Genomic DNA, 54743 nt, shown 5'->3' with positions numbered 1-54743 from the left:
GTTGACCAACTCTCTAAATTAACATCAAAAATGCAGATGCAGGCTATACTAAAGCACCAAATAGATTACTTTAACCGCTATAAAACTGACACAACTATTGTCTATTTTAGTCTTATAAATATAAATAAGATTATAGGCATGTTTGGTTTAAGCCGTGGTGAACAAATTATATCAATATTTGCAAAAGAACTCAAAAATTTAATTCGGGCATCAGATGTTTTGGCTCGATGGGAAGGATCTGATTTTATTATTGTACTTACAAATACCAGTGAAAAAGCATCAGAAGCTTTCATTAAAAAAATCAGTGTTGAGCTTTCAAGGATAGAAGCATTAAAAGATCTAAATCTTGAAATTGCTTTTGGCATTACAAGTTTTATGGAAGATGATCAGATGAAGGTAGTGATAGAAAGAGCTAAATATGCCCTTCATGAAGCAAAGCAACAAAGATATGGAAAAATCTTTATTGCTTAGAAGAGATATTATTTAATCAAAGTGTAGAATATTTTTAGCCTGAATCATATCTTTATCACCACGGCCTGATAAATTGACTATGATGAGTTTTCCCTCAATGTTTTTCATTTTTTTCAAGTATGCTACGGCATGAGAACTTTCAAATGCAGGAATTATTCCCTCTTTTTGAGAAAGCCACACAAAAGCATCCAAAGCTTCTTGGTCAGTTACATTGTCATATGAAACTGATTTATTGTCTTTATGAAAAGCATGTTCGGGTCCAATACCCGGGTAGTCAAGCCCCGCACTGATAGAATGCGCTTCAAGAACCTGTCCGTCTTCATCTTGAAGTAAATAACTCATTTGACCATGCAAAACACCCGGACGTCCTTTTTCTAAAGAGCAGCCATGCTTGTTCGTTTCAATACCTAGGCCACCGGCTTCGATGCCAATACATTGTACCTCTTTATCTTCTAAAAAGTGTTGAAATGTACCTATAGCATTACTACCGCCGCCTATGCAGGCTATAACATAATCCGGTAATCTATTTTCTTTTTCCAAAATCTGCGCTCTTGCTTCCCAGCCGATAATTGCCTGAAAATCTCGTACCATCATAGGATAGGGGTGTGGACCTGCAACCGTTCCGATAATGTAAAAAGTATCTCTTGCATTTGTAACCCAGTGGCGGATGGCATCATTCATGGCATCTTTTAATGTTTTACTGCCGCTTGCAACACTGTTTACTTTTGCACCTAAAAGTTTCATGCGAAACACATTGAGTTCTTGTCTCTCTACATCTTTTGCACCCATAAATATTTCACATTCTAAGCCAAGAAGTGCGGCTATAGTTGCAGTTGCGACCCCATGTTGTCCTGCACCTGTTTCTGCTATGACCTTCTTGTAACCTAACCTTTTTGCCATTAATCCCTGTGCGATTACATTATTTATTTTATGTGCGCCGGTATGATTTAAATCTTCACGTTTGAGGTAAACCTTTGCACCGATTTCTTTGGAAATATTTTCGGCATAAAAGAGAGGACTCGGACGACCTACGTAATCTTTCAAATAGTAGTCTACTTCTTTCCAAAAATCTTCATTAAACCGAATAGCTTCATACTCTTCTTTGAGTTGAAGCAGTGCCGGCATGAGTGTTTCAGGAACATAACGACCGCCGAAAATTCCAAAATGTCCATTTTCATCAGGATCATACTTTGAAGGAGTGGGAATATACATTATTATTTAACCTCTATTACTGAATAAACATCAGTTTTGTCTTGTAATTTTTTTATACCGTCTAGGAATGTGAGTCCTAAAATAAAGCAGCATTCTACACACTCGGCACCTGTTTGATTTACGAGTGTTGCTGCTGCATTTGCCGTACCGCCTGTTGCAATTAAATCATCTATCACAAGTACTCTTGCACCTTCTTTTTCTCCAAAAGCATCTATATGTACTTCTATCTCATCTATACCGTATTCTAGTGCATATTTTTCGCTGATAGTCGTGTATGGAAGTTTGCCTTTTTTGCGAATAGGCACAAATCCAAGTCCGAGCATTTGTGCAAGAGCTGCTCCAAATATAAAACCGCGGGCATCAATACCGGCAATATAGTCAAGATTGTACTCTTTATATCTTTGGTATAAATGGTTCATCAAAACACCATACGCTTCTTTATTATTTAGTAAAGTAGTGATATCTTTAAATACAATGCCAGGTTTTGGAAAGTCTTTTATATCTCTAATTGAATTTTTTATGATTTGTTTTTCAGTTTTACTCAGTGTTATCATTTTTATCCTTTATAAAAGCGCATCAATGCGACCCTCTAATGCATTGATTTTTGCATTGAGTCTGTCTACTTCTAGTCTATGTTTTGAGTTTCTCTGTTTTAAAACTTTTAACTCGTTTCTCAGTTTTGTCAGTTCTTCGCTTAATATATCAACATTTCCAAGTGCACGTTGGAGTTGGATTTGGTACTTTCGTATCAAAATTTCCGCCTCTTGAAGCGTTAATTTCATCAAATCATTACTTCTTTGTTCTTTGTTTGTAATACTTTTAAAGTAAAACATTTTTACAAACAGGTATATAGAAACAATGGAGAGTATTGTTAAAAGTGACCATTCCCAAAACATAAAATTTCCTTTATTTTTTAATCAATCTCGATTTTTGCCACTCTTTGAGTATGACGACCGCCCTCAAAACTGCTGGCAATCCATGCATCTATTATAGACTCGGCAACACCTTTTCCGATTATACGTTCACCAAAGCATAAAATATTTGCATCATTATGCCCACGGGCTACAATAGCCGTATATGCATCATGGCAAAGTGCAGCACGGATTCCGTGATGCTTATTTGCTGCCATGCTCATACCGATACCACTGCCGCAGATTAAAATACCTTGTGATTTTTCATCTTCTAAAACGGCAGTTGCAACTTTATGTGCATAATCAGGGTAATCCACTCTGTCTTTTGTAAAGGGGCCAAAATCATGAACTTCATGCCCTTTTGCTTTTAAAAGTTCAACTGTCCAGTTTTTCAACTCTAAACCTGCATGGTCTGTGCCTATATAAAATTTCATCTTTTCTCCTCCTATGATAATAACAAATGTATAATTGCCTGTACCGGCATAAAAAGTACATATTGATTTAATGGTGTCATTAAAATTATAAGTACAATGATAATTCCATATCTGTCATATTTGTAATAAAACTCTGCAATGGAATTTATTTTATATTTTAACGCAAGATGCATTAAAAAATGCCCACCGTCAAATTGTGGAATCGGAAGCAGGTTAAATACTCCTAAAACAATGTTAATAATAAGCAGTTGATATACAAATATATATAAAAATATATAAAAAAGTGAGTCAGCTGTTGTCGGTGTATGCATTGCGGTTAGTGCGATGGCAGCAAAAGCTCCCATCGTAAAATTATAGACTATGCCGGCTAAATCTACTTGTATTGCAGCATTGTAACCGCCTCTGCTGATTACGGTAAAGGTATTAATAGGAACAGGCTTAGCCCAGCCAAACAGGATTCCACCATCTGAACCAAGGAGTATAGGCAGAAAGTACATAGTAGCGGGAACAATGATAGTCCCTACCAAATCTATGTGAGATATTGGGTTAATTGTTAAGCGACCTGCATTTTTAGCTGTCATATCGCCGTACATGTAAGCAACCCATCCATGCATAATTTCATGTCCGATAATTGCAATAGCAAGTGCTAAAACAGCAGCTGCTATTTTAAGTATATCAAGTGAGTCCATAATATTCTTTGTCTTCTTTTTCTCTTTCTTGTATAGCTTTTTTTAAGTGCTCTGGTTTTTCTAATTCAGCAGGAGTTTTTCCTACTCTATCCCATCGGATTTTGTAGTTTTTGTCAATAGAAAAGTAGATAAACCAAGGTGTACCCTCAATGTTTTCATAAGGAACACTGCCCCAAAAACGGCTGTCATTTGAATGGTCTCGGTTGTCACCCATCATAAAATAGTGATTTTTTTCAACTTTAAGAGGGTTTACATAAAAAATCTGGATTGGAAAACGTCCGTTGTTTATGATCTTTGGGTCATGATGAATGCCAGGATGTTTTTTCATATAAGGATCTTTTACCCATAATTTTTCATTATAAACAGCTATATCATAATGTTTATAATTCTTTTTAATCCACTCATCACCCTCTTTAAAGTGAATAAAAAGATTTTTATCTGCCACAAAAAGTTCGTCACCGGGAAGTGCGACACAGCGTTTTACAAAATGCTGTTTAATGTTGCCTGGGTATCTAAATATTACAATATCGCCGCGTTTTGGAGTGTCTCCATCGACAATTTTCAGCTCTTTGCTCCATGGAATGATAGGAATTTCCAAAAATGGAATATAGGGCATAGGAACACCATAAGCAAATTTTTTAGCAAAAAGATGATCTCCTATTAAAAGAGAATCTTTCATACTTCCACTAGGAATTCTAAAAGCCTGTGCAATAAAAAAAATAACAAAAAGAACAATGACAATTGTTCCGGTCCATGAATTTGACCACTTGTAGGCTTTGTGTAAAATTTTCTTCATTTAGCGTTTCTTCTGTGCATTAAGTTTTGCAGCTTTGAGGGTATTGCTCAAAAGCATGGCAATAGTCATAGGTCCGACTCCGCCTGGAACAGGCGTGATATATGAGCATTTTGGAGATACATTGGCAAAATCAACATCACCGACAAGTTTGCCATTGTCGGCTCTGTTAATTCCTATATCTACTATTATTGCACCATCTTTGACCATATCTTCTTTGATTAAGTTAATAACACCGACACCGACAAGAATGATATCTGCATTCAAAGTGTGTTTTTTCAAATCATCTGTAAAAATATGACATACTTCAACAGTAGCATCTGCATTGAGTAAGAGTGCCGCCATCGGTTTGCCGACAATATTTGAAGCGCCGACAACGCAGCAGTTTTTACCTTTTACATCTATATTATATTCACTTAAAAGCTCCATTACGCCCAGTGGTGTACACGGAACAAAACCGTCAAGATTTGTCACAAGACGACCCACGTTGTAAGGATGAAAACCATCAACGTCTTTTGCAGGATCTACAAGCTCAAGTATTTTTGTTGTGTCAATTTGTGGAGGAAGAGGCAGCTGTACGAGTATACCGTCAATATTCGGGTTTTGATTCATCATCGTGATGGTGTTTTCTATCGCATCTTGTGAAATGTCTTGGGGCATTTCATGTGTTACTGAGTAAAAACCGACTCTGTCACATGCTTTTTTCTTCATATTTACATAGGCTTGACTGGCTGGATCTTGTCCAACCAATATAACTGCTAAACCAGGTGTCAGGTCAGTTTCGGCTTTTAATTTGGCAACTTCATTTGTCACATTTTCTTCAATTTTTTTTGCGAGTGCTTTCCCATCAAGAATCTGCATTTAAACCTCTTAAATAATTTTTTTGATATTATAGCGTTTTAAAATAATATTAGGCTAATAATGAAATATATACTTTTTTTAATAACTCCATTGCTTCTTTTGTCCTCAAGTACCTTTATAACACCGATGGAATATGCCTCACAACTTTACAAAAATCCAAGGGGAATAGGCTGTCAAAGCTGTCATGGAGAGAACGGTGAGGGAAAAGTCATAGCAAACTATGTGCATAAAAAAAAGAAAAAAAGCTTCGTCGGTCCGCAAATTAACAATATCGGTTTCAATGAATTTTATCGAGTTCTCAATCAAAGGAAAAGAGGTATGCCAAGATATTTTTTAACTACCCAAGAAATCAAGGCACTTTATTTATATCTGCATAAAAATGATAAGAAGAAAAAAAATGTTAAATAAAATAGAAGAAGCATATAAGAAGAGAGATTTAGCTGCACTAGATGCTTTGGCAGTTCCGACATTCCGCCAGATAAACAAAAAAAACAATTTTAAATCAGTGTTGATGCTCTCTTGTCATAATATTAAACATCTTTCTAAAATAGAAAGCTTGGAAGCTGAGTGTATTATGCTTAACTTGGAAGATGGTGTAAGCAAAGAAGACAAACCTTTTGCGCTTGTTTTGGCAGCCATTTTTCTTTCACAACTTAAAAAAAGTGATAAAAAACTGGTTGTACGGGTAAATGCCTTAGATGAAGGCGGTTATGATGAAATCACTTATCTGAATCAGTTTATGCCTGATGCTATTCGTGTACCTAAAATTAGAAACAGCGATGAAGTAAAAAATGTACTGGCTCTTTTGCATGAAGAGATAGATTTACACCTTTCTATAGAAACAGCAGAGTCCTGGCATAATCTTTCAACCTTGGCAATAAATAAACGTGTAGGGGTGTTTTATTTGGGTATTTTAGACTTATTTGCAGATATGGGACTTTCTCAGAGTTTAATTAATTTGCAAAACCCGACTATGAAATATGTGCTTTCACATTTTTTGATTAGTGCAAAAGCGATGAAAGTGAAGCCTATTTCTTTCGTATTTCAGGAATTTAAAGATTTGCAGACATTTGAGCAATGGTTATTACTGGAAAAAGAGATGGGGTATGATGCAAAAGCATGCATTTCACCACAACAGGTTACCCTTGTTAATAAATTATTTATAAATAAAGAAGAAGATATAAAAAGAGCACAAATTATCGTCAGACTTTTTGAAATGCATAAAGACGAAGGTATAACAGGTTTTGTTGATGAAGAATATGGTTTTATTGACGAGCCTATATATAAAGGTGCTTTGAAACTTTTGCAGGCACGATAGTCTCTGTCATGTAGAGATATAATTTTTTTTAATATTTTAAGTTTAGAGTTAAAAAGTGATGTTATAATTTGAGATATGTGAAAAATCATAGGAGTTAAATAAATGAATTATAAAAGTATTAAATTCAAACTTGTTGCCCTCACAATCGTAGGGCTTATTATACTAGGGGTTTCAATATCTTTAGTCGCAATAGACAAATCGTCAAATGCCTTAGTTCAAGCAAGAATGGATCAGCTCAAAAGTGTTGCTGTCGGTAAAGCTGAAAGTTTAACAGAATATACTGATATGCTTGGCGGTCTTTTAAAGTCAATGGCAAAAGATATAAATACTGTTGAGATATTATGGGCTTTAAGTGACGGGTATGATGCTTTGGAAGATGATATCGGCAGTGATATTGACCTTGATACAGTCACAAACAGACTTAAAAAAAATTATCAGTCTGAATATATCAATAAAATCAATTTTAATTTTTCGAATGTATCTTCAAAAAGAAATGTTAATGCTTATCTTCCAACAAGTAATAATGCAAAATTGGCACAAGAGTTGTATATAGTAGAAAACAAAAATCAAGAAAAAGATAAATTCAGTCAAAATAAAAAATATAAAGATGATTACTCCAAAGAGCATGCCCTGTATCACAGAAAATTTAAAGCTATTGTAGATCAATTTAGAATGGATGATGTCATATTGGCTAATGCTGAGGGGAATGTAGTTTATACAACTGCTAAAAATAAAGATTTTGGTACCAATCTTCTATCGGGGCCTTATAAAAACAGTGTTTTGGCAACTATTTATAAAAAGGCTGTAAAAACAAAACTCGGGCAGATTATTTTTAGTGATTTTGTTCCGTATGAACCCACTTTTAATAAACCTTCGGCGTTTATTGCTACACCATTATATTTCCATGAAGATGTTGAGGGTGTATTGATATTTAAACTGCCGATAAATAAAATCAACAACATTATGAATTTCGGCGGAAAATTTGAAGAGGTAGGGCTTGGAAAGACGGGTGAAGCTTTCTTGGTAGGAAATGATAAATATATGAAAACGAACAGCCGTTTTATAGATCAAATTCATAATGAAAAAGTCAAAATACTTAAGACGACAATTGGAATTTTAAAATTAGACACAGAACCTGTCAAAAGAGTTTTAAATGGTGAAACCGGCGTAATGATGGATGTCGATTACAGAGGAGTAGATATACTTGATGCATATACACCTGTAAACTTCTTTGGATTAAAATGGGGTGTTATTGTTAAAATGGATAAAGCTGAAGCACTTCAAAGTGTTGCCGACACAAGAAACATCATTATCATACTCTCTGTTGTCATTATCCTTATTTTAATTGTCTTGATGATTATTTTTATTCAAAAGCTTGTTATTAATAAATTGACCCTTTTACAAAATGCGGCCTATGATCTGGCAAAAGGCGAGGGGGATTTAACACAGAGTATCAGTCTGCCTGAAGGTGATGAGATGTATGAAGTGGGCAATAACATTAATGCATTCATAGAAAAGGTACGAACAACGGTTGATACTGCAAAACGCATGAGTATGGAAAATGCATCTATCGCTAATGATTTATCAAAAACATCACAAGATATTAAAGAAAAAGCTACACAAGAGGCTACTATTGTTAAAAATGTAACCAATGAAGGTGCAGAGTTGCAAAATGTACTTGAAGTTGCAATCGGTGATGCACAAAGCGTTAAAAATGAGATTGATGAAACAGGCAAACAGCTCTTAAAAGCAAATGAAAGCATCAAAGAACTCGCTTCGGAAGTTTACAGCCGTTCCCAAGTTGAAAGTGAAATGGCTGAAAAACTACAGCAGCTTTCAAGCGATACACAACAGGTTAAGGGTGTTTTAGAAGTTATATCAGATATAGCGGATCAAACAAACCTGCTTGCATTGAACGCAGCTATTGAGGCGGCGCGTGCCGGTGAACACGGACGCGGTTTTGCCGTTGTTGCCGATGAAGTAAGAAAGCTTGCCGAGAGAACACAAAAATCACTCTCAGAGATTAATGCAACGATCAGTGTCATTGTGCAGTCTGTTCAAGATACAAGTGAGCAGATGTCTGAGAATGCAAGTAAAATTGAAGAGCTTTCTACCAATGCACAAAATGTTGAAGCAGAAATAGATACAAGTGTGACATCAATGCAATCATCACTCATCAAAGTCGATAAAACAGTTGAAGGATATGTAGAAAACTCTAAAACCGTCGATCATATGATTCATCAGGTTGAAAATATCAATGAACTCTCCTCAGAGAATACAAAAAGTGTTGACGGCATCTCTAAAGCTTCTCAAAATCTTTCTCAAATGACAGAAAAGCTCAATGAACTTCTTAATGAGTACAGAACGTAATTGTTTTGTGCTTAATACCTTGCTAAATTATAATACACGTTATATCGTATAAGTGTTGTCTCTTTTGGTCTTGGGTATCTGCTGTAGGCATATTCTATAGTTTCTCTGGTTGTATCATCCAAGACATAGTATCCGCTTTTTGAAATGAATCTAAAATCTGACATATCTCCGTTTGGGTGCAGATAAAATTCTATGATATTGCTTCTGTTTACATTTAAATCACGCGGAATGTTTACCCGTGCAACGCGGTTAAGTACCTGTTGTGTTATCCGTCTCATAATTTCTTGATTGTCTAAAATGTACTGCTGTTGTCCGGGGGTAAGTTTACCGAACTCATCACCGTAGAGCTTTTTAATATTTTGAGAAATATTACTGTTGTTGTGAGCTGTTTTTTTCTTAAGATTTTTTTCTTCTTGAGTGGATTTATCTTCATAGAGCCATGAAAGCTTATTTTGCTTTTTTTTCGGTTTTTTTATCTCTTTTGGTTTGGTCTTTTTTTCTAACGGAATATACATTTTTTTATTTGGCAGAGGTTTGACTTTTGGCTTTTGAATGCTTTTCTTTACAACTTTTTGGACTGTTTTTGGCTTATTTAATTTCGGCTTTCTCGGTGTTTTTTTCGGTTCATATTTTACAGGTTTTTGTTTTACTATTTTTTTGAGTTGTGAGCCTTTTGGCATAGGCGGAGCGATAGGAGAAGGTTTTACCTTTTGTTTTGTCAAGCCTGATTTTTTATGTTTTTTGGGCATCTCTTTGAGCGATATTTTTATTCTTTTTTCTTTATGGATTGCTTGTTGTTTGATATCAGGCGTTAAAGTCCACAAGATCCATAAGAGTAAAAATATGATTACATGTATCAGTAATGCAACAAAAAAGGCAAAAGAAGATCTATTCAAAAATAATCCATTTATTATATTTGTGAGATTATATCAAATCAATATTAATAGTACTTAGATATAATTATAAAAAAATAGATACACAAGGTTACAAATGAATACAGAGGCATCAAAAAAAGCATTCCAAGAAGCACAAAGTTTAATCCCGGGAGGCGTTGATTCGCCGGTAAGAGCATTTAAAAGTGTGGGTACGACGCCTATTTTTATCACTGAAGGCAAGGGCGCATACCTTAAAGATGTAGACGGTAATGAGTATGTTGATTATGTGCAGAGCTGGGGACCTTTACTATTTGGTCATCGTGATGAAGCCATAGAGGCTGCTGTGATTGATGCTGTAAAACATGGACTGAGTTTCGGTGCACCGACACTCTCTGAAACAGAACTTGCAAAGCTCGTTGTTGCATTTTTTGACTCAATTGACAAAGTGCGTTTTGTAAGCAGCGGAACAGAAGCTGTGATGAGTGCGATTCGTCTTGCCAGAGGCTTTACAGGGCGTGATGATATTGTAAAATTTACCGGATGCTATCACGGACACAGTGATGCACTTTTGGTTGAAGCAGGAAGCGGTGCGGCAACTTTTGGAAATCCATCAAGCCCGGGTGTCCCGGCTGACTTTACAAAACATACGCTTTTGGCTGAGTATAACAATATCGAAAGTGTCAAAAAATGTTTTGCGGATTCAGATAATATTGCCTGTGTTATTATAGAGCCTATTGCAGGAAATATGGGACTTGTTCCGGCTGATAAAGAATTTTTGCATGAACTTCGTAAAGTTTGTGATGAGCATGGTGCTTTACTTTTGTTTGATGAAGTTATGAGTGGTTTTCGAGCAAGCGTCAATGGTGCTGAATCTATTACAGGGGTGAAACCTGATATGGTAACACTTGGAAAAGTTATAGGCGGCGGTATGCCTGTAGGTGCTTTTGGAGCGCGTGCTGAAATTATGGCAATGCTTTCGCCGGAAGGTCCTGTTTATCAGGCAGGAACATTAAGCGGAAATCCTGTTGCTATGGCAGCGGGATATACAGCATTGACTAAACTCAAGAAAAATGCAAGAGTTATTGCTGTTTTAAACGAAAGAGCAAAAAGATTGGTTGAAGGCATGCAAAATGCAGCCGCAAAATACAATATACCTATGCAGGTCGATACAAGAGGCTCTATGTTCGGCTTTTTCTTTAATGACAAACCTGTAAAGAACTTCAACGATGCCACAAAGAGTGATGCGGATCTTTTTGCAAAATTTCATGCAGGCATGCTTGACAAAGGCTATTATTTTGCCTGTTCTTTATATGAAACAGGATTTATTTCCACTGCAATTACAGATGAGATGATAGAAAATACCATACAAGCAAGTGATGAAGTATTTAAGGAAATAACAAATGCCGGATAATAATCAACAAGATAAGGTGAATAGCGAAGCTAGAGAGAATGCCCTGGGGCAAGAACGTAAACCAAGAATAAAACCCATTGTAGAGGCAGCTGACAGTTTATCTTTGGGTATATCTATGGTTGTAGCGGTTTTACTGGGTGTCGGTATCGGCTGGCTGTTAAAAAGATGGACAGATATCGGCTGGCTCTTTTGGGTCGGCGTTTTTATAGGAATAGCAGCAGCAATTTTAAATGTGTACAAAGCATACTCAAAGCAGTATAAAGAGTTTGAAAAATTAGCTAAAGAAGATAGATATGCGATAAAAAAACAACTCGAAGATGACGAGGATGATGAGGACTACGGTGAAAAAAGCTATTAGTATTTTTTTTGGAGTACAAATTTTAATTTTTATTACATACTTTTATTCTCAAAAAATATTTTTAAATATTGAAATTGCATTTTTAAGCGCATTTTTGATTATACTTGGGTCATCTTTTGCCTACAGAAAAATGATACATTCAAAAATTGATTCGGGTGAATATGAGGAAGATAGAGATGTTTTAGACACGATAGATGACCCGCACGAACTCTATGACAAGGTGAATGACGAAGTCAGAGAAGGTACCCTGGGGTATGATACAGAAATTAATGATGCACCGATAGAGGAGCTGGATTTAAAACAGATAGTCAAAGAGGAAAAAGCAAAAATAAAAACATTGAGTCTTAAAAATGCCAAACACGGCATAAGAGGAAGTTTTGCTATAATGAGACTTGTGCCTTATATATTTCTTATTTTAGGCTTTATAGCATTAAAAAACAATGATGTATTAGATTTGGTATATTATCTGCCGGCGCTGCTTATCGGTATTGTTGCTGGTTCTTTAATTTCGAGAGAAGTATTTGCCTAATCAGTTATCATAGGCAGATTAATAGATATCTTTTTGCCGATATCTACATAAAAATCATACTTTTCTGCAAGCATTTTAATATCAGGAATCATAGATTTATTGATTGCATCTGCTGAAATTGCTATTGAAAAAAGACTATATTTTTTATCATTGAATTTAATATGTTCACCGACTCTGTAGAATATTTTTGTCTCTATACGTTTACTGCTTTGGCACGCTTTGTAGATGAGATTGAGTAGTTTTATAAGATTATTTGCATTAAGTATAACTTCTGGAATGGTAGGGTCATATGATTTTATAAAGGTTATTTCAGAACTGATTGAATTACTTGCGATGCACAGGTCCGTAATTGTGAAAATATTTGTTAGCTCTCCATCAGGCTTTTTGGTATTAATTTTATATGTTGGTGCCTGATATAATTTCATGCCTATTTGATCTTCATCCTCATAACCGACGGTTATAGCAAAAAACTTATATCTGCCATACTCAAGCTCTAAGAATGTAGTTTTGAATCCAAAGGTGATGTTGGCATATGTCTGTGCGAGGCTGAAAAGCTCACTTGGTTGTGCTGAACCAAGTAGAAACTGAGCTTCACTGTTGAGAGATATGATTTTTCCATTAGAACTAAATAAAATAAATGGATTATAATCATTTTCTATCCATTTTTGTTCTAATGTCATATTCATAATTATTCTTCGATATAGTTTTTAAGTTTTCGTCCAACTTTAGGATGTTTGAGCTTTTTAATCGCACTTGATTCAATTTGGCGAACACGTTCACGAGTTACACTAAGTTCCTTGCCGATTTCTTCAAGCGTTCTGTCACTTTCATCATCCATAATTCCAAAGCGGAGTTTGATTACAGCTTTTTCTCTTTCATTTAATTGTTCAAGTACTTGTTCAATTTGAATTCTCAAGTCATCTTTTAGTATCGCATCAGAAGGAGAAAGTGATGTTTTATCTTCTATAAAGTCACCAAATCGACCATCATCTTCACTTCCTATCGGTGCTTCAAGAGATATAGGTTCTTTTGTAATTTTAATAACATTTTTGACTTTTTCAACAGAAAGTCCAACTTCTTTTGCAATTGTATCAACATCGGGCTCTTTCCCGTTTTCCTGCAGGTGTTTACGCATAATTTTATTGATACGGTTAATGGTTTCAATCATATGAATAGGAATACGGATTGTTCTTGCCTGGTCTGCAATAGCACGAGAAATTGCCTGACGAATCCACCATGTAGCATATGTTGAAAATTTATATCCTTTTTGATATTCAAATTTATCAACGGCTTTCATAAGCCCGATATTACCTTCTTGAATAAGGTCAAGGAACGGCAGTCCTCGGTTTGTGTAACGCTTGGCAATAGAAACAACAAGACGCAGGTTTGATTTTGCCATTTTTGTTTTAGAAATTTCAGAAATATTTTTACCACGCTTGATTTGTTCTAAAATATCAGCAAGTTTTTCAGGTTCCATATCAAAACTGTTTTTTGAAGCTTCTTTTGTCTGTACAAGTTTCTTGATTTCCATATAAGTAGAAACCATTGTAGCTTCAGGCACCATATTTGCTATATCTTCTTTGGTTAAGTCTTGGATTTTTTCTACTAAAATTTTATGATTTGCTTTTAAAGTTGCATTAAAAAGTGGAAGTTTGTACTCTAAACGTTTCAGTTCTTTGTCATATCCTTCATCACTTTTTAGTGCCGTTTCCATTGCTTTTACCAGTTCATTTATCAGTTTAGAAGTTGGACCAAGATCAAGAAGCTTTTCTTTGAGTACAGCTTTTTTAAATGTCACTGTCAAGTAATACTGAACAGTTCCTTCTGAGAGCTCGTCACCAAGGTTCTCAGGTACTTTTTCTGCAGCTTTTACCCAGTCTTTTTTTGCTTTTTCTAATGCTTTAAAACTTGTAGAGACTTTATCAACTCTACTTTTGTCTTTTACAGAGAGTGTTTTTTCTGCTGAATCATCATCACTGTCGTCATTGTCATCGCCGTCATCTTTTTCATCTTCAAAGCTTTTAAAGAGCTCTTTAACACGTCTTTCACGGTTAATAAGAGGTTCTTTATAGTCTAAAATAAAGTCTATTAAATATGGCACAGAGCAGATGGCATCAATTATAATACTTTCACCGGCTTCAATTTTTTTTGAAATTTCAATTTCTTCTTCTTTTGTAAGAAGAGGAATTTGACCCATTTCACGCAGATACATACGAACAGGAGAATCTGAACGAGACCATTCAAGAAGTTCATGCTCTTTTAAGATGTCAAACTTGTCAGTTTCATTGTCTTCAAGCATTTTTCTTTGGGCACTTCTGCGTGCTTCAGCTTCTTGATCATTTAATTTTTTAGCATGTTCGCTAGAAGTATAAATACATTTTTTGTTTTTTTGGAGAAGTTTATAAATATTTTTTGCCTGTGCAGCTGTCGGCTGTTTGTCAAAAAATTCGATTAAAGATTCATAAGTGACGCAGTCTTTGGACTTATGTTCTTCAAAAAAAGTCTCTAAAGCTTTGTTGAGTTCTTTTGCTGTCATATGGGAGTATGCTCCAATTGAGTTAAGGTTTTTAAAAGGTGGATTATACCGAAATATTCTTAATAATTGCTTTTTATTGAATGAAATATTTTTGGAACACACTTTGCTAGTAAAATGACAAATACACAAAAACAGGGGCAACAGATGCAAACAGGCTACTATAGTTCTGCTGCTGGAATGGTGACGCAGTTTAACAGACTCGATACTATTGCAAATAATTTGGCGAATGTTAATACAAACGGCTTTAAAGAAGATCAGCTCATAGTTGGCGACTTTATGCGACTTTACAAAGAGGCCAGAGATGAACTTTCAAATGCAAACAACTCTAAAGCGGGTGCGGCATTTCTTAACAGAACAATGACAAGAGCACCGCAGATAGTGGATTCATATACAAATTATTCTGTCGGAAATATGCAGAAAAGTTCAAATTCTCTAGATTTTGCACTCTCACAAGAAGGTCTGTTTTTTGCAGTGAAAACACCTGAAGGTGTCAGACTTACTCGTGATGGTGCCTTTACGTTAAATGATGAAGGGAAGCTTATTACCAAGCAGGGCTATGAAGTGCTTCCAAGTGATTATCAAAATTCACAAGAGGGGATTAGTTTTGCGACAACAGACAGTATTATAGAAGTAGATAAAAATGGTCAGATTTTAACAAATGTTCCAAACAGTGCATCTTTAGTACAAAATAAAAAATTATTTATTGCTCAGCCTGAGAGCCTTAAAGACCTCGTTAAAGAGGGTGACAATCTTTATAAACTCGCAGACATAAATTCTCTTAAAAGTATTGAACAAAGCGGGGCGGTTCGTCAGGGTTTTGTTGAAAAAAGCAATGTCAATGCCGTAAAAATGATGACACAGCTTATAGAGACGAACAGACTTGTAGGTATGTATCAAAAAGCCATGGATACACAGATGAATGATATGAACAAAGATGCAATAGAAAAAATTGCTCGTAAAGCATAAACTAAAGGATAATTAAAGATGATGCAATCACTCTATACTGCTTCAACAGGAATGTTGGGAATGCAGACACAAATTGATACTACAGCGAATAATATTGCCAATGTGAATACTATCGGATTTAAAAAATCTCGTGCTGAATTTGCTGACTTGATGTACCATGTAATGGAATATGCAGGAACTTCAACCAGTGATACAACAAAAAGTCCCACAGGAATTGAGGTTGGATTGGGTGTTCGTCCTACAGCGATTAATAAAATATTTTCCGAAGGATCTTTAAAGCAGACCGATAATAATCTCGATTTGGCTATTACAGGGAAAGGTTTTTTTAAAATGGAACTGCCTGATGGTACGGAAGTATATTCGAAAAACGGTGCTTTTAAAATAGACCAGGACGGAACAGTTGTGAACAGTGACGGATATACATTAATACCTCAGATTGTTATTCCACCTGATGCTACAAATATTAATATTGGTACAGATGGAACAGTAACAGTAATTCAGCCAGGACAGACACAAGCAACACAAATAGGGCAGATTCAAACGACAAACTTTATAAATCCGGCAGGTCTGCATGCTATGGGTGATAACCTTTATATTGAAACAGATAGTTCAGGTCAACCGGTTGAAGGTATCCCCGGAGTTGATGGATTAGGAACGATTAGACAGGGGTTTGTTGAGCTTAGCAATGTTGAGTTGGTAGTTGAACTCACTGACCTGATTACAGGGCAGCGCGCTTATGATGCGAACTCAAAAATCATTACTACCAGTGATGAAATGCTTCAAACTACAAATAATCTCAAACGATAATAATTCCCTGAAATTGCATTGATACTTATTAATATCAATGCCGTTTTTCTCCAGAAAATCATTCTTTAATTAATTTCACATCACAATTTGGATATAATCGCAAAATTATTTAGTTAAAACAATAGGATTTTAGATGCAAAAAGCAAACATAAATGGAAAAGTTTGGAAATTTGGAAAAGATATAGATACAGATTTGATTATTGCTGCAAGATACTTAAACACTTCAGTCCCCGAAGAACTTGCAAAACATGTAATGGAAGATGCTGATCCTGAATTTGTAAATAAAATGATTTCGGGCGATGTCATAGTTGCAGATGAGAATTTTGGTTGTGGAAGTTCTCGCGAACATGCTCCAATCGCACTTAAAGCTGCCGGTGTTGCTGCTATTATTGCACCTACATTTGCAAGAATTTTTTATAGAAATGCATTTAATATGGGACTTCCTATATTTGAATTAAAAGAAGCGACTGAGATTAAAGAGGGTGATGATATCAGTGTTGATATGAATGCCGGTACAATAACAAATAAAAGTACAAATAAAACATACAATTTCACACCAATTCCTGAATTTATGCAAGAACTGATAGATGCAGGCGGTTTAATGAACTTTGCAAAAACTGAAGTAGAAGGTGAAAAATAATGAAATCATATAAAATAGCGCTTATTAAGGGTGACGGTATCGGTCCTGAGATTATTGATGAGGCTGTAAAAGTTTTAGATGCTGTTGCATCATACAGCGGGTTTTCTCTTCAATATGAAGATTTATTGATGGGTGGATGTGCTTATGATATTACAGGTGACCCTCTTCCTCAAGAGACGATTTCAGGGGCATTAAACTCTGATGCTGTTCTTTTTGGTGCTATCGGTGGAGAAAAATGGGACAATCTTCCTCGCGAGAAGCGTCCTGAGAGCGGACTTTTACGTTTTAGAAAAGAACTCGGTGTCTATGCAAATCTTCGTCCTGCCGTTGTATATGATGAACTTGTAAATGCATCTTCTTTAAAACCGGAGATTGTTCGCGGTGTTGATTTGATGGTCGTTCGCGAACTTATCGGTGGCATCTATTTTGGTGAGCCTAAAGGAAGAGATGAAACAAAAGGCTGGAATACTATGGTATATACACGTGATGAAATCGTACGTATAGCTCATCAGGCGTTCAAAATTGCAATGACTCGCGGTAAACGTGTTTGCTCGATCGATAAGGCAAATGTTTTAGATGTTTCTCAACTCTGGAGAGAGACTGTTGAAGAAGTGGCAACAGAGTATCCTGAAGTAGAACTTTCACATATGTATGTAGATAATGCAGCAATGCAGCTTATACGTGATCCTAAGCAATTTGATGTTATGCTTACAGGAAATATTTTCGGTGATATTTTAAGTGATGAAGCAAGTATGCTTTCAGGTTCTATCGGATTATTACCATCAGCTTCAGTTGGTGCTAAAATCGGTGTATATGAGCCTATTCACGGCTCAGCACCAGATATTGCAGGACAAGGGATTGCTAATCCTATTGCAACAATTTCTTCAGCATCAATGATGCTTAAATATGCGCTTAAAGAAGAAAAAGCTGCCGATAAAATTGATAATGCCATTAAAAAAGCATTGAGTGAAGGTTACAGAACAGGAGATTTGGCTCAGTTTGATGCAAAAGAAGTTTGTTCAACGAGTGAAATGGGCTCAATTATTGCAAACTATATAGAAAAATAGGCTGGTTTACTCATGCAGACTCTGACTTTAGCAAATATTTATGAACTTCAAGGCTTAAAAGAAGAAGCTCTTGAGATTTATAAAGAAGTCTTGAAAAAAGATCCAAATAACAGTGATGCTAAAATTGCTATTAGGAGATTGTCTGGTATGAGAAAAAAGTTTTTACATGTAAATACTCAGATGAAAGAGTATTTTTTGAAAATGGACACAGAAGTTGAGTTTAAAGAGTTTGAAAGGTGGTTATTAAAAGCATGGAACTAAAAGATGTAATATTATCAACACTGGCTGAAATGGAAGATGATGCACCCGTAAAGATTGTTCAAGAAATGGTAAAAGAGCCTGCAACAGAAGATATATTTGAAGAAAAGCCTCAACAAATAAATGAAAACAGTGCATCTATGGACAGTGAATTAATGTATTTAAACTCTATAAGAGAAAGACTTTTAGTGCTTTTTGAAGGTTTTCAAGCGCCAAACAACTCAAATATTGAAGCAAAAGTAGATATGACACTTAATTTTTTAGAGTATACACTGGCAACAATAGATGCCCGTGTTGAAAAATTAGAAAAAGGAAACCTGTAGATGAGTCAGTATAGGGTTTTAATAGATGCAAATGATGAAAAAGGACTTGTACATAAGGTTTCAAGTATATTTTATGGTTTTGACCTGAATATTTTGTCAAACAGTGAGTTTGTTGACAAAGAGAGCAATAAGTTTTTTATGCGTAGTGTTGTTGATGGAGATGTTAATAAAAATGAACTTATTAATGCATTGACAGAGGTACTTCCTAATGAGTGCGGTATCAAAGTTGTAGAACCTAAAAAGAAAAATATAATAATTATGGCAACAAAAGAGATTCATGCACTCGGCGATATTCTTATACGTCATGAAGCGGGTGAACTTGAAGCAAATATTGTGGCAGTTATTTCTAACTATAATAATTTAGAATCATTTGTAAGTAAATTTGATATACCTTACATTACTATTTCACATGAAGGTTTAGAGCGCCAAGAGCATGAAAACAAAATTATTGAGGCTATACAAAGCTTTGAGGGTATTGATTTTATAGTTTTAGCAAAATATATGCGAATTTTAACACCGAGATTTGTAGAAACATTCGAGAACAAAATTATGAATATACACCATTCATTTTTACCTGCATTTATAGGGGCAAACCCTTATAAACAAGCCTATGACAGAGGTGTGAAAATCATTGGAGCAACAGCACACTTTGTGAATAACAATCTTGATGAAGGACCGATTATCGCTCAAGAGATTATACATGTAAACCATGCATACAGTTGGAAAGATATGCAGCGTTCAGGAAGAGATGTTGAAAAAGTAGTTCTTTCACGTGCATTAAAGCTTGCTTTAGAAGACAGAATTTTTACTTATGCAAACAGAACGGTAATATTTTAATGTCTTTTAACTTAGTTTTGGTGAATCCTCAAATTCCTAACAATACAGGTGCAATCGGAAGATTATGCGTCAATGCGGGAGCAACGCTACATCTTATCAAGCCTATCGGCTTTGATATAGATGAAAAAGCTGTCCGTCGTGCAGGACTTGATTATTGGGATAAGCTTGATTTGAAAGTGTGGGAAAATATAGAAGAATTTTTTGAGCATAATGACATTACATGTAATGCATACTTTGCTACAACAAAAACAGACAGACCCTATTTTGATGCAGATTTTAAAGAGGGTGATTATATTTTCTTTGGCAGTGAAACAAAAGGAATCCCCGAAGATATTTTAAATAAATATAAATCTCAAAACATTACTATTCCTATGACTAAAGAGGGACGCAGTCTTAATTTGGCAATCAGTACAGGAATAGTCCTTTATGATGCAATACGCCAAAATTATTCTACATTTGAGGAGGCATAAAATAATGAGCGGTTTCTTTGACACACTAATGACAATTTTGTTTGTTTTGTTTATGGTCTTTATATTTGCCGGTTATCACAAAACAAAATCGCAAGAACGTGAAAAAGACAAAGATCTCAAATCCTAAAATAATCTTTCTGCCCAGTTTTCCAAATGGCTTTCAAACTTCTCAAATAAACTTTCTGCATTTTTAATAAGTAATGACATCTTCCATCCTTCTATTGTAAATATGCACTAATATTACAATAATTCAAAAAAAACTTAATAAATATGACAAAATGCCAAATAAATTTTGACATTCTTGAAAATTTAGACTATACTATGGCATATTCAATATAAAAAGGGTTCAAAATGAATAGTTTTTTAGATATCGTTGAAGAGATTAAAAGTATTATCTCTGATGAAATTGCTCCAAAAAAGGTTTTTGACAAAGATGTTGCCGCAGCATTGGGTATTTCACAAATGAATTTTGCAACAATGAAAAAACGCAATAAGATTCCGTTTAATGAATTGTTGGATTTTTGTGCAAAAAGAAGTATATCAATAAATTGGCTGCTTTATGGACAGTCTCCTGAAAGCCTAGTAGAAGCTACAAATAAATTTTACATGGTGAAATACTTTTCTGATGTAAATGCAAGTGCAGGGGGAGGAAGCGATATAGAATGTGAAGAGATAGAAGAACTTGAAATTCCTGAGCAGTTTGTATTTATGTTAGGCGGTGAGCGAGAACTTCAAAATATTGAAGCTATTAATGTCTCCGGTGATTCTATGGAGCCTACTTTTAGCTATAATGATATTGTATTTATTAATAGAAGCAAAACAGATATTAATCGCGGCGGTATTTTTACTATAAGAACAGAAGCGGGGCTTTTTATTAAGCGTGTTCAAAAGCGAATAGACGGAAAACTTGACGTTATTTCTGATAATTCTATATATAATACGCAAACACTCGATGCAAATCAAGTTGAAGTTATCGGCAGGGTTGTCAGTCGATTTGGTGATGTAGATTAAAGGATCTTTTTGAAGTATATTTATTTATGTTTGGCTCTTGTTTTAATGAGTGGGTGTGCTTCAAAAACACCAAAGACTGCAGTCGCTGTACTGCCTCAAGTTGAGTCAGAAAAAATCGAGTTTATAAAGGGTTTTAGTGAAATTTCTCAAGATGTTTCATTTTATACTCATAATATAGATAAAGGGTATATTTCATCTTTAGATAGCTATGAAAAAATGTATTTTCAGCCATGGAATATAAATTCCATGGATATATCATTGCAAGATGCAATGTGGGCGTATGAAGCATTTAACCCAAGTAATAGCTATGGAGAAAATTTACAACCGCTTGATGAAAGCTTTTTTAACAAAATCAAAGAAAATTCCAATTTTGATGCTTATTCAAGTGTTAACAAGCGAGCTATTACACTAAAAAAACTCAATATTAGAGCTTTTCCAACAGATAAACCAGTATTAAGAGACCCAGATAAAGCTGGAGAAGGTTTTCCATTTGATTATATGCAAAATTCCAGTATATCAGCCAATAAGCCAATTTTTGTTTCACATTACTCAAAAGATAGAGCGTGGGCATTTGTAAAATCAAGTTTTGCATATGGATGGGTAAAATCACGGGATATCGTTTATATAGAAAAAAAGTATACAGATATATGGCAAGATGCCCAGCAGGTGTTTGTTACTAAAGATAATGAACCTCTCTATGCACCAAAACAAAACTTTTTATTTAAATCTACGATAGGTACAATGCTTCCTCTTATAAATGAGAATGATGAAAAGTTTCATATTTTAAGTATTGCAAACTATAAGTTAAAAGAACCATATTATATTAACTCTGTGCTATCTAAGACGAATGCTCACAATGGAATCTTGAAATTTAATGCTAAAAATATTAATCTTATTATAAGTGAACTCTTACATGTAAACTATGGCTGGGGTGGTTTATATAACCAAAGAGACTGCTCTTCAACTCTTAGAGATTTTTTTGCACCATTTGGAATTTGGTTACCAAGAAACTCTTATCAACAAAGCAAGGTGGGGAAAGTCATATCTTTACAAAATATGTCAGATGAAGAAAAAATAGTAACCATTAAACAACAGGCAGTCCCCTTTGAAACATTGTTATATAAACAAGGGCATATTGTACTTTATATTGGAACATTTAATGATAAAATCATTATTTTTCAAAATGTTTGGGGTGTGAAAACCATTAAAGATGGTAAAGAAGGAAGGTTTATAATTGGAAAAACTATTTTTAGTACGCTTCAAACAGGCAGTAATTTAAGTTCATTTGATAAAAGTGCATCTTTATTGAAAAATTTAAAAAGTATGAATATTATAACTTTTTAAATACTTAGGCTTTGATATCTAGAAGTGTACCCATCATTTCATCTTGTGTTCTTATCACATTAACATTAACAGTAGTCGCATCCTGCGCAATAATTTCATCTGGAATTTCTTTGGCTAAATCCGTTTGACTCTTTGCTGAGCCATTGCTATCAGTTTCTCTAATGGTAGCACGTACAGAATTTGAGTCATTAGACATTCTTGTGTCTTTTGGCACAAAACCATCTGTATTTACATTTGCAACATTATTTGCAGTTGTATTTAGCATAGTCTGATGAGCACCAATTGATGAGATATTATTTGAAATATTCATATGTAACTCCTTAACTTCTCATATTATAGCATAAACATAAAAGAGAAGAGCCAAAAGGCTCTTAATGAAGTTCTTCGTTAAGCTTGATTTCTCTTGTTGAGCGAGATGCAGTAATCTCACCATTTAGAGAATTCTGTCTAAAGTGAAGACCATTAAAGAAAGCTAATTGTTTTGCTTTGAAAATTTCACCCTCTATAGTAATACCTGTATTTACTTCTCTGATTTTTTCAAGTTCGGAAGCATAAATACCGACTTTTGTACCTTCAAGAATCGCTAAGCCTGCATCAATAATACAGCCGTCACCTAAAGGAATACCACAAACAGAGTTTGCGCCTAATAGGCAGTTTTTACCTATTGAAATTGGGTTTCCGTCTGTACCGCTTAATACGCCGAGAATCGAAGCACCGCCGCCGACATCAGAACCGTCTCCAACAATTGCAGATGATGAAATACGACCTTCAACCATAGAAACACCTGTTGTTCCTGCATTGAAGTTTATGTATGATGCACCTGGCATAACGGTAGTTCCCGCTGCAAGCTGCGCACCAAAACGAACTTTTGAAGTTTCAAGTATACGTGTATTATCAGCAGGAATGATATGTTGTAAAAATCTTGGAAATTTATCTACAAAATCAATATGTGGATACTCATTTGCAAGTTTTAACTCTATTTCAAACTCTCTTAAATAGTCAAGTTCTATCGGTTGGCCGTTTGACCATGCAACATTTGGTAATGCACCAAACGCACCATTAAGATTAATTTCACGTAGTCTTACTTTTGCTAAAGATAGTGCATACAGTTTGAGGTAAGTTGCTTCAACACTTTGGCATGGAGCATCTTCAAAAATAAAGCATACTTTAAATTCACCCTCAAGGCTTCCGCTGTTTACGATTTGAGAATAAAGCGCTGAAATGACCTGAATATTTTTATGAGCATCGCCATGTGCTTCATCTGAGTAAGGAGTAAAAGCATTTAAACAATCTTTTAAAAATTGTAAATTAATATCATATACTACTTCATTTTGTGTAAAGTCTATTTCAATGCCTTGATCTGCAAGTGCCTGTATAAAAATCGCAGCACTGCCGAAATTTTCATCCCAATTAATAATTGGATATGTCGCCTGAAGAGATTTATCTACATTTAACTGCCCTAAATCGACTCTTGCTATACCAAAAGCTAAAGGGTCCTTATAGCCTTTTGTTGTTGATTTTATATTTTCTACCAATGCTTTAAAAGCATCTGCTGTTTGAATAACTTCCATTGAATTCTCGCTTAATTAATTTGTTTTGCAATTATACTTAAAAACTACTAACGAAGTTTAGTATATAATAAAATAAAAAGAGAATATTGTGAATACGTGGCTTGAACTATTAAAAAATGATGATTATCTTGGTATAAAAAAATATCTTAAAAATGGTGCTGATATATCAGAGACGAATGAAGCCGGAGAATCAGTGCTTGCCTGTGCTTTAAGAGCAGGATGTGAAAAAGAGATATTGATGCTTTTAACAGAAAATGGTGCTGATATTTTTGATGTTGATGATGAGGGTGTGAGTGTTTTTGATATAGCAATTACTTATGATAATGCTTATATGGTGAACTACTTGATAGAGCAGGGCAAAGATGTTAATGATACAACAAGAAAAAGCGGTTTTACAGCCTTAATGGGGGCAGCATGTTATGGAAGAATAGAAATAACAAAAATTCTTTTAGAAAATGGAGCTGACCAAAATGCGAGAGATTCAAAAGGTTTCAGCGCCATAGACTTTGCAAGAAAAATGAACAAAAAAAGTATACTAGCTCTTTTTGATTATGATGAAAATAGTCCTAAAAACAGAGGATATGCAAGATAAGCTAGTCAAAAAACTTTCCTTGTTTTGTGTTATCTAGTGGTTTTCTTTTTTCTTTTGTAAGCCACTCTTGCAATAAGAACTCAACAACCTTGCTTAAACTCATTTTATAGCGACTACGTGAATATTTCATTGCCTCATCCCATGTACTTTTATCAATTAATAGACTTCTTGTTACTTCATCTTTGGGTTTCAATTGTATCCTTTTATGATGCCTGCAGAAGTTTTATAAAACTTCTGTAACTATCAACGATTTTTTGATTTTTTGTATTTTGTATATAAAACTCTATTGCTTTTTTTCCAAGCCTTGGAATCTCATTTTTTACGGCCCAACTACTGACTGTGCCTTCTGGTACTTCAAGGACTTGGGCAAGTTGTTTTTGTGTAATATTGAGTTCTTTACAAATTTCTTTGACAATATTTGATTTGTTTTTTTTGATTTTTTTGTTTACAGGTTGTAATTTTGTTGGTTTGGACAATTCTTGTTGTTCAACTGTGTCACAATTGTGCTCTATCCAAGAAAGGACCTCAGATGCTTTTAGAATCCAATCGCGAGAATTGAGTTTTTTAACAATATTTTCACAAAACTGCTCTGCATATTTTGTTGAAGTTTCTTTATTGCTAAGTTGATAAAGTATTGCAAAAGCAAGCTGTAAAGCTCCTTTTGATGTGTTCCCCCAATCAAAACCATTTTTGGAGTGTTTGTATATGTCCGCTCGAGTAGGTAAGTCAAGTTCTCTATATGTTACAAATTTATTGCCAAGCAAAGTTCGGTGACCTTTGAAGACATGATTATTCATTATTAATGCCATGGTGTTATTTTCTCTTATTATATTTTAAAAGTGTAATGATGTTCCTCTTCTTCTTTAAACTCATCTTTATGAGATGTGAAAGTCATACGATAAACAACATATATAAAACTAAAAAGCAATAAAAGTACCAATAACCAAACTAACATGATAAAATTCCTTGACTTATGATATTACTAAATCGGCGAGAAAAAATTTATGTTAATGTAAATGGTATATTTTTGTGAGTTAACTCTTCTTGGAACATATTAAAATATTTTTTGACTTCTTCATTGTTTGTTCCGCTAAGAGAGAGTTCTATGTTTGGTTTTTTATCTATAAAAATGGGTAAAGAAGAAAGCTCGACACTCTTTGGAAGCTGTTGCATTAGGCCTATCAGTGTATTTTCACTTGTCTTGGCCTTTAGTGTATATCTGTATTTTTGTTTAGATTTGTTAAAATATTTTTTTATAATTTCACTAACCATAGGGTGTGACATAGATGGAAATCCCGGCATAAAAAAGAATCTGTCATCTAAAGAAAATCCGGACATATTATTTACTGGGTTATGCAAAAGTTTTGCATTTGGCGGTAAATCTGCCATATGAATTCGGTGTGGAAATGCCTCATCGCCAAATTTTTCTATAATATCATGTTTAAACTTTTCATGAGTTGCTGGTTTAGAGTTTCGAAAAACTACAGATGCCACTTCTCTTGTTAAGTCATCTGGCGTAGAACCGATACCTCCAAAAGAAAACATTACTGCACTTTTATCTTCTTTTATCATTGTGTATGTACGTTTCATAAGTTCGGTATCATCTTTTATCACAAAAGAGCCAAAGATCTCATGTCCATATTTTGCAAGCTCATTTTTAAGAAACTCAAAATGTTTATCAACACGTCTACCGTTAAGGATTTCTGTTCCTATTATTACTGCATAAAAATTCATCATATCACTTTTTGGCATAATTATAGTATTATTTCATAAATAATTAATAAGGACAGAAAATGTCATATATAGAAAAATTAGAAGAACTGTTGACAAAAAGCGTTATTCCAGATATCACAGACAGATTGGATGAAATTTTTGAAGAAATAGCAGGGAATAAAGAAGCAACACAAGATGCAAAAGAAGAAATTGAAGAACTTCGTGAATTTAAATCTGATTTGGAAGATGTCGTAGAAGAGATAAAAAACGGTGATATGGAAGAAGAAGAAGCAAAAGAACTTGTTGCTGATATATTGTCCGCGCAAGAAGGTGAAGCTGAAGAAGAATTTGGGTTCGTAGAAGAAGAGTAGTTTATAGCTAAAATTAAATTCATTTGTATATAATTTCAAGAATAAATTAAAGGAAAAAAAGTATGAGAATAATTCTTTTAGGCGCTCCAGGTGCCGGAAAAGGTACGCAAGCACAATTTTTAACTAAGAAGTATAATATCCCTCAAATCTCTACAGGGGATATGTTAAGAGCTGCGATTAAAGCCGGTACAGAGATGGGTAAAATGGCAAAAGCTGCTATGGATGCGGGACAACTTGTAACAGATGATATTATCATCGGGCTTGTAAAAGACAGAATTGCACAGGATGACTGTAAAAATGGCTACCTCTTAGACGGTTTCCCTCGTACACTGCCTCAAGCAGATGCAGTTACTAATGCAGGTATTGAAATTGATGCAGTTATAGAGATAGATGTTGCTGATGAAGAAATTGTAAAACGTATGTCAGGACGACGTGCACACTTGGCAAGCGGTAGAACCTATCATGTAATATATAACCCGTCAAAAATTGAAGGTAAAGATGATGAAACGGGTGAAGATTTAGTACAACGCGATGATGACAAAGAAGCAGTGGTTCTTGACCGTCTAAAAGTTTACCATGAACAAACTGAACCGTTAATAGGTTACTATAAAGCGTTGGCGAAGAAGAATCCTAACTTAAAATACATAACGGTTGACGGTACTGCCGACATCGCCGATGTGGAAAAAGCTATAGTTTCAGAATTAGGTGAGTAGCCTCTTTTTATTCGGGTCGATAAACCCGAATATTTTCATAGCCTTTGGCATCACGCAGATACTGTGCATGTAACTGGCTCATGATGCCTTTGTCACAATAAAAAAGGTACTCTTGATCTTTTGGCAGTTTTTCAAATTCCATTTTTAGTTTATGAAACGGTATTTTAAGAGTTTTACATGATGTTTCAATGTATTCATCTTCAGGGCGAATATCAATCACCACAAAATTACCTGTACTTAAATCTTTAACGACTTCAATCGGTGCCAAATTTGCCACGTCATCCACAATTTCATCAATGTTGAGATGCTGAGCATCTTCTACAGCTTTATCAAGAACATCATAATTGAATTTTTGTGCTACTTTTTCCATACGTTTAAAAGAGCCATGCGTGATAGGATTTTGAGAAATTACACCGCAATATTCAGGCATATTTTCTGCAAAATGTCGTGTGCCTATTTCATTTGCTATTGATATAATTTCAGGCTTGTTCATCGTTGCAAGAGGACGAAGAATGAGTTTGTTTGTTACCTGATCAATGAGTGCAAGGTTGCGAAGAGTCTGACTGGAAACCTGCGCTACACTCTCTCCCGTTACAAGTGCATCTATTTCCATCGCATTGGCAACTTTTTCTGAAGCCATAAGCATCAGACGTTTAAGAGTAACACCCATATATGTCGGTGGAGTGGAGCGAAAAATTTCTGTCAGAACATCATCAAAAGGGACTGAGATAAATTTGACTTTATGAGAAGAGCCAAACTTGTTCCAAAGGTAAAGTGCAACCTGTTTAACTCCTATTTCATGAGCCATACCGCCAAGATTAAAAAAGATAAAGTGTGTTTTTATTCCTCTTTTCATGGTAAGATAGGATGCCACGGTAGAATCAAACCCGCCTGACATCAGTGAGAGTATATCTCCTTGCGTACCGATAGGAAAACCACTCAGACCTTTATACTTTGTAGAAATAAAGTTAAGCTGGTCTTGAATAAGTTCCATTTGAACTACTATATCAGGATTTTTCAGTGAAACATTTTTTGCCTTTGAATTAGCCAAAAGATGCCCGCCTACAGTTCTTTCGATGTCAATAGAGCTAAAGTCATGTTTGCCAGTACGCTTGACTCTTACAACGAAAGTTTTGTCTTCAAGTGAGTCCGCTGTAAGTTCACGAACCTTTGTTTTGATCTTTTCTATTGTATCCATACTGTCGAACTGCAAAACCTCAAGTATCTGTTCAATGCCCGGAGTATCTAAAAGTTTTTGTCGTACTTCCGGCAGAACATCCTTTGGCGTAAAGACTTCTATCTTGTCAGAATATTTTTTTACTTGGATTTCAGGGTTTATACGTTGTAAGATTGTAAGGAGATTGTTGTAAAGTTGGCCAACCATCTGACGTTTTGCAGATGGACCTTTTATCATGATTTCTGGAAAAAGTTTTAAAATGAATTTTTGCACGTTTGTAGCCTTTAGATTTTTGAATGAATAAAGTCTTCCATCTCAGAAACTATTTCTTCAATGCTGCCTTCACCTGAGACTATCTTCAAGACACCTTTTTGTGTATAAAAATCTCTGATTTGCTGCAAAGGTTCCGTGTAAACACGCATACGGTTGTTAAATACTTCATTGTTATCATCTGCACCGCGGGCACGACCAAGTACTCTATCTCTTGCAGTCTCTTCACTAACTTTGACTTCAATGACACTGACAAGCTCTATATCTTTATGCTCTTGAAGATATTTGTCGAGCTCAAGCATCTGTTCTATACTTCTAGGATAGCCATCAATAATAATAGTGTCAGTAGGGGATGATTTAATAGCATTTACAATAGTCTCTATGACAATATTTATAGGGACTATTTCACCTTTTTCGATGTATTTTTCTATTTCTTTACCACGTTGGCTGCCACTTGCAACTTCTCCGCGCAGCATATCACCGGTAGAGTAGTGTGTTATATTGTCATTGTGCTCGGCTATGAGTTCGGCATCTGTAGTTTTACCGGAGCCCGGAGCTCCAATAATTAAAAAGAGTTTTTTCATTTTTATTTTACTTGTTCACGTAGTCTTATGTGTAAATCACGAAGTTGTGTATTGTCAACAGGGCTTGGTGCTTTTGTTAACAAACAAGAAGCTTTTTGTGTTTTTGGAAAAGCAATAACATCACGAATGCTTGATTTTTTCGTTAAAAGCATGATAAGTCTGTCAAAACCTAGAGCAAAACCACCATGCGGAGGTGCACCAAATTTAAGAGCATCTAAAAGGAAACCGAATTTTTCCTGTGCTTCTTCTTCTTCAATACCAAGAAGTTTAAATACCTCTTCTTGAATTTCTTCTTTATGAATACGAATAGATCCGCCACCAAGTTCAGTACCGTTAAGAACGATATCATAAGCAATAGATTCTATCTCTTCTACGTCGTCTTTATCCGTGTCTTTTGGCATTGTAAATGGATGGTGGAGTGCTTTTACGCGACCGTCTTCCACTTCAAACATCGGAAAGTCTACTACCCACACAAACTCATAGGCATTTTCGTCTATAAGGTTCATTTTTTCATGTTCTGCTATGAAATTTCTGAATCTTCCCATGTAATCCCATACAGTTTTTTTATCACCCGCACCAAAGAATACTACATCACCGACTTCAAGTTCTGTTCTTTCTATAATAAGCGCGATATCTTCTTCACTAAAGAATTTAGTAAGTGGACCTTTAAGACCGTCTTCTTTCATTTGGAAGTATCCAAGACCATGTGCACCAAATTTACGGACATAATCTTCAAAAGATTTCATTTCACGTTTTGAAAATACCAAGTCAGCACCAGGAACTTTAAGCGCTTTAATACGGTTTACATGTGGCTTTTTAGCGATATTTGTAAAGATTTCATTATCGCATCTCTCAAATATATCGATAACATCTACCATTTTAAGGTCGTATCTTAAATCCGGTTTGTCTGATCCATACCATTCCATAGCATTTTTATGGGTGATACGGTTAAAAGGAGGTTTAACATCAACACCACAGGCACCAAACATAGCCACTAGCAAATCTTCAGCAACTTTAATGACATCTTCTTGGTTACAAAAACTCATCTCGACATCTATTTGAGTAAATTCAGGCTGACGGTCGGCTCTTAAATCTTCATCACGGAAACATTTTGCGATTTGGAAATATCTGTCAAAACCACCAACCATTAAAAGCTGTTTGAAAAGCTGTGGTGATTGTGGAAGTGCATAAAATTCACCGTTGTGTACACGAGAAGGTACTAAATAATCTCTTGCGCCTTCTGGTGTGGATTTAGTAAGAATAGGTGTTTCAACTTCTAAAAATCCGTTCTCATCAAGAATATTTCTTGCGGCAATTGCTGCTTTTGAACGTAAACGAAATACCTCAAACATATCAGGGTCGCGAAGTTCTAAATAACGATATTTGAGTCTTGTTTCTTCACCGACATTTTTATCACCGATTACAAAAGGAACCGGTGCAGATTTGTTTTCTATTACAAGATCAGTCACTACAATTTCTATAGCACCTGTTTTTAAGCGAGGATTTGTAAGGCCTTCACCGCGAAGGCGAACTTTTCCTTTTGCTATTAAAACGTACTCGTCACGAACATCGTTTGCAACTTTGTGTGCCTCTTTTGAATCTTCAGGGTCACATGTAAGCTGAATAAGCCCTGTTTTGTCACGTAAATCTATGAAAATGATTCCACCGTGGTCACGATAGTTATTCGCCCAACCAGTCAGTACGACATCTTCTCCAACATTTGTTTCATTTAAATCTGTACAGTAATGAGTTCTCAAAATATAGAGTCCTATATAAATAATTTTCGTGATTATATCGAAAATATAGTATAATTGACAAAATATTCCCAATAAAAGAGCAAACTTTGCAAAAAAAAATAATCAAAAAAATTGGTGTGATTTTACGCCCTTCTACACCTGAACTAAAAAAAAGTTACTATAAGCTTGAAAAAATTTTTTTAAAGTATGACATTGAAGTAGTGGTTGAGAGTATCAGTGGCGGGATGATTGGTGTTATGGGCATGGAATTTGACTTGTTGTGCCAAAACTGTGATGCCTTGGTTACACTTGGTGGAGACGGAACACTTATTTCGACTGTTAGGCGTTCTTTTAAGTATGATATTCCTGTTTTTGGTATTTATGCGGGAAATCTTGGTTTTTTAGCAGATATCAATCTTGATGAGTTGGATGCTTTTGTAGCTAAATTGGTTGCAGGTGATTACCGAGTTGATGAACGCTCAATACTTGAAGCTCAGTTTATACAAAATAAAAAAGAAGTGATATTATATGCTTTTAATGATATAGTAATTACTCGCCCATCTGTTTCAAATATGATTCATGTAGAAACTTTGGTTGATTCAAAAGCTTTCAATACCTATTATGGTGATGGTGTTATTGTCGCAACACCGACAGGTTCGACAGCTTACAACCTCTCAGCCGGCGGTCCGGTACTTTTTCCTCTAACCAATGTATTTGCACTTACGCCAATCTGTCCGCACTCTTTGACACAAAGACCTGTTGTTCTTCCGGGAGAATTTTCCATAGAGATGAAAACACCACAGGATAAAGCACTTGTCATTATTGATGGTCAAGACAAACTTGAGCTTGAAAGCGGACAAAGCATACATATACAACTGGCAAAAAATAAAGTTAAACTCATTCATAGAAATGAGTTTAACTATTTTGATGTTCTTAAAGAAAAACTTAATTGGGGAGAATAATATGCTATTTATTCATCTTCTATTGTTCGTGCCGACGGATTTGCCAATAATCGCTCAACAGGAATTGGCATGCCAGTTTTTTCACAAATACCGTAAGTTCCTGATTTAATACGTTTTAAAGCATCATTTATATTCAGAATTTCAGCTTCTAATTTATGTAGAATTGTTTGATCTATTTTATTTTCTATTTGAAGTTCTGCCATATCTACAGTATCATCAATTTCATCTTCTCTCGCAATTGTATTAACTTCATCTTTAATGATTTTTAAATTCTTTTCAATTTTTTCTTTCTCTTTTTTGAGCATTGTTTCAAATTTCTTGAAATTCAAATCTTTACGCGACATTATAAATCCTTTTCTACTTATAATTTTTAATACTAATACATTGTAACACAAATAACTCTAAAATACATAATTTTTAATTAAAAAAATTTTAGTTATGAAAATAATTATATCTAAATCTAATAAAGATATAATATGGCTATGAAAATACTTATAAATTATATATTTGTCATATTTACCATCCAAGCTTCCTTGTTAGCTATGCAAAATCATGCCGTAGTTTTACAGTATCATAGATTTGATGAAATGAAATATCCCTCTACAAGTATATCTATGGAACTTTTTACACAACAGGTAGAGTATTTGGTAAAAAATAATTATACTGTCTGGCCGCTTTCTAAAATAGTTAAATATTTGCTGGAGAAAAAAGAACTTCCTGATAAAACTGTCTCAATCACCATAGATGATGCGTATCACAGTGTATATACAAAAGCCTATCCCTTACTCAAAAAGTATAAACTCCCTTTTACTATATTTGTGAACTCTGCGCCTATTGTTCATGAGTCTGTACATTATTTAACCTGGGATGAGATGCGGGAGATGGGAAAATATGGCGCAGAGTACGCAAATCATACCTATTCGCATCAGTATCTTGTACGAGACGGCATAAAGAACCCTAAAAATTATAAAAAGTATGTTACAAAAGAGATTGAGATGTGCGAAGTAAAAATAGAAAAAGAGCTTGGTAAAAAAGTCTGTACTGACCCAAAAATACTGGCTTATCCTTTTGGTGAGTATGATGTGAGATTAATGAAATTAGTAAAAAGTTTAGGCTATGTGGGTGTCGCGCAAAATTCTGCTCCGATTTCACGTGAGAGTAATTTTATGGCTTTGACAAGATTTCCAATGTCGGGAGGTTTTGGAGAGATGGATCAGTTTGTATTGAAAATAAATACACTGCCTTTACCATTAGAGAGTATTTCAAACAAAGATACACTTCTTGACAAATCAAACAACCCGCCTTTTTTGATTTTGACATTGAAAAAACCACTCAAAGATTTACAGTGTTTTACATCTGATGGAAAAAAAATAACCATGCAATGGCTGACTGAGACAACAGTAAAAATAGAATCAGAATTGCCTTTACTTTATCCGCGTAACCATTACACCTGTACCGCACATGCAAAAGGTAATGCATGGTATTGGTACAGCCATTTATGGATTGTGTTGAAGTAAAAATTTACTCTGTAAACGCAGCACTCATATAGCCGACAACTTGCGATTTGTCTCCGCTTGCATCAGCACTGGTTCTATAATCAAGCAGTGTCGGTTTTAGTCCGTTCTCTTTTGCCGCTATAAGCATTGCTTCAACGCCTATTTTACCGCAGGCTTCACAGCCTTGATGTAATTCAGTCGGGTTAAGCTTTGCTACTGCTTCAAGACAAATGCTGTCAAGCTGATTAGCTTTATCTATGTCATAATAATGACTCAAATCCGTACTAATGACAACAGTAGTATCTTCATCTTTTAAAAGATAATTAATGACTTTTCCTAAATTGACCGGGTCTTCGTTTCCATAAACAAGCTCTACAACAGAAGCATTTGGCAGGTAATTTTTTACAAATGGCATCTGTACTTCTGTAGAATGCTCTGAATGTGCATCTGCTTGAAAATGTAAGTCAAATTTTTCTATCAATTCATCTGCAAGCTTTTTATCTATGGAGAGATTTCCAAGTGGTGTTTCATAGCTGTCATACTCGGCAACACTCGTACCATTTAAATAAACTCGATGACTCGGTCCAATAACTACTACACGTTTAGCATGAGAGTTTTTGAGCAGTCTAAAGGCTATATTCGCCGTAAATGCAGAATAAACATACCCTGCATGTGGTACAATAATAGCTCTTGGTTTTAAATTTAATATAGCTTCATCTTTTATAGACTCATCTATTATTTTATTGTAATGACTGAACATTTTTTCTATTTCTTCTTTACTTGCCGGATAAAACTGCCCCGCAACCGCATCTTTTCTTATACTCATTTCCATACTCCTTCTATAGCTCTGTTACATTTTGGACAATGTCCATCAACAAGAGCATTTTTCGTAACCGAATAACCGGTCCTATCTATAAGTAAAGTTCCACAATCGGGACAATATGTGTCCCCGTGAACAGGAACATTACCCATATAAACATATAATAAACCTGCTTTTTTTGCTATGTCGCTGGCACGCTGCAACGTTTGCAGTTTTGTATATTCATGGTCCTGCATTTTATAATCAGGATGAAAAGCGCTTAAATGCCATGGTACATGTATGCCAAGCTCATTGGCTATAAATGATGCCATTTCTTCCAAGTCTTTGTCACTATCATTGTCACCTTCTATTAAAAGAGTGGTTACTTCTACCCAAATGCCCTCTTTTACCATGCCTCGCAAGGTATCTTTTACGGCCTCTAGTCCACCTTTTAACACTTTTTTGTAATAAGCGTCATCCCAGCTTTTAAGGTCTACATTGGCAGCATCAAGCCATGAAGCCATATCTTTAACAACTTCCGGTGTTTCAAATCCGTTCGTGACAAAAATATTTTTCAGCCCTTTTTGTCTTGCTATGACACCGATGTCTTTAGCATAAGGGTAAAATATAGTAGGTTCATTATAGGTATAGGCAATGGAAGAAGCTCCATTTTCTATAGCTAAATCGACCATTTTTTCAGGGGATACTTCTATACTGGTATCTACTGTATGCTCTTGCGAAATCTGCCAGTTTTGGCAAAACGGACATTTGAAATTACACCCGACTGTTCCAAAGGAAAGGGCAGTAGTGCCCGGCAGCAGATGATATATCGGTTTTTTCTCAACAGGGTCAAGATTTATAGTACTCGGATGCCCGTAAACAAGAGTTTTGAGTTCCCCATTTTCATTTTTATTGACTCCGCATACACCCACTTGCCCCTCTTTCATTTGACAGTAATGCTGACATAATAAACATTTAATTTTTTCTTTTTCTGGTATTGTTTCATAATAATTCATTTTAGTCTCCTGAAGTTAAGTCACTTTACTATAAGTGACTCAACTTGTAGGCATTTTAACTAAAATTTTTAAAAAAGTCAAATTTATTAATTTTAGATTAAGGAGACAATTTGAAAATGCGGGTTTTTAACAGAAGCTTCAAGTGTGGCGATTTCATCAAGTACAATCAATTTTTCATTGTTATCGATCTTTACTTTGATACATTCCTGATGATTTTCATTACGAGCGGTGTCAAGTGCTTTTGCTTCAACAACAGTGCCCGACTTCATCGTTAGTTTGACAGGATAGCGGTACATACAGGCTATCTCTATATAATCATATAGCTGGCAGCTAATCACTTTTTTTTCCTTTTTTATTTTTTATCAACTCAGTTAAGGGCGAACTGCTTGGGTAAAGAACTTTAGCAGATGGAATATCTGCTGCTGCAGGGTCTAAATGCGAATCTTGGTCATCAAAAAATATATGTGGCTTAAAAGCTTTTAAAAATCTGCTTTTTTCCAGCCCTCCAAGAAAAAAGGCCTCATCAACATAAACATTCCAATCTCTGAGTGTTTTGATGACTCTCATTTCAGCAGGGCTGTTTCTTGCCGTCATTATTGCCAGCTTAACAGGCGAAAGTTCAATACGACCGGGTAAACGCTCTTGCATTTTCGATAATTTAATCAATAAATTTGCATGAGGTCCACTTGCTAATGGTGTGTCTTGCTTATTGTCTTCATTGGCATGAAATGTCGAGAGGCCTTCTGTTTGATTGACAATTTCACTCTCTTCATTAAATATCACGGCATCAGCATCAAAAGCAAAACGCACCTGGTCTTCATCTAAATGTTTAACTGCTTTGGGCGGAGCTTTAACAATTGCTGCGGCACATACATTGCTGTCGATAACTTTTTGGGCATCACTCTCATTTGTAGTTAAAAACAAATCTACATAAAAAGCTTCAAGATAATCAACATTGGATTCGCCTGCCGTAAATGCTGATCTGGAAATCTGCAAATTTCTTCTTCTTATTTCATTAAGCACTCTAAAACCTGTTTCAGGGCTGTTTCTCGACATAACAATAACTTCAACTATAGGCGCTTCACCTTCTTTTTGGAACTTATTCAGGTTGAGCAGTGCTTTTACCAAAGGCATACCTGTACCGTCTGCTAAAGGCTTTTCTTCATTTTTGAGCATATATTTTCTATATTCTTCAATCGCTGTTTCAGGATCTTTGTCAATTTTTTCTTTAAATATTTTATCTGCTTGGGATAAATCAAATAACGCAGTAGCTGATATTCCTATAACAAGTGATTCCGATAAATCTAAGGGCATTATTTTCCTTTTGGTATTTTTATTACAAAGAGCCTAAATTAAGCTCAAGCCAATTTTACCGCTGTTGTAGTCTATCGAAACAATTTCAATTTGTGGCAGATATTGATTGAGTGTCAATATTTCCAATGGGTGTTTGACTCTTTTTGTACTCATTTTTGAAATATGAATCAACCCGTCATTTTTAAGGCCAATATCTATAAATGCTCCAAAGTCAGCTATATTTCTTACTATACCACTAACAAAACTTCCCTCTTTGAGCATTTTAATATTGCTAAGACCTTCTTTAAAAGGAATGTCAGGTAAATCTTCTCTGGGGTCAAATCCAGGCTTTTGCAACTCTTTGATAATATCTTGCAGAGTTTGTACTCCAATATCCAACTCTTTTGCTGTTTGACATACATCCAAATTATCCAGGTTCATATTTTGTAGATATAGAGCCGCTTTATAATTTTCAGGATGTATTCCGGTATTGTCAAAAATATTTTTGGAGCCTTTGATACGAATAAAACCAACTGCCTGCTCATACGCTTTTTTTCCCAAACCTTTTACGTTAAGGAGTTGGCTTTTTGTTGTAAAGTTTCCATGCTCATCTCTGTAGCTGATTATATTTTTTGCTATTGTATTACCGATGCCGGCTACATGTGTAAGCAGTTGGGCAGATGCCGAGTTAATGTCTACTCCTACACGGTTGACTATATCCATAGTTGTGTCATCTAATCTTTTTTTGAGTTGTTTTTGGTCTACATCATGTTGATACTGCCCGATACCAAGAGATTTTGGGTCTATTTTTACAAAAGTTGCCATAGGGTCACGCAGCCTTTGTGCTATAGAGATTGCTCCTCTTATAGTTACGTCCAAAGCAGGGTATTCATCTTGTGCCAGCTTGGAGGCACTGTATACCGAAGCACCTGCTTCTGATACAACCGTATAACTAAGATCGGCATTTTCTTCAGAGTTGAGTCTTGCAAAAAATTCCTGTGTTTCTCTTGAGGCTGTGCCATTGCCTATAGCTACACCTGTTATGTCATACTTCTTTGCAAGAAAAAGCACTTTATTTTTTGAAGAGTTGTAATCTTCTTTAGGTTTCGTAGGGTAAATTACGGCATGTTCAAGGTAGTTGCCGTTTTCATCTATGACAGCGAGCTTGCAACCGCTTACAAATGCCGGGTCAACGCCCAAAATAACTCTGTTGGTTACCGGTCTACTCATAAGAAGCTGACTCAAATTTTTTCCAAAAACAGATATGGCCGAAGTGTCTGCTTTTTCTTTGAGCTGGGCATGTACTTCTCGCTCCAAAGAAGGATAAAGCAGCCTTTTAAAACCGTCTTTGTAAGCTTCAAAAAGCAAAACAGAACTGCTTTTTGCATTGCTTGGAATTTTGTATTGTTTGATATTTTCAAAAATTCTGTCTGTGTCTATAGTGATTTTTACGCTTAGTTCTTTTTCTTTTACGGCTCTCATAATAGCTAAGTATCTATGAGACGGGATGTACGCGACCTTTTCACTTTTATCTGCAAGATTTTTATAACTGCCCGCAGGGTCAAAGGTCTTTGTTTTTTTAGTTTCAAGATTTCCAAATCTCAGTATAGTATTACGAACAGCTTCTCTTTCACGGGGAAGTTCGGCATAGTGTTCTGCTAAAATATCCTGAGCGCCTTTAATGGCATCGGCGACAGTGTTAACATCTTTTTTTAGAAACTTTTTTGCTTCTGTCTGAAATTCTTTCTGAGTAAGTCTGGCAGTTTGCAAAGTATTTGCCAGAGGAATCAACCCATTGGCTGCAGCAGCAGTTGCTCTGGTGTTTTTTTTCTCTTTAAAAGGTCTGTATATGTCTTCAAGAACTCTAAGTGTGTCAGCTTTTTGTATGCTCACTTTAAGAGCCTCTGTCAGTGTTGCTCTTTCTTGTATAAGACGTGAAATTTCTGTTTTTCTCTCCAGTAGTTTTTTACTACTGAGGTAAATTGACTCAAAATCACGAAGAACTTCATCATCAGCTCCTCCTGTCATCTCTTTGCGGTACCTCGCAATAAACGGAATGGTAGAACCATCATTGAGAAGCTTGAGTATGTTTTTTATATGTTCTTGTTTTAGTTTGGTCTTTTCGCAGAGCAGGGCAATGAGTGTTTGCATGGGTTAAATTCTTTTTTTCATTTTTTTATGGCGGGGTTTTTTATTTTTAGATTGGCTTGTTTGTTTAAGTGGTGTATGCGTAAAAGATTCCAATTCTTCTTGAGGAAGCTCGCATTTCATCATAAATTCTAAGGTTTCAAGCATCTTTTCATCCTCAGCACTGACAAACAAAATGGACTCGCCTGTTTCGTCCACAGCTTTAAGTGTTTCAAAATAACTCTGCGGTTCAAAAGGGAGGTCGTAACTTACTACCCTTTGTATGTTTTCAAGCTCTAACATTTCATAAATTTTACTCGTAGTGATAAGAAGGGCACTCTCATCATTGTTAAATGCAACAGAGGCCTCTTCTATTTGAGATGCTCTGTGGTTTCCGTGAATGACTATGGCATTTATATTTTTTTGTTTGAGGTGGGTGCCAAGAGTATCAGCTGCTTTTTTACTTTTACATGTAACTACTGTTTTGAGAAGTGAGTTTTCTTTGAGAAAAAGCTCGAAGTGTACAGGTTTGTCATGTTGTTCTACAAAAAAAACCAGTTGCTTTGTGCGGTTGCCGATACTAATGTTGTCATAGTATTTTTTTTGCGGTTGTGAAGTCTCTTCGCTCATAAAAAAATTCCTTAATTGTTTGAGCGAATTATAGCGTAAGCGGAATTAAGTGCCAGAGTTGGTTACAAAAGTAAGTTAGGTATAAATCCGACACCAATAGTTAATCCTCCTAAAATAATGAGTGCAAGTGCACTTATTTTTCCGGCTGAGTTTTTTGAAAATATATATGCATAAAATGCTTTGAGAATATTGTTGCTTCCTGTCGCTATTAAAATAGCTGTTGTTGCCGACTCCACAGTTACATTAAATTTTGAAGAGAGAATAGAGAGTACAAATGGGTCTATATCTGTGAAACCTACGATAAAAGAGAGGATGTTTAATCCTAAATCTCCATAGTTTTTCAATACAAAGTGTGTGATAGTCGCCATTGCAATAAATAAAAATGCAAAGAGAAATGCTGTACTAAGTTCTAATGGATTTTTATCTTCAGAATCTTCAATGTCCTGTTGTGCAGTTTTTTTGGCTTTATTGTAAAAATAGATAGAAATTACTGCAGTAAGTAAAGTCAATGCTATAAATGGAAGTGCTAAATTTGAAGCAATTTGAAAATTGAATGCATATGCAATACCTAAAAGGCGGACATACATTAAAGCTGTTGCGATAAGAATAGAGGCAGCAAACAGGTAAGGAGTAGAATTAGTGGCTGATTTTTTTGCAAGCACAATAGTTGTTGCAGTGCTTGAATAGATTCCTCCAAGTATTCCTGTGAAAAAGTATCCTTTGTCTTTAAAAACATATTTTTTTAAGACATATCCAACATACGAGAAAAGTGAAACGACAACGACAGCCAGCCATACTTTGAAAAAAGATACTGGTATAAATTCGGAAATTTGTGTTTGTGGCAAAATAGGTAAAATGACACCGCTCAGAAGTAAAAGTTTTGCAAATGTTTCTATCTCTCTCTCATCAAAGATGCTATAAAAATGTTCAAGCTTTCTGTTTATATTTGAGATAAATATGATGGCAACAAAAATAGTAAGTAAAAACCAAATATTATATTTGATAACGACAATTCCAAAACTATAAACTAAACTCGTAAGAAGAAAAAGTAAAATTCCTGTTCGTCTTACTCGAAGTTTGAAAAAATAAAAAAGAATAAAATGTGAAATAATTGCGATATAACCGACAAGATAGAGATAAATATTGATTTTGGCAAAAACATAACTCATTAGAGATATAAAAGCGTAAGTTCGGACACTTCCTATCTCTTTAGCTGAATCATTATGCATCCTATACTCTTTGATTTCAAGACCGATTAAAAAACCGGCAATGACAACGACGATAAGTTCAAGCCATTGAGCATGTAAAAATTGTTCTAGCATTTTAAATCTCCATTTCTTAACTTAATTTCTCTTAATTTGTCTTTTTTGCTTTTTCCTTTGCCTTTTACAGGGGCAGGGCCTTTTACTTTTTTAGGTGCTTCACCTGTCAGCTCAAACCCTTGTATCGATTCACGAGTCAGCTTTATATGGCTGCGTTTTTCTATAAGTTTAAAATGTTCTTGTGTTTCATGGTTTATGAAAGATATTGCTTCACCGGATTTACCTGCTCTGGCTGTTCGTCCTATGCGGTGAATATAATCAGCAGGTGAGCGTGGCAGGTCGTAGTTTATGATGCAGTCGATGTTATCAATGTCCAGCCCACGTGCTGCAATATCTGTTGCAAAAAGAACATTTATTTTTGCTTCTTTAAATGCTTGAAGCGTGTCATTTCTTATGTCTTGTTCTAAGTCTGCATTAAACGAGGCTGCTTCGATGCCGTACTTTCTAAACTTCTCAGCTATGTTGTCGGTTGCTCGTTTATTTGCCATGAAAACCAGGACTCGTTTGTATTTATGTTCTTTGAGCAGATGACGCAAAAGAGGGCCTCTTTTTTCATTGTCAACTTCTATGACTCTTTGCCTGATGTTTTCTACTGTAGGTTTTTGCTCTATGGTTACATGTAAAGGGTTGCTCATGATTTTTGAAACTAAATCCAGCATTTTTGGCGGATATGTGGCTGAGAAAAGCAGGTTTTGTCGTTTTGCGGGTAAAGACTCTAAAACAAGGTCAAGCTCTTCAGTAAAATCAAAGTTTAGCATTTTATCCGCTTCATCGAGCACCAGGTAATTTAAATGAGACAAATTCATCTGTTTTTTCTTTAAAACATCTAAAAAACGTCCACTTGTAGCCACTAAAACATCACAGCCCTGTTGAATATTGTAAAGTTGCTCACCTATACTTTCGCCACCTATGAGGCTTACTATTTGTGGTTTCTTAGCTAAATCTTTTGAGAATTCTTCAAAAACCTCTGCCACTTGAAGCGTGAGTTCTCGCGTAGGCGTCAAAACAAGGATTTTGATTTTTCCTTTTTTTGCGTTGTCTCGCTTTTGGCTCCAAAGCTGTAAAAGCGGCAGAACAAAACTTGCACTTTTTCCACTTCCTGTTTGTGCCTGTGCTATGACATCTTTGTTGTTTAGCACTAAAGGTATAACTTTTTCCTGTATGGGTGTCGGTTTTTTAAAACCTTTGTCTTGAAGTGTTTTTTGCAAGGTGCTAGATAAATTGAGTGTAGAAAAGGGCATAGTTGTTCCGATATTTATATATTTTTGTTTTTTATTATACTGTATGTTTGCCTTGAAAGAGCTACAATGTTAATTCATTCCTTTATCTTATCATAAATCAAAAAAAAAGAAATCATAAAATAGTATAATCCGGGAAAATATAAATATAGGAAAAATATGAGTGATTATAATAATTTACCACAAGGTCATCCTGTAAAGGTTTATTTGGAAGAAAATATGCTTATGCGCGAGTTAATGGCTATCATTAATAGTATAGATAAAGATGAAAACTTTGAAGCATTTAGAGAACAATTTGAAACTCTTTGTCGTGTTGAAAAACATTTTGCAAGAAAAGAGAATCAACTTTTTCCATACTTGGAAAAGTATGGTTGGACATCTCCATCTCAAAATATGTGGGCTTTTCATGATGATATAAGAGCCATAATAAAACAAGCTCGTATAGTGGTTGAGCAAAAAGAGATTACGTCTATATATATGGTGCTTCAAAATCTTTTTCATAACTTAGAACATATTATGCAAGTGGAAGAGGGACGATTGCTTCCAAGGGCTTTTGATATGTTGGATGATGCTGATTGGAGAGAAATGCGTGATGGAGATGCTGAAATAGGTTGGATGTTCGATGAAGCACCTGAACTGTATCCTCCACTTGTTGAAGACTATATTCATCCATCACAAGATACTAAAAAAAGAGATTTGCCTTTTTCACTTGATGACCGTATAGACCTCGACCAAGGACATATGTTGCCAGAGCAGATTAATTTGTTACTTAAGTTTATGCCTGTTGATATTACCTATGTAGATGAAAATGACATCGTTATTTTTTATAACCGCGGGGACAAGAGAGTATTTCCTAGAAGTGCCGGTATAATAGGGCGAGAAGTCAAGTTTTGTCATCCTCCAAAATCTGTTGATCAAGTTCTTATGATTTTACGTGAGTTTAAAGCAGGCAGACGTGATGAGGCGGAGTTTTGGATAACATTTAAGGAAAAGTTTATTCATATTCGTTATTTTGCAATACGAGACGATGATGGAACTTATAAAGGTGTTATTGAAGTTAGTCAAGATGTTACTGAAATTAGAGCTCTAGAAGGTCAACAAAGACTGCTAGACTGGGAGTAAATAGTTTTTAACGGTCTCCCAATAAATTGCCGTTAGGTAATTTATTGGCTGCTCTGTTTTGTTAGAAGTTTAGTAAACTTCTTTTCTATGAGCAATTCTAATGACAGAGATAACTAAATAGTCATTTTCTTTTAGGTATATTATTCTGTAGTTTCCTGCTCGTTTTCTAAATTTACCTTTGTGTTTTCCTTTTAGCTGTTTGTCATTTGAAAAATTTCCAGGGACCGTTCAAAAATCTCTTATAATACAAAAGAGAGAATTCAAGTAGCATATCGACAAAAATTCTGAATCTATTCAAGCTGAGTAAGATTGTGACACAGTTGGATAGCTACACGTAAAACTTGAGTGGCAACAAAGCCAGTTATAACTAGGCTGTATTAAAGAGACGAAGTAATGTGTAGCAGCTCATGGAGTATAAAACTCTAATCAATGAATTCTCCTAATTAGGAGGAATACATGTATAATTTTATAGGGATAGATGTTGCTAAAAGAACACTTCAAATTTATATTGAAGTCAATGACTCTTCTGTTGAGATAAATAACGAAGAAAAAAGTCTTAAGACATTTTATAAAACATTGAAGAAGCTTTATAAAAACGATAAACCTTTTGTTTTTATTTATGAACCAACTGCAAATTATAGTGTTGCATTAACAAAATTTTGTGCCGAAAATAATGTATATGCTTATATGGTAAATACTTTTGTTAGTTCAAACTTTTCTAAGTCTCTAGGTAATAGAAATAAAACTGATATCTCAGATGCACAGATGCTTTTTAATATGCAAATGATGATTAATAAAAAAGATATTGCGGTACCTGTAAAAAATCCTACAGTTGATGCATTAAGAGAGCTTGTGGGCTATTATCGCTTCTTACAAAAGCAAAAAGTTGCCTTTAAAAACTATAATGAAGCTGTAACTACAAATAAAAGTTCAAACTATATACTTAAAGATGTAAAGAAGAATATTGCTCGTATAGACAAGGAACAACAAGAGCTAATCAACAAAGCAAAAGCAATCATAACTAATGATGAAGTACTCAAGAAAGCTTTTGCTCATATTATCTCAATCAAGGGTGTTGGAACTCTAGTTGGAATATTTCTTTTGCATCTTTTTTTAAATTATCCCAATGCAAATAGACAACAAATTACAGCACTACTGGGATTAGATCCTATCACAATTGAGTCAGGAACTTCGATTAAAAAACGATCTCGAATATCTAAAAGAGGACTGAGTATGTATAGAGGAGTTATTTTTTACTCTATTCTTTCTACGGTGAGATTTAATGAAGAGTTTAGAACATATTATGAACATTTAAAAGACAGAAAGAAGCATACAACTTTAGCACAAATAGCAGTTATGAGAAAGTTGATTTTACTCGCGCATTCATTATATAAAAATAATGTAGATTATAATCCAGAACAATTTAAATTGAAAAAAGTAGCTCAAAAAGAAATATGTGTAGCATGATATTTTAAGTAGTTTTTAATGTGGCAACTGTGTCAATCGGGTAAAATAACAAATACTCAAGGAAACACAGATGAATATAGAAATAGATGTAGAGCAATTTGCTCGTGATATAAAAGCTGGTAAAAGTATCGGCGGAAAAGATGGAGCATTAGGCTCACTCATCAAACAACTCACAGAAGCTGCACTTGCAGCAGAAATAGATTCCCATTTAACTCAAGATCTTACGAAGAATCGTAAGAATGGTTATGCTACGAAAACTATGAAAAGTGAACATGGCGAATTTGAACTTGATGTTCCACGTGACCGTAACGGTAGCTTTGAACCAGAGATAGTGAAGAAGAATCAACGAACAATGTCAGGGGAGATTGAGGAAAAAATTCTTGCCCTTTATGCGCATGGCAACAGCTATTCTCAAATAGCTTCAATGATAGAAGATATTTATGGTGTAGGCTTTTCTAAAGGTGCTATCAGTACTGTAACAGATAAAATAATACCTATGCTTCAAGAGTGGAAAATTCGCCCTCTCGAAGAAGTATATCCCTTTGTATTTTTAGATGCTATCCATTATAAAGTAAAAGAGGATAGTAGATATATCTCAAAAGCATTTTATACAGTTCTTGGTGTTCGTGTAGATGGTAAAAAAGATATACTTGGACTTTACTTCAATGAAAGCGAAGGAGCTAAATTCTGGCTACAGGTGCTTACTGATCTTTCAAACCGTGGAGTCAAAGATATACTCATAGCTTCAGTTGATGGACTTAAAGGCTTTCCTGAAGCCATAAATTCTGTTTATCCCGATACAGAGGTGCAACTTTGCATCGTCCATCAAATCCGCAATAGTCTAAAATATGTAGGCTCTGCGAATCAAAAACAGTTTGCAAAAGAGTTGAAAAAAGTTTATCAAGCTTTTACCAAAGAAGAGGCTGAAATTGAGCTTGATAAGCTTGAAGAAAAATGGGGTAAAAAATATCCTATCGTTTTTCAATCTTGGAGAAATAAGTGGGAAAATTTATCTGTATATTTCAAATATCCTACTGATATCAGAAAGGTTATTTATACCACAAATATCATAGAATCAGTGCATCGTCAGTTTAGAACACTTACAAAAACAAAAGGAGCTTTTCCTAGCGATAATAGCTTACTAAAATTACTTTTTATGGGTATCCAAAATGCTCAGAAAAAATGGACTATGCCAATTAGAAATTGGAGTTTGACAATCTCTCAATTAGCGATCTATTTTGATGGACGGCTTGATGACGCTTTGAATTTATGATACAATTTTAGGAATTATCCGATGCTGACACAGTTGCCACATTAAAAACTACTTAAAATATCATGCTACACATATTTCTTTTTGAGCTACTTTTTTCAATTTAAATTGTTCTGGATTATAATCTACATTATTTTTATATAATGAATGCGCGAGTAAAATCAACTTTCTCATAACTGCTATTTGTGCTAAAGTTGTATGCTTCTTTCTGTCTTTTAAATGTTCATAATATGTTCTAAACTCTTCATTAAATCTCACCGTAGAAAGAATAGAGTAAAAAATAACTCCTCTATACATACTCAGTCCTCTTTTAGATATTCGAGATCGTTTTTTAATCGAAGTTCCTGACTCAATTGTGATAGGATCTAATCCCAGTAGTGCTGTAATTTGTTGTCTATTTGCATTGGGATAATTTAAAAAAAGATGCAAAAGAAATATTCCAACTAGAGTTCCAACACCCTTGATTGAGATAATATGAGCAAAAGCTTTCTTGAGTACTTCATCATTAGTTATGATTGCTTTTGCTTTGTTGATTAGCTCTTGTTGTTCCTTGTCTATACGAGCAATATTCTTCTTTACATCTTTAAGTATATAGTTTGAACTTTTATTTGTAGTTACAGCTTCATTATAGTTTTTAAAGGCAACTTTTTGCTTTTGTAAGAAGCGATAATAGCCCACAAGCTCTCTTAATGCATCAACTGTAGGATTTTTTACAGGTACCGCAATATCTTTTTTATTAATCATCATTTGCATATTAAAAAGCATCTGTGCATCTGAGATATCAGTTTTATTTCTATTACCTAGAGACTTAGAAAAGTTTGAACTAACAAAAGTATTTACCATATAAGCATATACATTATTTTCGGCACAAAATTTTGTTAATGCAACACTATAATTTGCAGTTGGTTCATAAATAAAAACAAAAGGTTTATCGTTTTTATAAAGCTTCTTCAATGTTTTATAAAATGTCTTAAGACTTTTTTCTTCGTTATTTATCTCAACAGAAGAGTCATTGACTTCAATATAAATTTGAAGTGTTCTTTTAGCAACATCTATCCCTATAAAATTATACATGTATTCCTCCTAATTAGGAGAATTCATTGATTAGAGTTTTATACTCCATGAGCTGCTACACATTACTTCGTCTCTTTAATACAGCCTAGTTATAACTGGCTTTGTTGCCACTCAAGTTTTACGTGTAGCTATCCAACTGTGTCACAATCTTACTCAGCTTGAATAGATTCAGAATTTTTGTCGATATGCTACTTGAATTCTCTCTTTTGTATTATAAGAGATTATTGAACACTACCAATTTCCATCTTGCAAATCTAAAATTTTTGTTGATACAAGCTTTTGTGCTTGAACATCTAATTTTAAAAATTCTTTTTCAGCATCTTTATCGAATGCTACTTTATACATTAATCCCAGCTTTTTTAAAAACTTCTTTGAGCGGCACAAGTGTAGTTTTTCCAGCTTTTAAATTATCAATTCTTTTATCTGCAATCATTTCATCAAGTGTGTCAAAATAAGTACTTACTGCTTTTTCAATGATATATGTACGAGAACGTTCAAGCTCAGTTGCATAAGAATCTAAATCAGTTAATAAAGTTTCATCCATTCGGATGTTAATCGCTTTTTTCATAATGTATCCTTTTGTAGATACATTATACTACATTTTTTAAAATAGTTCAATAGTAATCTAACGACTGAAGATAGCCAATAAATTGCCGTGGGTAATTTATTGGCTACTCTGTTTTGTTGGTATTTAAGCACAGTTGATTTTGTAATCTAAAAAAAGACTTTCTACTGGTATATGAAGTGCTGTGTGTAAATTTCGTATCATTTCAATAGTAAGTTTTCTTTTACGATTTAAAACTTCAGAAACTCTTGATTTGCTTCCAACAATAGCAACTAAATCTTTTTGTTTTAAATTTTCTTGTTCCATTCTAAATTTTATTGCTTCTATTGGGTCTGGAGCTTCTATCTTGTGAAATTGTTCTTCATATACTTCAACTAAAGTAGCAAGAACTTCTAACTCATCCATCTGAGGAGTATTTGGCTTTGCATTCATTAAAGTTTTAATTTTAAGGAGTGCATCATTATAATCTTTTTCACTTTTAATAGGTTTAATATTCATCTTACAAGTCCTTTATATCAATTTTATCATACTGTTTATGTGTTTCAATGAACTTTACAAAAACGATTTTTGCATAATAGTTTACAGTAACTATCAATCTGTATTTATTTCCAGAAATATTGAAGACAACTTTTTCATCTCCAATAATACTAGCACTCCTATACATTTCTTTAATTTCATTTGGATTGCTCCAATCCTGTTTTAAAACTTCTTTATGCCAAGATTCTAAAGCACTTTTACTGTCTATATATTTAGGATTTTTGTAAAAGTCTTTAAGAGTTTTCTTTGATATTATTCTCATGTAAGCATTATAACAAAGTTCCCATTAATAGAACTTAAAATTATTCATATGTATGCTAACGTTCGTCGTGAGCAATAGTTTCGCCGTAGGGGAAACTATTGCGCTCCTCGTACTTGTTATGCTTTAGAGTTTGTCTCCACCGCATTCATTAATTCTTTTTCCAAACCGAGCAGGAAAAGCTGTCATATTTAGAGAACTTACTTCATTTTGTTTTCCACTTGTCAACTTAATGACAGTCTCTTTTTCCCATCCAATTAATTTATCCCACAAACAACTACACAGGGCGTTTACTTCTTTTTCTGATGGCCTAGAATCGTAATCAAGTGTAAACTCAGGTAATGCTGCGTTTTTACACTTGACGGTAAATGGTGGAGTAGTGTGTGCACTAGACTGTTTACTAGTCTCTTTACTATTACAACCCGAAAATAAGACTAGTGTGAAAATCATAAGTGTAAAATATTTCATCATAATGAACCTTGTTAATTAATTTCGTAGCATAACGGTCAAATATAGCCAATAAGTTACCGCTAGGTAACTTATTGGCTACTATGTCTTGTTATCGTTTCCTACTTTCATAGTTATACTTGTTTGATTCTGGGTTCATTGTATTTTCAATTCCATGTTCTAAGATTCCTTTTTGTAGTGCTTTAAATATTAATATAAAACTAGGTATTCTCAATAAATTCTTTTTAAAAACTTTCTTTTTTTTACATTGCTCTAATAGTTCATATTTATCTTTTGAATTAAAAGGGAAAAAAGTTGAAACATGATGACCATGACTGTGTAACAGTTTCGCTCTTAATTTAAGAACTCTGTAAAATGTTGAAAGCAACCATCCATCTAATTCTTTCAGTTGAGCTTCATTATTAACAAGTGGATAAAAACTCATAATACCTTTAAAGTTTATTCTTTTTGTTTTCCCTTGAATATAATTCAATAAATATATATCTGATAATCCACCATATAAATATCTTCTTATTTGCATTATTGCTATTAGCAAACTTTCATCTTTAATTCTATTTGGAATGATAATGCTTTTCAGCTTTTTAGTCTTTAGTGGTTTAATTAGATTTTTATACAATAAATATGAAATTTGTTTTTGTATTCTCTTCTTTGAACTATCTTTTATCGATACATTATCTACAGAGATAGAGTATCCTAAAAAGTCAATATTATATGTTTTATTTGATAATTCTGCTGGTAGTTCTTTGCTTGTTAATAAACTAATACCCTTTGATTTTTTTGCATTTATTTTTACACCTGCTCCTGTTGAAAAATCTGTAATAATTGTAAATGAATTACAAATTTTTTCATAATCAAGTGACCATATAACTGTATCATCCGCATAGCGTGCAAATTTCAATCCTTCTTTTTCAAGATTTTTATCTAAATTCCAACATACCATATTTGCTAGGAATAGTGAAATTGATGTGCCTTGTGGAATACCTTTATCATTTTTATCAACATCTAAAAACTTATCTATTATAAATTTTTCTTCATCACTTATTATAAAACCATTTTTATCATATTGCTTTTTTAAATAGTCATGAGAAATTGAGCCGAAAAAATCTGAAAAATCAAATTCAGCAATAAATGTTCTCGAGTTTTCAGAAATATCTACCCATATATCTTGTATTGCAAAATGAACATTTCTATCATTTCTATAAGCATACGAAAATGAGCTAAATCTATGTTTATTTTTATAAAGTAAGCTATTGTAAAAGAGTTTTGAAACTGCAGCATCATGTATTTGATAGATTGTTACTTTTCTAAAGCCACCTGATTCTTTTGGAATTTTTTTTATATGTGGCTTGTTTGGAGAGTAAGTTTTATTATTAATATTTTTAATTACTGATTTAGCAATACTTTTTGCTTTTTTTCTTGTGTAAAAGGGATTGAATAATTGATTTTCAGACCAGTATATTGGTTTTTCTATTTTCTTTTCTAATTTTTCACCAAATCTTTTTTCATTTCTTTTATGTTCATGATATAGATTGTTGTGATATGCATGGTATCTTAAAATCAATTTTTCAGATTCTTGCCGAATAATATTTTCAAGTTTTGTTTCTAAATCCATAGATACTCCAAAAAAAAGCCCACAATGTGGGCTAATCATGGTCACAACCATTATAAAAGTAAGTTCTCACGGTAAGAAACATTTTGAGAAACATTTCTTCCAAAGTTTATAGTGATGAAACTATAAATACAAGGGTGACCATTCTTTCCATAAGAAAGTAAACATATGATAGCAAAAAAATATAAAATTTATTATAAGTTACAATATGACGATAACGTTTGAGGAGAGCAATAGTTTTCCCGCTAGGGTAAACTATTGGCTCCTGTGTTTTGTTAACTTTCGTCAATCTGATATCCCAACTTACGCATATCGTTAATGAAGTCCTCTATGTTTCCAACTCCCCATTGATTTGAGATAGCATACTGTTCACTTCCAACTAACACAGTTTCTCCATCTTTTAAAAAGTGCCTTGGTTGTCCATGTTTATTTGCTTTTTCAATTGCATCTTGTAAAGGTGCAAATAATCTTTGATTGGAAAAGCTTTTTCTTAGTATTTCAATGTCTGTTGGCGTATTGTCTTCAAAATATTTTTTCATTACTGCAAGAACAAATTTTCTTTTGTTGTATGTTTCATCTTGAAACTTATAGCTTGTATAATCTTTGTCCGTTTGTCGTGCTTCTCGTCATTGTTACCAATTACTCGACAATAATCTAACGCTTGTTGTACTTCAACTGGTAAGCCTTTTGAAACAAGAGAACCAATATCAGTATTGATATTTTTCCCTTTTTCTCCCAGTTCAACCATTAGTTTTTGAACTGCTAGTCTAAGTAATGCTGCAGCTGCACGAGGAGACCGTGATGCAATATCTCTAGCTTCATTGTACTCTAAAATACATGATTCTGGCAAGTCTTGGTGTGGAGGTGCAACATGAGCTTCTGATGGAACAATCATCTTTCCTTTATACCAATAGCAATATTTATAGCAATGCTGACATTGTGAATATTTGAAATCTGTATAGTGTCCAGACTTTGTTAATGTACCCCATGACTGTTTTGCATATACACTACATTGCAAACAGTGGAACTGTTCATCTTCATAGACAGGCGGATAATATTTACTCATTTATTATATTCCTTTATTCACTTAACGGGGGCGCGGGTCACTGACTCCCGAATTAAAAATTTCAATTTTTCATTTGGGTGCTCTGTGCAACCGCTTGTTATCTGGCGCTGTGCGACAGATGACCAGTGGGCGTTTAGCCCGCGCCCCCGTTATCCGGTCACGCAGTGAGCGGATAACGACTGTCGTGAGCAATAATTTTCCCGCTAGGGTAAATTATTGGTCTCCTCGTTTTTGTTATATGTTGTGCTTATAGTGAAGCTAAGTTTTGTAGTATCGTCTGTGCTTTTGTATGGTTTTTATCATATACTTCTTTTGAAAGTTTTGCATAATTTGTTGCTTTTCCAATTCCTTGAATCGCTTTAAAATTACCAATTCGATAACTTAAACTACCTTCACTCACACCAATAAGTTTTGCAACATCTTTTTTTGTTGGATATAAATTTGTATATCCATATAATGTGATATATAAAACTTTTAAATCATCTTGTTGTGTCCAATTATGATTTGCCATTTTTACTCCTGCTAATTAATTTGTGCATATAACGGGGGCGCAGTGAGCGGATAACGGTTAAAGATAGCCAATAAATTGCCGTTGGGTAATTTATTGGCTACTCTGTTTTGTTATGTGTTTAGTCATATGCTTGCTGTCTATGTTTGAAATCAACAACAGCTACAATAAGTTTCTCACCTTCAATAAGATAAAAAAGCCTATAGTTTCCAATTCTGTATCTATAGTAGCCTTCTAAATTATCTTTTAGTTTCTTTATATTTGAGCCATAAAATGGATTTTCTCTTAGCTGAGGATAAACAAAATTTTCAATTTTTGAATAAAGTTTCTTATCTATCTTTTTTTTAACTTTTTCAAAAGTTTTAGTTTCAGCAATTTGGTATTTAGACAATTGTATAGTCACCTTTTTTGAAATCTTCTAATCCATTCATAAGGTTTTCAACAAGTTCTTTATCTTCTAATATCTCATTCATTTCATCTTGTTCTACAAACTGTGATGAAGTTAAATATTGCATTGTTGCGAATTCTATGAAGTTTGATAAATTTCTTTTTTGACCTTCTGCTGCAAGTTTTATCATATCATAAATTGAGTCATCAACTCTCATTGTTACTGTTTTCATGGATAATCCTTCTTTGAATATTTATATATCTAATTATATTCAAATTTATTCATTTTGTCAATTAGTTGGATTGATACATAACGCTTGAATATAGCCAATAAATTTCCGTTTGGTAATTTATTGGCTACTATGTCTTGTTATACTTTGCTGATGATTTTCAAGAAGTCTTTTTCCGTGTATAACAGCTACAAATAAGACTGTATCTTCATTCAGCTTATAAATGAGTCGATAGCTGTAAATAAATATTTCACGAATTGTTATATCATTAGTTTCTGGAACTTTTCGACCTAACTCTGAAAATTCTTGTAAAATTTCAGCTTTTTCAAAAAACTTTGAAACTACTGATTTAGCATAAGCTGGAGAATCTTTTTCTATATATGCGGCAATAGATTCTATATCTTCAAGAGCTTCTTCAGACCATTCTAGTTTGAAAGCCATTTAGTCATTCTTTGCTTCGCATCTTGATGAGATAAAGTCTCACCATTTTCTGCACGACTTATTCCATTTTTTATTTTTTCTACAACATAAAGATGATATTGAATATCTTCATAAGTACAGTTATCAGGAAGATTTTGAATCATATCTTGTGCTTCTTGTTTGACAGCTACCATGAATATTCCTTCTTTTCTTGTATTATAGCATATTTGACTTTGAGTATAACGGTTAAAGATAGCCAATAAATTTCCGTTTGGTAATTTATTGGCTACTCTGTTTTGTTATGTGTTTAGTCATATGCTTGCTGTCTATGTTTGAAATCAACAACAGCTACAATAAGTTTCTCACCTTCAATAAGATAAAAAAGCCTATAGTTTCCAATTCTGTATCTATAGTAGCCTTCTAAATTATCTTTTAGTTTCTTTATATTTGAGCCATAAAATGGATTTTCTCTTAGCTGAGGATAAACAAAATTTTCAATTTTTGAATAAAGTTTCTTATCTATCTTTTTTTTAACTTTTTCAAAAGTTTTAGTTTCAGCAATTTGGTATTTAGACAATTGTATAGTCACCTTTTTTGAAATCTTCTAATCCATTCATAAGGTTTTCAACAAGTTCTTTATCTTCTAATATCTCATTCATTTCATCTTGTTCTACAAACTGTGATGAAGTTAAATATTGCATTGTTGCGAATTCTATGAAGTTTGATAAATTTCTTTTTTGACCTTCTGCTGCAAGTTTTATCATATCATAAATTGAGTCATCAACTCTCATTGTTACTGTTTTCATGGATAATCCTTCTTTGAATATTTATATATCTAATTATATTCAAATTTATTCATTTTGTCAATTAGTTGGATTGATACATAACGTTTGAGTTCACCAATAAATGCCCTCGGGTATTTATTGGGTGCTATGATTTGTTATGTTCTCATCTACGATTCATTAATAAAAGCTAAAAGTTCTTCACCAAAACCTGATGTAGTTTTTCCTGCACCTAGTAGTTGTAGCTTATTAAAGAAAAAATCTTTAGCATATAATTCCCTGCAAACTTGAGTAATTAGTTCTCTTACAGAATTTTACTCTGCTTGAAAAATAACTTCTACAAAAAATCCAATACTTCTTTGTCGCTTACATCATGCCAGTTTTCATACACTTGTGCGACGGCATAAAAATCAAGAGGGGATTCCAGTACCACAACTTCATCAGCCATCTGGGAAAATTTTTGTATCGCTTGTCGACTGGCCACCGGTACGGCTACGATGATCTTTTTCGCACCTCTCTTTCTGCACAATTCTACCGCTACATGCATAGTAGATCCCATTGCGATACCGTCATCGACCACTATAACGGTTCGTCCTTTTATCGAAGGGAGAGGCTTTCCTCCTCTTAGTGTCTGGATGCGTCTTTTTATCTCAAGACTTTGCTGTGCAATGATCTGTTCTATTTCTTTGTGGGATATAGATGTGGCTGCCAATTCATTGATATAGAGTGATCCATCTTCAGCTATTGCGCCAAAGCCGCTCTCTGTATTGAGAGGAAAAGGAAGTTTGCGGCAGATTATCAGTGAAAAATCGGCACTGAGCGCTTTGGAAACCTCATATCCCAATTCTACACCACCTCGGGGTATCGCCAATACTAAG

The 54743-nt window shown here is 34.4% G+C and carries 71 protein-coding genes and 1 pseudogene (2 of these 72 running past the window's edge); 26 read left to right on the top strand and 46 right to left on the bottom strand.

Annotation, left to right across the window (positions count from 1 at the left end):
- Positions 1 to 471 carry the 3' portion of a diguanylate cyclase domain-containing protein gene (locus SAUT_RS06265; protein ID WP_013327034.1) on the top strand. Its footprint begins 432 nt before the window's first position, so the window shows 471 of its 903 coding nt (coding positions 433-903); its start codon lies off the left edge, out of view; it ends in the stop codon at positions 469 to 471.
- A 12-nt stretch (positions 472 to 483) separates the two neighbouring features.
- On the opposite strand, the gene trpB is transcribed toward SAUT_RS06265, so the two are convergent.
- Genes trpB through folD form a run of 7 tightly spaced genes read right to left on the bottom strand, consistent with a single transcriptional unit; the run spans position 484 to position 5371 of the window.
- The gene (trpB, locus tag SAUT_RS06260) at positions 484 to 1683 is read right to left on the bottom strand and encodes a tryptophan synthase subunit beta (RefSeq protein WP_013327033.1); all 1200 of its coding nucleotides are present in this window, start codon (positions 1681 to 1683) and stop codon (positions 484 to 486) included.
- Between the two features lie 2 nt (positions 1684 to 1685).
- On the bottom strand, positions 1686 to 2237 hold the full coding sequence (locus SAUT_RS06255; protein WP_013327032.1) for an adenine phosphoribosyltransferase: 552 nt from the start codon (positions 2235 to 2237) through the stop codon (positions 1686 to 1688).
- Positions 2238 to 2246: 9 nt separating this feature from the next.
- A complete protein-coding gene (locus SAUT_RS06250; protein ID WP_013327031.1) occupies positions 2247 to 2579 on the bottom strand; it encodes a hypothetical protein in 333 nt (110 codons plus the stop codon).
- A gap of 17 nt (positions 2580 to 2596) precedes the next feature.
- Entirely contained in the window at positions 2597 to 3028 is a 432-nt protein-coding gene (rpiB, locus tag SAUT_RS06245) for a ribose 5-phosphate isomerase B (protein WP_013327030.1), read from the bottom strand.
- 11 nt (positions 3029 to 3039) lie between these two features.
- On the bottom strand, positions 3040 to 3717 hold the full coding sequence (locus SAUT_RS06240; protein WP_013327029.1) for a site-2 protease family protein: 678 nt from the start codon (positions 3715 to 3717) through the stop codon (positions 3040 to 3042).
- Complete coding sequence (lepB, locus tag SAUT_RS06235) at positions 3704 to 4513, bottom strand: signal peptidase I (RefSeq protein ID WP_013327028.1); 810 nt, start codon at positions 4511 to 4513, stop codon at positions 3704 to 3706. The genes SAUT_RS06240 and lepB overlap by 14 nt, the downstream gene beginning before the upstream one ends.
- The gene (folD, locus tag SAUT_RS06230) at positions 4514 to 5371 is read right to left on the bottom strand and encodes a bifunctional methylenetetrahydrofolate dehydrogenase/methenyltetrahydrofolate cyclohydrolase FolD (protein WP_013327027.1); all 858 of its coding nucleotides are present in this window, start codon (positions 5369 to 5371) and stop codon (positions 4514 to 4516) included.
- Positions 5372 to 5431: 60 nt separating this feature from the next.
- On the opposite strand from folD, the gene SAUT_RS06225 reads away from it, so the two are divergent.
- The 3 genes from SAUT_RS06225 to SAUT_RS11575 all read left to right on the top strand — a co-directional run bounded on the left by SAUT_RS06225 (position 5432) and on the right by SAUT_RS11575 (position 9059).
- Positions 5432 to 5779, top strand: a complete 348-nt coding sequence (locus SAUT_RS06225) for a c-type cytochrome (RefSeq protein ID WP_013327026.1) — start codon at positions 5432 to 5434, stop codon at positions 5777 to 5779.
- Positions 5769 to 6689 (top strand): HpcH/HpaI aldolase/citrate lyase family protein, encoded by a 921-nt coding sequence (locus tag SAUT_RS06220; RefSeq protein WP_013327025.1) that lies wholly within the window; start codon positions 5769 to 5771, stop codon positions 6687 to 6689. The genes SAUT_RS06225 and SAUT_RS06220 overlap by 11 nt, the downstream gene beginning before the upstream one ends.
- Before the next feature lie 102 nt (positions 6690 to 6791).
- Positions 6792 to 9059, top strand: a complete 2268-nt coding sequence (locus SAUT_RS11575; RefSeq protein WP_013327024.1) for a methyl-accepting chemotaxis protein — start codon at positions 6792 to 6794, stop codon at positions 9057 to 9059.
- A gap of 11 nt (positions 9060 to 9070) precedes the next feature.
- Here SAUT_RS11575 and SAUT_RS06210 read toward each other — a convergent pair whose 3' ends face one another.
- On the bottom strand, positions 9071 to 9955 hold the full coding sequence (locus SAUT_RS06210; protein WP_013327023.1) for an energy transducer TonB: 885 nt from the start codon (positions 9953 to 9955) through the stop codon (positions 9071 to 9073).
- A gap of 94 nt (positions 9956 to 10049) precedes the next feature.
- Here SAUT_RS06210 and hemL point away from each other — a divergent pair, with 94 nt between their 5' ends.
- From hemL to SAUT_RS06195, 3 genes are read left to right on the top strand one after another with little or no spacing between them, the layout of a single operon-like run.
- Positions 10050 to 11345, top strand: a complete 1296-nt coding sequence (gene hemL / locus SAUT_RS06205) for a glutamate-1-semialdehyde 2,1-aminomutase (protein ID WP_013327022.1) — start codon at positions 10050 to 10052, stop codon at positions 11343 to 11345.
- Positions 11335 to 11703: an AtpZ/AtpI family protein gene (locus SAUT_RS06200; RefSeq protein WP_013327021.1), complete on the top strand. Its 369-nt coding sequence runs from the start codon at positions 11335 to 11337 to the stop codon at positions 11701 to 11703. Before hemL ends, SAUT_RS06200 begins: the two co-directional genes overlap by 11 nt.
- Positions 11687 to 12232: a hypothetical protein gene (locus tag SAUT_RS06195; protein ID WP_013327020.1), complete on the top strand. Its 546-nt coding sequence runs from the start codon at positions 11687 to 11689 to the stop codon at positions 12230 to 12232. The genes SAUT_RS06200 and SAUT_RS06195 overlap by 17 nt, the downstream gene beginning before the upstream one ends.
- Here the strand turns inward: SAUT_RS06195 and SAUT_RS06190 are convergent.
- Both SAUT_RS06190 and rpoD read right to left on the bottom strand, forming a co-directional pair.
- A complete protein-coding gene (locus SAUT_RS06190) occupies positions 12229 to 12918 on the bottom strand; it encodes a hypothetical protein (RefSeq protein ID WP_013327019.1) in 690 nt (229 codons plus the stop codon). The genes SAUT_RS06195 and SAUT_RS06190 overlap by 4 nt on opposite strands.
- A 2-nt stretch (positions 12919 to 12920) precedes the next feature.
- Positions 12921 to 14768, bottom strand: coding sequence for an RNA polymerase sigma factor RpoD (rpoD, locus tag SAUT_RS06185; RefSeq protein ID WP_013327018.1), 1848 nt, complete (start codon positions 14766 to 14768; stop codon positions 12921 to 12923).
- Positions 14769 to 14912: 144 nt separating this feature from the next.
- Between rpoD and SAUT_RS06180 the strand changes: the two genes are divergently transcribed.
- The 11 genes from SAUT_RS06180 to SAUT_RS06135 all read left to right on the top strand — a co-directional run bounded on the left by SAUT_RS06180 (position 14913) and on the right by SAUT_RS06135 (position 22491).
- Positions 14913 to 15734 carry a flagellar hook-basal body protein gene (locus SAUT_RS06180; RefSeq protein WP_013327017.1) on the top strand — a complete coding sequence of 274 codons (822 nt, stop codon included), beginning with the start codon at positions 14913 to 14915 and terminating at the stop codon, positions 15732 to 15734.
- 18 nt (positions 15735 to 15752) lie between these two features.
- Complete coding sequence (gene flgG / locus SAUT_RS06175) at positions 15753 to 16541, top strand: flagellar basal-body rod protein FlgG (protein WP_013327016.1); 789 nt, start codon at positions 15753 to 15755, stop codon at positions 16539 to 16541.
- Positions 16542 to 16674: 133 nt separating this feature from the next.
- Entirely contained in the window at positions 16675 to 17181 is a 507-nt protein-coding gene (locus SAUT_RS06170) for a 3-isopropylmalate dehydratase small subunit (RefSeq protein WP_013327015.1), read from the top strand.
- Positions 17181 to 18248 carry a 3-isopropylmalate dehydrogenase gene (gene leuB, locus SAUT_RS06165; protein WP_013327014.1) on the top strand — a complete coding sequence of 356 codons (1068 nt, stop codon included), beginning with the start codon at positions 17181 to 17183 and terminating at the stop codon, positions 18246 to 18248. The genes SAUT_RS06170 and leuB overlap by 1 nt, the downstream gene beginning before the upstream one ends.
- 12 nt (positions 18249 to 18260) lie before the next feature.
- Positions 18261 to 18509 carry a tetratricopeptide repeat protein gene (locus tag SAUT_RS06160; protein ID WP_013327013.1) on the top strand — a complete coding sequence of 83 codons (249 nt, stop codon included), beginning with the start codon at positions 18261 to 18263 and terminating at the stop codon, positions 18507 to 18509.
- A complete protein-coding gene (locus SAUT_RS06155; RefSeq protein WP_013327012.1) occupies positions 18500 to 18829 on the top strand; it encodes a CiaD-like domain-containing protein in 330 nt (109 codons plus the stop codon). Before SAUT_RS06160 ends, SAUT_RS06155 begins: the two co-directional genes overlap by 10 nt.
- On the top strand, positions 18830 to 19666 hold the full coding sequence (purU, locus tag SAUT_RS06150) for a formyltetrahydrofolate deformylase (RefSeq protein ID WP_013327011.1): 837 nt from the start codon (positions 18830 to 18832) through the stop codon (positions 19664 to 19666).
- Complete coding sequence (locus tag SAUT_RS06145) at positions 19666 to 20136, top strand: tRNA (cytidine(34)-2'-O)-methyltransferase (protein ID WP_013327010.1); 471 nt, start codon at positions 19666 to 19668, stop codon at positions 20134 to 20136. The genes purU and SAUT_RS06145 overlap by 1 nt, the downstream gene beginning before the upstream one ends.
- Positions 20137 to 20140: 4 nt before the next feature.
- Positions 20141 to 20263, top strand: a complete 123-nt coding sequence (locus SAUT_RS11170; RefSeq protein ID WP_013327009.1) for a DUF3149 domain-containing protein — start codon at positions 20141 to 20143, stop codon at positions 20261 to 20263.
- A 224-nt stretch (positions 20264 to 20487) separates the two neighbouring features.
- Entirely contained in the window at positions 20488 to 21147 is a 660-nt protein-coding gene (locus SAUT_RS06140) for a LexA family transcriptional regulator (protein WP_013327008.1), read from the top strand.
- A 9-nt stretch (positions 21148 to 21156) separates the two neighbouring features.
- Positions 21157 to 22491: an NlpC/P60 family N-terminal domain-containing protein gene (locus SAUT_RS06135; RefSeq protein WP_013327007.1), complete on the top strand. Its 1335-nt coding sequence runs from the start codon at positions 21157 to 21159 to the stop codon at positions 22489 to 22491.
- Positions 22492 to 22495: 4 nt separating this feature from the next.
- Here the strand turns inward: SAUT_RS06135 and SAUT_RS11165 are convergent, their stop codons facing one another.
- Positions 22496 to 22801, bottom strand: a complete 306-nt coding sequence (locus SAUT_RS11165; RefSeq protein WP_013327006.1) for a flagellar basal body protein — start codon at positions 22799 to 22801, stop codon at positions 22496 to 22498.
- A 61-nt stretch (positions 22802 to 22862) separates the two neighbouring features.
- Positions 22863 to 24062, bottom strand: coding sequence for a tetrahydrodipicolinate N-succinyltransferase N-terminal domain-containing protein (locus SAUT_RS06125; protein WP_013327005.1), 1200 nt, complete (start codon positions 24060 to 24062; stop codon positions 22863 to 22865).
- Positions 24063 to 24150: 88 nt separating this feature from the next.
- On the opposite strand from SAUT_RS06125, the gene SAUT_RS06120 reads away from it, so the two are divergent.
- Positions 24151 to 24654: an ankyrin repeat domain-containing protein gene (locus SAUT_RS06120; RefSeq protein ID WP_013327004.1), complete on the top strand. Its 504-nt coding sequence runs from the start codon at positions 24151 to 24153 to the stop codon at positions 24652 to 24654.
- 1 nt (position 24655) lies between these two features.
- On the opposite strand, the gene SAUT_RS06115 is transcribed toward SAUT_RS06120, so the two are convergent.
- Genes SAUT_RS06115 through SAUT_RS06105 form a run of 4 tightly spaced genes read right to left on the bottom strand, consistent with a single transcriptional unit; the run spans position 24656 to position 26406 of the window.
- Positions 24656 to 24847, bottom strand: a complete 192-nt coding sequence (locus SAUT_RS06115) for a hypothetical protein (protein ID WP_013327003.1) — start codon at positions 24845 to 24847, stop codon at positions 24656 to 24658.
- Positions 24848 to 24857: 10 nt separating this feature from the next.
- The gene (locus SAUT_RS06110) at positions 24858 to 25451 is read right to left on the bottom strand and encodes a DUF6166 domain-containing protein (protein WP_245534090.1); all 594 of its coding nucleotides are present in this window, start codon (positions 25449 to 25451) and stop codon (positions 24858 to 24860) included.
- Positions 25452 to 25480: 29 nt separating this feature from the next.
- Positions 25481 to 25609 carry a hypothetical protein gene (locus SAUT_RS11570; protein ID WP_013327001.1) on the bottom strand — a complete coding sequence of 43 codons (129 nt, stop codon included), beginning with the start codon at positions 25607 to 25609 and terminating at the stop codon, positions 25481 to 25483.
- A gap of 47 nt (positions 25610 to 25656) precedes the next feature.
- Complete coding sequence (locus SAUT_RS06105) at positions 25657 to 26406, bottom strand: competence/damage-inducible protein A (protein ID WP_013327000.1); 750 nt, start codon at positions 26404 to 26406, stop codon at positions 25657 to 25659.
- Positions 26407 to 26447: 41 nt separating this feature from the next.
- Here SAUT_RS06105 and SAUT_RS06100 point away from each other — a divergent pair, with 41 nt between their 5' ends.
- A complete protein-coding gene (locus SAUT_RS06100) occupies positions 26448 to 26738 on the top strand; it encodes a hypothetical protein (RefSeq protein ID WP_013326999.1) in 291 nt (96 codons plus the stop codon).
- Positions 26739 to 26800: 62 nt separating this feature from the next.
- Entirely contained in the window at positions 26801 to 27451 is a 651-nt protein-coding gene (gene adk / locus SAUT_RS06095) for an adenylate kinase (protein WP_013326998.1), read from the top strand.
- A gap of 7 nt (positions 27452 to 27458) precedes the next feature.
- Here adk and thiI read toward each other — a convergent pair whose 3' ends face one another.
- Genes thiI through aspS form a run of 3 tightly spaced genes read right to left on the bottom strand, consistent with a single transcriptional unit; the run spans position 27459 to position 31239 of the window.
- Complete coding sequence (thiI, locus tag SAUT_RS06090) at positions 27459 to 28901, bottom strand: tRNA uracil 4-sulfurtransferase ThiI (protein ID WP_013326997.1); 1443 nt, start codon at positions 28899 to 28901, stop codon at positions 27459 to 27461.
- Positions 28902 to 28912: 11 nt separating this feature from the next.
- The gene (locus tag SAUT_RS06085) at positions 28913 to 29482 is read right to left on the bottom strand and encodes an adenylate kinase (RefSeq protein WP_013326996.1); all 570 of its coding nucleotides are present in this window, start codon (positions 29480 to 29482) and stop codon (positions 28913 to 28915) included.
- Between the two features lie 2 nt (positions 29483 to 29484).
- A complete protein-coding gene (gene aspS / locus SAUT_RS06080; RefSeq protein ID WP_013326995.1) occupies positions 29485 to 31239 on the bottom strand; it encodes an aspartate--tRNA ligase in 1755 nt (584 codons plus the stop codon).
- An 86-nt stretch (positions 31240 to 31325) separates the two neighbouring features.
- Between aspS and SAUT_RS06075 the strand changes: the two genes are divergently transcribed.
- Positions 31326 to 32180 (top strand): NAD(+)/NADH kinase, encoded by an 855-nt coding sequence (locus SAUT_RS06075; RefSeq protein WP_013326994.1) that lies wholly within the window; start codon positions 31326 to 31328, stop codon positions 32178 to 32180.
- Between the two features lie 8 nt (positions 32181 to 32188).
- Here the strand turns inward: SAUT_RS06075 and SAUT_RS06070 are convergent, their stop codons facing one another.
- The gene (locus SAUT_RS06070) at positions 32189 to 32524 is read right to left on the bottom strand and encodes a TraR/DksA C4-type zinc finger protein (RefSeq protein WP_013326993.1); all 336 of its coding nucleotides are present in this window, start codon (positions 32522 to 32524) and stop codon (positions 32189 to 32191) included.
- 138 nt (positions 32525 to 32662) lie between these two features.
- Here SAUT_RS06070 and SAUT_RS06065 point away from each other — a divergent pair, with 138 nt between their 5' ends.
- Positions 32663 to 33697: a polysaccharide deacetylase family protein gene (locus tag SAUT_RS06065; RefSeq protein WP_169302252.1), complete on the top strand. Its 1035-nt coding sequence runs from the start codon at positions 32663 to 32665 to the stop codon at positions 33695 to 33697.
- Between the two features lie 4 nt (positions 33698 to 33701).
- Here the strand turns inward: SAUT_RS06065 and amrB are convergent, their stop codons facing one another.
- The 8 genes from amrB to SAUT_RS06025 all read right to left on the bottom strand — a co-directional run bounded on the left by amrB (position 33702) and on the right by SAUT_RS06025 (position 42104).
- Entirely contained in the window at positions 33702 to 34502 is an 801-nt protein-coding gene (gene amrB / locus SAUT_RS06060; RefSeq protein WP_013326991.1) for an AmmeMemoRadiSam system protein B, read from the bottom strand.
- Entirely contained in the window at positions 34499 to 35491 is a 993-nt protein-coding gene (gene amrS, locus SAUT_RS06055) for an AmmeMemoRadiSam system radical SAM enzyme (protein WP_013326990.1), read from the bottom strand. Before amrS ends, amrB begins: the two co-directional genes overlap by 4 nt.
- A 92-nt stretch (positions 35492 to 35583) precedes the next feature.
- Entirely contained in the window at positions 35584 to 35787 is a 204-nt protein-coding gene (locus SAUT_RS06050; RefSeq protein WP_013326989.1) for a Rho-binding antiterminator, read from the bottom strand.
- 34 nt (positions 35788 to 35821) lie between these two features.
- Entirely contained in the window at positions 35822 to 36805 is a 984-nt protein-coding gene (locus SAUT_RS06045; RefSeq protein WP_013326988.1) for a 5'-nucleotidase, read from the bottom strand.
- Positions 36806 to 36838: 33 nt separating this feature from the next.
- The gene (locus tag SAUT_RS06040; protein WP_013326987.1) at positions 36839 to 38935 is read right to left on the bottom strand and encodes a helix-hairpin-helix domain-containing protein; all 2097 of its coding nucleotides are present in this window, start codon (positions 38933 to 38935) and stop codon (positions 36839 to 36841) included.
- A gap of 3 nt (positions 38936 to 38938) precedes the next feature.
- The gene (locus SAUT_RS06035; protein ID WP_013326986.1) at positions 38939 to 39541 is read right to left on the bottom strand and encodes a helicase-related protein; all 603 of its coding nucleotides are present in this window, start codon (positions 39539 to 39541) and stop codon (positions 38939 to 38941) included.
- Positions 39542 to 39603: 62 nt separating this feature from the next.
- On the bottom strand, positions 39604 to 40863 hold the full coding sequence (locus SAUT_RS06030) for an MgtC/SapB family protein (RefSeq protein WP_013326985.1): 1260 nt from the start codon (positions 40861 to 40863) through the stop codon (positions 39604 to 39606).
- Positions 40857 to 42104, bottom strand: a complete 1248-nt coding sequence (locus SAUT_RS06025; RefSeq protein WP_013326984.1) for a DEAD/DEAH box helicase — start codon at positions 42102 to 42104, stop codon at positions 40857 to 40859. Before SAUT_RS06025 ends, SAUT_RS06030 begins: the two co-directional genes overlap by 7 nt.
- A gap of 156 nt (positions 42105 to 42260) precedes the next feature.
- Between SAUT_RS06025 and SAUT_RS06020 the strand changes: the two genes are divergently transcribed.
- Complete coding sequence (locus SAUT_RS06020; RefSeq protein WP_013326983.1) at positions 42261 to 43223, top strand: DUF438 domain-containing protein; 963 nt, start codon at positions 42261 to 42263, stop codon at positions 43221 to 43223.
- A 69-nt stretch (positions 43224 to 43292) separates the two neighbouring features.
- On the opposite strand, the pseudogene SAUT_RS11160 reads toward SAUT_RS06020, so the two are convergent.
- A pseudogene (locus SAUT_RS11160) lies at positions 43293 to 43442 on the bottom strand (type II toxin-antitoxin system RelE family toxin); the annotation flags it as partial.
- A 237-nt stretch (positions 43443 to 43679) separates the two neighbouring features.
- Here SAUT_RS11160 and SAUT_RS06015 point away from each other — a divergent pair.
- Both SAUT_RS06015 and SAUT_RS06010 read left to right on the top strand, forming a co-directional pair.
- Positions 43680 to 44690 (top strand): IS110 family RNA-guided transposase, encoded by a 1011-nt coding sequence (locus SAUT_RS06015; RefSeq protein WP_013326981.1) that lies wholly within the window; start codon positions 43680 to 43682, stop codon positions 44688 to 44690.
- 70 nt (positions 44691 to 44760) lie between these two features.
- A complete protein-coding gene (locus SAUT_RS06010; protein ID WP_013326982.1) occupies positions 44761 to 45963 on the top strand; it encodes an IS256 family transposase in 1203 nt (400 codons plus the stop codon).
- 60 nt (positions 45964 to 46023) lie between these two features.
- On the opposite strand, the gene SAUT_RS06005 is transcribed toward SAUT_RS06010, so the two are convergent.
- From SAUT_RS06005 to SAUT_RS05925, 17 genes are all read right to left on the bottom strand, one after another.
- Positions 46024 to 47034 carry an IS110 family RNA-guided transposase gene (locus tag SAUT_RS06005; protein ID WP_013326981.1) on the bottom strand — a complete coding sequence of 337 codons (1011 nt, stop codon included), beginning with the start codon at positions 47032 to 47034 and terminating at the stop codon, positions 46024 to 46026.
- Positions 47035 to 47265: 231 nt separating this feature from the next.
- Complete coding sequence (locus SAUT_RS11650) at positions 47266 to 47379, bottom strand: type II toxin-antitoxin system RelE family toxin (protein ID WP_013326980.1); 114 nt, start codon at positions 47377 to 47379, stop codon at positions 47266 to 47268.
- Positions 47372 to 47602 (bottom strand): CopG family transcriptional regulator, encoded by a 231-nt coding sequence (locus tag SAUT_RS05995; protein WP_013326979.1) that lies wholly within the window; start codon positions 47600 to 47602, stop codon positions 47372 to 47374. Before SAUT_RS05995 ends, SAUT_RS11650 begins: the two co-directional genes overlap by 8 nt.
- A gap of 123 nt (positions 47603 to 47725) precedes the next feature.
- The gene (locus tag SAUT_RS05990) at positions 47726 to 48097 is read right to left on the bottom strand and encodes a helix-turn-helix domain-containing protein (protein WP_013326978.1); all 372 of its coding nucleotides are present in this window, start codon (positions 48095 to 48097) and stop codon (positions 47726 to 47728) included.
- 1 nt (position 48098) lies between these two features.
- Positions 48099 to 48398: a type II toxin-antitoxin system HigB family toxin gene (locus tag SAUT_RS05985; RefSeq protein WP_013326977.1), complete on the bottom strand. Its 300-nt coding sequence runs from the start codon at positions 48396 to 48398 to the stop codon at positions 48099 to 48101.
- A gap of 123 nt (positions 48399 to 48521) precedes the next feature.
- Positions 48522 to 48866 carry a hypothetical protein gene (locus SAUT_RS05980; protein WP_013326976.1) on the bottom strand — a complete coding sequence of 115 codons (345 nt, stop codon included), beginning with the start codon at positions 48864 to 48866 and terminating at the stop codon, positions 48522 to 48524.
- Between the two features lie 88 nt (positions 48867 to 48954).
- Positions 48955 to 50475 (bottom strand): reverse transcriptase domain-containing protein, encoded by a 1521-nt coding sequence (locus tag SAUT_RS05975; protein ID WP_013326975.1) that lies wholly within the window; start codon positions 50473 to 50475, stop codon positions 48955 to 48957.
- 272 nt (positions 50476 to 50747) lie between these two features.
- Positions 50748 to 51011 (bottom strand): hypothetical protein, encoded by a 264-nt coding sequence (locus SAUT_RS05970; RefSeq protein ID WP_013326974.1) that lies wholly within the window; start codon positions 51009 to 51011, stop codon positions 50748 to 50750.
- On the bottom strand, positions 51011 to 51538 hold the full coding sequence (locus SAUT_RS05965; RefSeq protein ID WP_013326973.1) for a DUF4145 domain-containing protein: 528 nt from the start codon (positions 51536 to 51538) through the stop codon (positions 51011 to 51013). Before SAUT_RS05965 ends, SAUT_RS05970 begins: the two co-directional genes overlap by 1 nt.
- Before the next feature lie 247 nt (positions 51539 to 51785).
- Entirely contained in the window at positions 51786 to 52049 is a 264-nt protein-coding gene (locus SAUT_RS05960) for a hypothetical protein (RefSeq protein ID WP_013326972.1), read from the bottom strand.
- Between the two features lie 118 nt (positions 52050 to 52167).
- Complete coding sequence (locus SAUT_RS05955; protein ID WP_013326969.1) at positions 52168 to 52437, bottom strand: type II toxin-antitoxin system RelE family toxin; 270 nt, start codon at positions 52435 to 52437, stop codon at positions 52168 to 52170.
- Positions 52430 to 52666 (bottom strand): hypothetical protein, encoded by a 237-nt coding sequence (locus tag SAUT_RS05950; protein ID WP_013326968.1) that lies wholly within the window; start codon positions 52664 to 52666, stop codon positions 52430 to 52432. The genes SAUT_RS05955 and SAUT_RS05950 overlap by 8 nt, the downstream gene beginning before the upstream one ends.
- A 117-nt stretch (positions 52667 to 52783) precedes the next feature.
- A complete protein-coding gene (locus tag SAUT_RS05945; RefSeq protein WP_013326971.1) occupies positions 52784 to 53104 on the bottom strand; it encodes a type II toxin-antitoxin system RelE/ParE family toxin in 321 nt (106 codons plus the stop codon).
- The gene (locus tag SAUT_RS05940; RefSeq protein WP_013326970.1) at positions 53089 to 53277 is read right to left on the bottom strand and encodes a hypothetical protein; all 189 of its coding nucleotides are present in this window, start codon (positions 53275 to 53277) and stop codon (positions 53089 to 53091) included. Before SAUT_RS05940 ends, SAUT_RS05945 begins: the two co-directional genes overlap by 16 nt.
- Positions 53278 to 53390: 113 nt before the next feature.
- A complete protein-coding gene (locus SAUT_RS05935; RefSeq protein ID WP_013326969.1) occupies positions 53391 to 53660 on the bottom strand; it encodes a type II toxin-antitoxin system RelE family toxin in 270 nt (89 codons plus the stop codon).
- Positions 53653 to 53889, bottom strand: coding sequence for a hypothetical protein (locus SAUT_RS05930; RefSeq protein ID WP_013326968.1), 237 nt, complete (start codon positions 53887 to 53889; stop codon positions 53653 to 53655). The genes SAUT_RS05935 and SAUT_RS05930 overlap by 8 nt, the downstream gene beginning before the upstream one ends.
- A gap of 313 nt (positions 53890 to 54202) precedes the next feature.
- Positions 54203 to 54743, bottom strand: the 3' portion of a protein-coding gene (locus tag SAUT_RS05925) for a phosphoribosyltransferase (protein ID WP_013326967.1). The gene runs 71 nt beyond the window's last position; the window shows 541 of its 612 coding nt (coding positions 72-612); its start codon lies off the right edge, out of view — the gene reads right to left on this strand; its stop codon occupies positions 54203 to 54205.

It is taken from the genome of Sulfurimonas autotrophica DSM 16294 (genome assembly GCF_000147355.1).
Lineage (GTDB): Bacteria > Campylobacterota > Campylobacteria > Campylobacterales > Sulfurimonadaceae > Sulfurimonas > Sulfurimonas autotrophica.
This window is presented reverse-complemented; position numbering and strand designations above follow the sequence as displayed.

Excerpts from the sequence above, each read along its gene's own strand:
- SAUT_RS06015 (WP_013326981.1), top strand. The coding sequence starts at position 43,680 with ATGTATAATTTTATAGGGATAGATGTTGCTAAAAGAACACTTCAAATT.
- SAUT_RS05985 (WP_013326977.1), bottom strand. The coding sequence starts at position 48,398 with ATGAGAATAATATCAAAGAAAACTCTTAAAGACTTTTACAAAAATCCT.
- hemL (WP_013327022.1), top strand. The coding sequence starts at position 10,050 with ATGAATACAGAGGCATCAAAAAAAGCATTCCAAGAAGCACAAAGTTTA.
- SAUT_RS06170 (WP_013327015.1), top strand. The coding sequence starts at position 16,675 with ATGCAAAAAGCAAACATAAATGGAAAAGTTTGGAAATTTGGAAAAGAT.
- trpB (WP_013327033.1), bottom strand. The coding sequence starts at position 1,683 with ATGTATATTCCCACTCCTTCAAAGTATGATCCTGATGAAAATGGACAT.
- flgG (WP_013327016.1), top strand. The coding sequence starts at position 15,753 with ATGATGCAATCACTCTATACTGCTTCAACAGGAATGTTGGGAATGCAG.
- SAUT_RS05965 (WP_013326973.1), bottom strand. The coding sequence starts at position 51,538 with ATGAGTAAATATTATCCGCCTGTCTATGAAGATGAACAGTTCCACTGT.
- SAUT_RS06250 (WP_013327031.1), bottom strand. The coding sequence starts at position 2,579 with ATGTTTTGGGAATGGTCACTTTTAACAATACTCTCCATTGTTTCTATA.
- amrS (WP_013326990.1), bottom strand. The coding sequence starts at position 35,491 with ATGAATTATTATGAAACAATACCAGAAAAAGAAAAAATTAAATGTTTA.
- SAUT_RS06085 (WP_013326996.1), bottom strand. The coding sequence starts at position 29,482 with ATGAAAAAACTCTTTTTAATTATTGGAGCTCCGGGCTCCGGTAAAACT.
- SAUT_RS11575 (WP_013327024.1), top strand. The coding sequence starts at position 6,792 with ATGAATTATAAAAGTATTAAATTCAAACTTGTTGCCCTCACAATCGTA.
- SAUT_RS06050 (WP_013326989.1), bottom strand. The coding sequence starts at position 35,787 with ATGTACCGCTATCCTGTCAAACTAACGATGAAGTCGGGCACTGTTGTT.
- SAUT_RS06140 (WP_013327008.1), top strand. The coding sequence starts at position 20,488 with ATGAATAGTTTTTTAGATATCGTTGAAGAGATTAAAAGTATTATCTCT.
- SAUT_RS06070 (WP_013326993.1), bottom strand. The coding sequence starts at position 32,524 with ATGTCGCGTAAAGATTTGAATTTCAAGAAATTTGAAACAATGCTCAAA.
- SAUT_RS06045 (WP_013326988.1), bottom strand. The coding sequence starts at position 36,805 with ATGCCCTTAGATTTATCGGAATCACTTGTTATAGGAATATCAGCTACT.
- SAUT_RS05995 (WP_013326979.1), bottom strand. The coding sequence starts at position 47,602 with ATGAAAAAAGCGATTAACATCCGAATGGATGAAACTTTATTAACTGAT.
- SAUT_RS06110 (WP_245534090.1), bottom strand. The coding sequence starts at position 25,451 with ATGAATAATCATGTCTTCAAAGGTCACCGAACTTTGCTTGGCAATAAA.
- SAUT_RS06010 (WP_013326982.1), top strand. The coding sequence starts at position 44,761 with ATGAATATAGAAATAGATGTAGAGCAATTTGCTCGTGATATAAAAGCT.
- rpoD (WP_013327018.1), bottom strand. The coding sequence starts at position 14,768 with ATGACAGCAAAAGAACTCAACAAAGCTTTAGAGACTTTTTTTGAAGAA.
- SAUT_RS05960 (WP_013326972.1), bottom strand. The coding sequence starts at position 52,049 with ATGGCAAATCATAATTGGACACAACAAGATGATTTAAAAGTTTTATAT.
- SAUT_RS06105 (WP_013327000.1), bottom strand. The coding sequence starts at position 26,406 with ATGCCAAAAAGTGATATGATGAATTTTTATGCAGTAATAATAGGAACA.
- SAUT_RS06125 (WP_013327005.1), bottom strand. The coding sequence starts at position 24,062 with ATGGAAGTTATTCAAACAGCAGATGCTTTTAAAGCATTGGTAGAAAAT.
- SAUT_RS06065 (WP_169302252.1), top strand. The coding sequence starts at position 32,663 with ATGAAAATACTTATAAATTATATATTTGTCATATTTACCATCCAAGCT.
- SAUT_RS06160 (WP_013327013.1), top strand. The coding sequence starts at position 18,261 with ATGCAGACTCTGACTTTAGCAAATATTTATGAACTTCAAGGCTTAAAA.
- SAUT_RS11570 (WP_013327001.1), bottom strand. The coding sequence starts at position 25,609 with ATGTTAGTTTGGTTATTGGTACTTTTATTGCTTTTTAGTTTTATATAT.
- SAUT_RS06240 (WP_013327029.1), bottom strand. The coding sequence starts at position 3,717 with ATGGACTCACTTGATATACTTAAAATAGCAGCTGCTGTTTTAGCACTT.
- adk (WP_013326998.1), top strand. The coding sequence starts at position 26,801 with ATGAGAATAATTCTTTTAGGCGCTCCAGGTGCCGGAAAAGGTACGCAA.
- SAUT_RS05975 (WP_013326975.1), bottom strand. The coding sequence starts at position 50,475 with ATGGATTTAGAAACAAAACTTGAAAATATTATTCGGCAAGAATCTGAA.
- purU (WP_013327011.1), top strand. The coding sequence starts at position 18,830 with ATGAGTCAGTATAGGGTTTTAATAGATGCAAATGATGAAAAAGGACTT.
- SAUT_RS06155 (WP_013327012.1), top strand. The coding sequence starts at position 18,500 with ATGGAACTAAAAGATGTAATATTATCAACACTGGCTGAAATGGAAGAT.
- SAUT_RS06255 (WP_013327032.1), bottom strand. The coding sequence starts at position 2,237 with ATGATAACACTGAGTAAAACTGAAAAACAAATCATAAAAAATTCAATT.
- SAUT_RS05930 (WP_013326968.1), bottom strand. The coding sequence starts at position 53,889 with ATGAAAACAGTAACAATGAGAGTTGATGACTCAATTTATGATATGATA.
- SAUT_RS06220 (WP_013327025.1), top strand. The coding sequence starts at position 5,769 with ATGTTAAATAAAATAGAAGAAGCATATAAGAAGAGAGATTTAGCTGCA.
- SAUT_RS05940 (WP_013326970.1), bottom strand. The coding sequence starts at position 53,277 with ATGGTAGCTGTCAAACAAGAAGCACAAGATATGATTCAAAATCTTCCT.
- SAUT_RS05980 (WP_013326976.1), bottom strand. The coding sequence starts at position 48,866 with ATGATGAAATATTTTACACTTATGATTTTCACACTAGTCTTATTTTCG.
- lepB (WP_013327028.1), bottom strand. The coding sequence starts at position 4,513 with ATGAAGAAAATTTTACACAAAGCCTACAAGTGGTCAAATTCATGGACC.
- SAUT_RS06035 (WP_013326986.1), bottom strand. The coding sequence starts at position 39,541 with ATGAGCGAAGAGACTTCACAACCGCAAAAAAAATACTATGACAACATT.
- leuB (WP_013327014.1), top strand. The coding sequence starts at position 17,181 with ATGAAATCATATAAAATAGCGCTTATTAAGGGTGACGGTATCGGTCCT.
- SAUT_RS06030 (WP_013326985.1), bottom strand. The coding sequence starts at position 40,863 with ATGCTAGAACAATTTTTACATGCTCAATGGCTTGAACTTATCGTCGTT.
- SAUT_RS06020 (WP_013326983.1), top strand. The coding sequence starts at position 42,261 with ATGAGTGATTATAATAATTTACCACAAGGTCATCCTGTAAAGGTTTAT.
- SAUT_RS05970 (WP_013326974.1), bottom strand. The coding sequence starts at position 51,011 with ATGAAAAAATATTTTGAAGACAATACGCCAACAGACATTGAAATACTA.
- SAUT_RS06225 (WP_013327026.1), top strand. The coding sequence starts at position 5,432 with ATGAAATATATACTTTTTTTAATAACTCCATTGCTTCTTTTGTCCTCA.
- folD (WP_013327027.1), bottom strand. The coding sequence starts at position 5,371 with ATGCAGATTCTTGATGGGAAAGCACTCGCAAAAAAAATTGAAGAAAAT.
- SAUT_RS06005 (WP_013326981.1), bottom strand. The coding sequence starts at position 47,034 with ATGTATAATTTTATAGGGATAGATGTTGCTAAAAGAACACTTCAAATT.
- SAUT_RS05950 (WP_013326968.1), bottom strand. The coding sequence starts at position 52,666 with ATGAAAACAGTAACAATGAGAGTTGATGACTCAATTTATGATATGATA.
- SAUT_RS06025 (WP_013326984.1), bottom strand. The coding sequence starts at position 42,104 with ATGCCCTTTTCTACACTCAATTTATCTAGCACCTTGCAAAAAACACTT.
- SAUT_RS06040 (WP_013326987.1), bottom strand. The coding sequence starts at position 38,935 with ATGCAAACACTCATTGCCCTGCTCTGCGAAAAGACCAAACTAAAACAA.
- SAUT_RS06190 (WP_013327019.1), bottom strand. The coding sequence starts at position 12,918 with ATGAATATGACATTAGAACAAAAATGGATAGAAAATGATTATAATCCA.
- rpiB (WP_013327030.1), bottom strand. The coding sequence starts at position 3,028 with ATGAAATTTTATATAGGCACAGACCATGCAGGTTTAGAGTTGAAAAAC.
- SAUT_RS06100 (WP_013326999.1), top strand. The coding sequence starts at position 26,448 with ATGTCATATATAGAAAAATTAGAAGAACTGTTGACAAAAAGCGTTATT.
- SAUT_RS06180 (WP_013327017.1), top strand. The coding sequence starts at position 14,913 with ATGCAAACAGGCTACTATAGTTCTGCTGCTGGAATGGTGACGCAGTTT.
- amrB (WP_013326991.1), bottom strand. The coding sequence starts at position 34,502 with ATGAGTATAAGAAAAGATGCGGTTGCGGGGCAGTTTTATCCGGCAAGT.
- SAUT_RS06200 (WP_013327021.1), top strand. The coding sequence starts at position 11,335 with ATGCCGGATAATAATCAACAAGATAAGGTGAATAGCGAAGCTAGAGAG.
- SAUT_RS06145 (WP_013327010.1), top strand. The coding sequence starts at position 19,666 with ATGTCTTTTAACTTAGTTTTGGTGAATCCTCAAATTCCTAACAATACA.
- SAUT_RS05945 (WP_013326971.1), bottom strand. The coding sequence starts at position 53,104 with ATGGCTTTCAAACTAGAATGGTCTGAAGAAGCTCTTGAAGATATAGAA.
- SAUT_RS11165 (WP_013327006.1), bottom strand. The coding sequence starts at position 22,801 with ATGAATATTTCAAATAATATCTCATCAATTGGTGCTCATCAGACTATG.
- SAUT_RS11650 (WP_013326980.1), bottom strand. The coding sequence starts at position 47,379 with ATGTATAAAGTAGCATTCGATAAAGATGCTGAAAAAGAATTTTTAAAA.
- SAUT_RS05990 (WP_013326978.1), bottom strand. The coding sequence starts at position 48,097 with ATGAATATTAAACCTATTAAAAGTGAAAAAGATTATAATGATGCACTC.
- SAUT_RS11170 (WP_013327009.1), top strand. The coding sequence starts at position 20,141 with ATGAGCGGTTTCTTTGACACACTAATGACAATTTTGTTTGTTTTGTTT.